The organism is Streptomyces griseus, from assembly GCF_900460065.1.
Taxonomy (GTDB): domain Bacteria; phylum Actinomycetota; class Actinomycetes; order Streptomycetales; family Streptomycetaceae; genus Streptomyces; species Streptomyces griseus.
This window is the reverse complement of the sequence record NZ_UAVD01000057.1, coordinates 114207-162716: the sequence shown is the minus strand read 5'-3', so window position 1 is coordinate 162716 and position 48510 is coordinate 114207. Positions and strand designations below refer to the sequence as shown.

At 69.0% G+C, this 48510-nt stretch carries 46 protein-coding genes and 5 pseudogenes (1 of these 51 cut by a window edge); 32 read left to right on the top strand and 19 right to left on the bottom strand.

Annotated elements, in window-relative coordinates; all coding sequences use genetic code 11:
* Positions 1-496: 496 nt before the first annotated feature.
* Positions 497-673 carry a hypothetical protein gene (locus tag DTB53_RS37095; protein WP_159402340.1) on the bottom strand — a complete coding sequence of 59 codons (177 nt, stop codon included), beginning with the start codon at positions 671-673 and terminating at the stop codon, positions 497-499.
* Between the two features lie 137 nt (positions 674-810).
* On the opposite strand from DTB53_RS37095, the pseudogene DTB53_RS36065 reads away from it, so the two are divergent.
* The 3 genes and pseudogenes from DTB53_RS36065 to DTB53_RS37835 all read left to right on the top strand — a co-directional run.
* Positions 811-1334 (top strand): annotated as a pseudogene (locus DTB53_RS36065) (transposase); the annotation flags it as partial.
* A 496-nt stretch (positions 1335-1830) separates the two neighbouring features.
* A pseudogene (locus DTB53_RS36055) lies at positions 1831-2563 on the top strand (IS5 family transposase); the annotation flags it as partial.
* Between the two features lie 97 nt (positions 2564-2660).
* Entirely contained in the window at positions 2661-2786 is a 126-nt protein-coding gene (locus DTB53_RS37835; RefSeq protein ID WP_256090892.1) for a hypothetical protein, read from the top strand.
* Between the two features lie 244 nt (positions 2787-3030).
* On the opposite strand, the gene DTB53_RS36050 is transcribed toward DTB53_RS37835, so the two are convergent.
* Together DTB53_RS36050 and DTB53_RS36045 are read right to left on the bottom strand one after the other, a co-directional pair.
* Positions 3031-4011, bottom strand: coding sequence for a DMT family transporter (locus tag DTB53_RS36050; RefSeq protein ID WP_236586299.1), 981 nt, complete (start codon positions 4009-4011; stop codon positions 3031-3033).
* Positions 4012-4548: 537 nt separating this feature from the next.
* Entirely contained in the window at positions 4549-8619 is a 4071-nt protein-coding gene (locus tag DTB53_RS36045) for an nSTAND1 domain-containing NTPase (RefSeq protein ID WP_370454258.1), read from the bottom strand.
* Here DTB53_RS36045 and DTB53_RS38090 point away from each other — a divergent pair.
* Positions 8566-8721 (top strand): hypothetical protein, encoded by a 156-nt coding sequence (locus DTB53_RS38090; protein WP_370454260.1) that lies wholly within the window; start codon positions 8566-8568, stop codon positions 8719-8721. The two genes, DTB53_RS36045 and DTB53_RS38090, sit on opposite strands and share 54 nt — an antisense overlap.
* Positions 8722-8817: 96 nt before the next feature.
* Here the strand turns inward: DTB53_RS38090 and DTB53_RS37090 are convergent, their stop codons facing one another.
* The 6 genes from DTB53_RS37090 to DTB53_RS36015 form a co-directional block, all read right to left on the bottom strand.
* Positions 8818-9162, bottom strand: a complete 345-nt coding sequence (locus DTB53_RS37090) for a CU044_2847 family protein (RefSeq protein ID WP_159402339.1) — start codon at positions 9160-9162, stop codon at positions 8818-8820.
* Between the two features lie 271 nt (positions 9163-9433).
* Positions 9434-10150 carry a hypothetical protein gene (locus DTB53_RS36035; protein WP_069455792.1) on the bottom strand — a complete coding sequence of 239 codons (717 nt, stop codon included), beginning with the start codon at positions 10148-10150 and terminating at the stop codon, positions 9434-9436.
* 338 nt (positions 10151-10488) lie between these two features.
* Positions 10489-11160, bottom strand: a complete 672-nt coding sequence (locus tag DTB53_RS36030) for a hypothetical protein (protein WP_069455784.1) — start codon at positions 11158-11160, stop codon at positions 10489-10491.
* A gap of 66 nt (positions 11161-11226) precedes the next feature.
* Positions 11227-11871, bottom strand: a complete 645-nt coding sequence (locus DTB53_RS36025; protein WP_069455785.1) for a TetR family transcriptional regulator — start codon at positions 11869-11871, stop codon at positions 11227-11229.
* A 277-nt stretch (positions 11872-12148) separates the two neighbouring features.
* On the bottom strand, positions 12149-12331 hold the full coding sequence (locus DTB53_RS36020; RefSeq protein ID WP_141727092.1) for a hypothetical protein: 183 nt from the start codon (positions 12329-12331) through the stop codon (positions 12149-12151).
* A gap of 315 nt (positions 12332-12646) precedes the next feature.
* Complete coding sequence (locus tag DTB53_RS36015; RefSeq protein ID WP_069455793.1) at positions 12647-13174, bottom strand: CPCC family cysteine-rich protein; 528 nt, start codon at positions 13172-13174, stop codon at positions 12647-12649.
* Between the two features lie 370 nt (positions 13175-13544).
* Between DTB53_RS36015 and DTB53_RS36010 the strand changes: the two are divergent.
* From DTB53_RS36010 to DTB53_RS35995, 4 genes and pseudogenes are all read left to right on the top strand, one after another.
* Positions 13545-13887, top strand: a pseudogene (locus DTB53_RS36010) (PHP domain-containing protein); the annotation flags it as partial.
* Positions 13888-14305: 418 nt separating this feature from the next.
* On the top strand, positions 14306-14449 hold the full coding sequence (locus DTB53_RS37085) for a hypothetical protein (RefSeq protein WP_164361722.1): 144 nt from the start codon (positions 14306-14308) through the stop codon (positions 14447-14449).
* A gap of 42 nt (positions 14450-14491) precedes the next feature.
* Positions 14492-14686 (top strand): annotated as a pseudogene (locus DTB53_RS36000) (MmyB family transcriptional regulator); the annotation flags it as partial.
* Between the two features lie 83 nt (positions 14687-14769).
* Entirely contained in the window at positions 14770-15435 is a 666-nt protein-coding gene (locus tag DTB53_RS35995) for a class I SAM-dependent DNA methyltransferase (protein WP_069455789.1), read from the top strand.
* 444 nt (positions 15436-15879) lie between these two features.
* Here DTB53_RS35995 and DTB53_RS36730 read toward each other — a convergent pair whose 3' ends face one another.
* The 3 genes from DTB53_RS36730 to DTB53_RS35975 form a co-directional block, all read right to left on the bottom strand.
* Positions 15880-17214: a hypothetical protein gene (locus DTB53_RS36730; protein ID WP_141727093.1), complete on the bottom strand. Its 1335-nt coding sequence runs from the start codon at positions 17212-17214 to the stop codon at positions 15880-15882.
* Positions 17215-17611: 397 nt separating this feature from the next.
* The gene (locus DTB53_RS35980) at positions 17612-19468 is read right to left on the bottom strand and encodes an ATP-binding protein (protein WP_069631259.1); all 1857 of its coding nucleotides are present in this window, start codon (positions 19466-19468) and stop codon (positions 17612-17614) included.
* The gene (locus DTB53_RS35975; protein ID WP_307886417.1) at positions 19461-19955 is read right to left on the bottom strand and encodes an ABC-three component system middle component 2; all 495 of its coding nucleotides are present in this window, start codon (positions 19953-19955) and stop codon (positions 19461-19463) included. Before DTB53_RS35975 ends, DTB53_RS35980 begins: the two co-directional genes overlap by 8 nt.
* A 38-nt stretch (positions 19956-19993) precedes the next feature.
* On the opposite strand from DTB53_RS35975, the gene DTB53_RS37825 reads away from it, so the two are divergent.
* Positions 19994-20410 carry a hypothetical protein gene (locus DTB53_RS37825; protein WP_069456273.1) on the top strand — a complete coding sequence of 139 codons (417 nt, stop codon included), beginning with the start codon at positions 19994-19996 and terminating at the stop codon, positions 20408-20410.
* Complete coding sequence (locus DTB53_RS35970; protein WP_075025178.1) at positions 20407-21522, top strand: GntR family transcriptional regulator; 1116 nt, start codon at positions 20407-20409, stop codon at positions 21520-21522. The genes DTB53_RS37825 and DTB53_RS35970 overlap by 4 nt, the downstream gene beginning before the upstream one ends.
* A gap of 116 nt (positions 21523-21638) precedes the next feature.
* On the opposite strand, the gene DTB53_RS35965 is transcribed toward DTB53_RS35970, so the two are convergent.
* On the bottom strand, positions 21639-23108 hold the full coding sequence (locus DTB53_RS35965; RefSeq protein ID WP_069456271.1) for a peptide deformylase: 1470 nt from the start codon (positions 23106-23108) through the stop codon (positions 21639-21641).
* A gap of 215 nt (positions 23109-23323) precedes the next feature.
* Here DTB53_RS35965 and queC point away from each other — a divergent pair, with 215 nt between their 5' ends.
* From queC to DTB53_RS37820, 17 genes are all read left to right on the top strand, one after another.
* Positions 23324-24034, top strand: coding sequence for a 7-cyano-7-deazaguanine synthase QueC (queC, locus tag DTB53_RS35960; protein ID WP_069631262.1), 711 nt, complete (start codon positions 23324-23326; stop codon positions 24032-24034).
* The gene (locus tag DTB53_RS35955) at positions 24031-24732 is read left to right on the top strand and encodes a 6-carboxytetrahydropterin synthase (protein ID WP_069455673.1); all 702 of its coding nucleotides are present in this window, start codon (positions 24031-24033) and stop codon (positions 24730-24732) included. The genes queC and DTB53_RS35955 overlap by 4 nt, the downstream gene beginning before the upstream one ends.
* Positions 24729-25445 carry a 7-carboxy-7-deazaguanine synthase QueE gene (locus DTB53_RS35950; RefSeq protein ID WP_069455674.1) on the top strand — a complete coding sequence of 239 codons (717 nt, stop codon included), beginning with the start codon at positions 24729-24731 and terminating at the stop codon, positions 25443-25445. The genes DTB53_RS35955 and DTB53_RS35950 overlap by 4 nt, the downstream gene beginning before the upstream one ends.
* A complete protein-coding gene (locus DTB53_RS35945; protein WP_069455675.1) occupies positions 25435-25884 on the top strand; it encodes a DUF6884 domain-containing protein in 450 nt (149 codons plus the stop codon). Before DTB53_RS35950 ends, DTB53_RS35945 begins: the two co-directional genes overlap by 11 nt.
* On the top strand, positions 25881-26450 hold the full coding sequence (locus tag DTB53_RS35940; RefSeq protein WP_069455676.1) for a phosphoribosyltransferase: 570 nt from the start codon (positions 25881-25883) through the stop codon (positions 26448-26450). Before DTB53_RS35945 ends, DTB53_RS35940 begins: the two co-directional genes overlap by 4 nt.
* Positions 26451-26502: 52 nt before the next feature.
* Entirely contained in the window at positions 26503-27201 is a 699-nt protein-coding gene (locus DTB53_RS35935) for a PIG-L deacetylase family protein (RefSeq protein WP_069455677.1), read from the top strand.
* Complete coding sequence (locus tag DTB53_RS35930) at positions 27201-27908, top strand: WbqC family protein (RefSeq protein WP_069455678.1); 708 nt, start codon at positions 27201-27203, stop codon at positions 27906-27908. Before DTB53_RS35935 ends, DTB53_RS35930 begins: the two co-directional genes overlap by 1 nt.
* Positions 27908-28507 (top strand): GTP cyclohydrolase I, encoded by a 600-nt coding sequence (folE, locus tag DTB53_RS35925; RefSeq protein ID WP_069455679.1) that lies wholly within the window; start codon positions 27908-27910, stop codon positions 28505-28507. Before DTB53_RS35930 ends, folE begins: the two co-directional genes overlap by 1 nt.
* Before the next feature lie 125 nt (positions 28508-28632).
* Positions 28633-29193, top strand: coding sequence for a formylglycine-generating enzyme family protein (locus DTB53_RS35920; protein WP_236586267.1), 561 nt, complete (start codon positions 28633-28635; stop codon positions 29191-29193).
* Positions 29190-30293, top strand: a complete 1104-nt coding sequence (locus DTB53_RS35915; RefSeq protein ID WP_069455680.1) for a glycosyltransferase family 4 protein — start codon at positions 29190-29192, stop codon at positions 30291-30293. Before DTB53_RS35920 ends, DTB53_RS35915 begins: the two co-directional genes overlap by 4 nt.
* On the top strand, positions 30290-31093 hold the full coding sequence (locus tag DTB53_RS35910) for a reverse transcriptase domain-containing protein (protein WP_079147542.1): 804 nt from the start codon (positions 30290-30292) through the stop codon (positions 31091-31093). Before DTB53_RS35915 ends, DTB53_RS35910 begins: the two co-directional genes overlap by 4 nt.
* 19 nt (positions 31094-31112) lie before the next feature.
* Positions 31113-32492 carry a glycosyltransferase family 4 protein gene (locus DTB53_RS35905; RefSeq protein ID WP_075025179.1) on the top strand — a complete coding sequence of 460 codons (1380 nt, stop codon included), beginning with the start codon at positions 31113-31115 and terminating at the stop codon, positions 32490-32492.
* Positions 32489-33316 (top strand): 5'-3' exonuclease, encoded by an 828-nt coding sequence (locus DTB53_RS35900; protein ID WP_079139702.1) that lies wholly within the window; start codon positions 32489-32491, stop codon positions 33314-33316. Before DTB53_RS35905 ends, DTB53_RS35900 begins: the two co-directional genes overlap by 4 nt.
* A complete protein-coding gene (locus DTB53_RS35895; RefSeq protein ID WP_159402317.1) occupies positions 33313-34083 on the top strand; it encodes an HAD family hydrolase in 771 nt (256 codons plus the stop codon). The genes DTB53_RS35900 and DTB53_RS35895 overlap by 4 nt, the downstream gene beginning before the upstream one ends.
* A 64-nt stretch (positions 34084-34147) precedes the next feature.
* Complete coding sequence (locus tag DTB53_RS35890) at positions 34148-35470, top strand: aminotransferase class I/II-fold pyridoxal phosphate-dependent enzyme (protein WP_069455682.1); 1323 nt, start codon at positions 34148-34150, stop codon at positions 35468-35470.
* Positions 35471-35714: 244 nt separating this feature from the next.
* On the top strand, positions 35715-36749 hold the full coding sequence (locus tag DTB53_RS38150; protein WP_372455146.1) for a mycothiol-dependent nitroreductase Rv2466c family protein: 1035 nt from the start codon (positions 35715-35717) through the stop codon (positions 36747-36749).
* Positions 36665-37069 (top strand): hypothetical protein, encoded by a 405-nt coding sequence (locus tag DTB53_RS37820; RefSeq protein ID WP_236586268.1) that lies wholly within the window; start codon positions 36665-36667, stop codon positions 37067-37069. Before DTB53_RS38150 ends, DTB53_RS37820 begins: the two co-directional genes overlap by 85 nt.
* 89 nt (positions 37070-37158) lie before the next feature.
* Here the strand turns inward: DTB53_RS37820 and DTB53_RS35875 are convergent, their stop codons facing one another.
* The gene (locus tag DTB53_RS35875; RefSeq protein WP_236586272.1) at positions 37159-37626 is read right to left on the bottom strand and encodes an NUDIX hydrolase; all 468 of its coding nucleotides are present in this window, start codon (positions 37624-37626) and stop codon (positions 37159-37161) included.
* Positions 37627-38562: 936 nt separating this feature from the next.
* Here DTB53_RS35875 and DTB53_RS35870 point away from each other — a divergent pair.
* A complete protein-coding gene (locus DTB53_RS35870; protein ID WP_075025243.1) occupies positions 38563-39837 on the top strand; it encodes an MFS transporter in 1275 nt (424 codons plus the stop codon).
* 11 nt (positions 39838-39848) lie between these two features.
* Complete coding sequence (locus DTB53_RS37815; RefSeq protein WP_075025180.1) at positions 39849-40763, top strand: NUDIX hydrolase; 915 nt, start codon at positions 39849-39851, stop codon at positions 40761-40763.
* On the opposite strand, the gene DTB53_RS35860 is transcribed toward DTB53_RS37815, so the two are convergent.
* Complete coding sequence (locus DTB53_RS35860) at positions 40700-41527, bottom strand: phosphatidylserine/phosphatidylglycerophosphate/cardiolipin synthase family protein (protein WP_069455935.1); 828 nt, start codon at positions 41525-41527, stop codon at positions 40700-40702. The genes DTB53_RS37815 and DTB53_RS35860 overlap by 64 nt on opposite strands.
* A gap of 308 nt (positions 41528-41835) precedes the next feature.
* On the opposite strand from DTB53_RS35860, the gene DTB53_RS35855 reads away from it, so the two are divergent.
* From DTB53_RS35855 to DTB53_RS35845, 3 genes are all read left to right on the top strand, one after another.
* Positions 41836-42570, top strand: a complete 735-nt coding sequence (locus DTB53_RS35855; RefSeq protein WP_107405961.1) for a hypothetical protein — start codon at positions 41836-41838, stop codon at positions 42568-42570.
* A 53-nt stretch (positions 42571-42623) separates the two neighbouring features.
* Complete coding sequence (locus DTB53_RS35850) at positions 42624-43787, top strand: XRE family transcriptional regulator (protein ID WP_236586270.1); 1164 nt, start codon at positions 42624-42626, stop codon at positions 43785-43787.
* 98 nt (positions 43788-43885) lie between these two features.
* A complete protein-coding gene (locus tag DTB53_RS35845) occupies positions 43886-44383 on the top strand; it encodes an NUDIX hydrolase (protein ID WP_174924801.1) in 498 nt (165 codons plus the stop codon).
* Positions 44384-44543: 160 nt separating this feature from the next.
* Here the strand turns inward: DTB53_RS35845 and DTB53_RS35840 are convergent, their stop codons facing one another.
* From DTB53_RS35840 to DTB53_RS35825, 4 genes and pseudogenes are all read right to left on the bottom strand, one after another.
* Entirely contained in the window at positions 44544-45827 is a 1284-nt protein-coding gene (locus DTB53_RS35840) for an MFS transporter (RefSeq protein ID WP_069455845.1), read from the bottom strand.
* On the bottom strand, positions 45824-46246 hold the full coding sequence (locus DTB53_RS35835) for a MarR family winged helix-turn-helix transcriptional regulator (protein WP_236586271.1): 423 nt from the start codon (positions 46244-46246) through the stop codon (positions 45824-45826). Before DTB53_RS35835 ends, DTB53_RS35840 begins: the two co-directional genes overlap by 4 nt.
* 767 nt (positions 46247-47013) lie before the next feature.
* Positions 47014-47519: pseudogene (locus DTB53_RS35830) on the bottom strand (glyceraldehyde 3-phosphate dehydrogenase NAD-binding domain-containing protein); the annotation flags it as partial.
* A 105-nt stretch (positions 47520-47624) separates the two neighbouring features.
* Positions 47625-48510, bottom strand: the 3' portion of a protein-coding gene (locus DTB53_RS35825) for a GlxA family transcriptional regulator (RefSeq protein WP_030704884.1). 71 nt of this gene lie beyond the right edge of the window; 886 of the gene's 957 nt are visible here — the last part of the coding sequence; its start codon lies off the right edge, out of view; it ends in the stop codon at positions 47625-47627.

The window sequence follows — 48510 nt, the reverse complement described above, 5'->3', positions numbered from 1 at the left end:
TGCGCCGTGCGGTGGGGGTGGGCGGGGGCCGGCCCCCCCGGGGGCCGGCCCCCGGGGGGGCGGGTGGCCGGACCGCCCCGGGGGGTGGGGGCGGTCCGGCGGCCGGGGGCTCGACCACACCCGGGTGAGGGGATGGGTGCGGGAGCGCCTTCCGGCATTGCGATACTCCCCCGGCTGGGGGCAACCCCCGCAAGACCCGGCGTGCGGCCGGAAGGGGCGGGGCAGGGGGGCGGGCCGGTGGCTGGTGTGGAGCAGCGTGCGGGATGGGCAGGAAAGCCTGGCAACAGCCGGACGGCCGGACCTGGGCTTTCGGGGTACGGGCAGGTCGGGCTCCTGGCCGGGCGGCGGGCGGGCAGTAGCGGGACGGTAGCGGTGGCGGACGCGCGAGCAGACGAACGGGCAGGCGCGGCGGGCAGCAGGCGGCGTTAGCGGTAGCGGGCGAACGCGACAGGCCCACCCTCAGATGGGGTGGGCCAGGCAGCGTTTGGGGTGCGGATCAGGGTTGGCAGGCGGGGCAGTGCTCATGGCTGTCGTGGTCGTGCTCACCCTGATCGTGGTCGTCGGCGAGGTCCGCGCAGGCGAGGCAGTAGGTGTCAGGGGTGTTGTCGGGGCGTGGAACGAGCCGGTCACCGCAGTGCCGGTTGCGGCATTGGGGGGCGAGGGGAAGAGGCATGGTGTTGCTCCGTTCGGTCGTAGCCGGGCCGGTGGCCCGGTGGGAGGACCGTGCGGAGTGGGGCAGTTAGCTCTGCCACCTCGGGTGATCACCTCACGTGTCGTACGTGGTGAGGGGCGAGAAGCCGACGCGACATGTATGGCGGGCTCGGACCGCCGACCCTGCCCCGCTACCGCACCCCGCCCCGCCCCGAGCCATCTGCGTGCTGGCGGCACAAACCGCTCCGGAACACTTCTCCGAGGTCACCTGGAGACAGGGCAGCAAAGGCCCGATGACCTCGCGGTTCACCGTCCTGACCATCCGGCCTGCGGGCAAACAGTCCCTGGCCGCGGCCCAGACCGCGGGCGGCGGCCGCAACCGGTGGGACGGTGTCCTGCCCGCCCGGACCCTGCTGGTCGAGTGGCCGCACGTCCAGGACACCCCGACGGGCTACTGGATCTCGAACCTGCCCGCCACCACCCCGGTCGCCGACCTGGTCCGCTGGGCGAAGATGCGCTGGCGCATCGAACACGACTACCGCGAGCTCAAGCACGGCCTGGGACTGGACCACTTCGAAGGCCGCACCTGGCGCGGCTGGCACCACCACGTCACCCTCGTCACCGCCGCCCAGGCCTTCCTCACCCTGCGGCGGCTCGACCCAAAAGCCCACACGCCGGCCTGACCCTCTACCAGGTCCTCGACACCCTTCAGGACCTGCTGCAGTGCTGGACCGGCACCTGCACCACCTGCGGCCGATCCCTACCCCGCAACAGAACCAGACGAAGAACCTAACGAAGCACTACTAGGGGGTGTCTGACAAATGATCACCGAGCGTGTGTGTGCTCGGTCCAAATGCCTTGCCGTCCTGACGTCAGCCAGTGATTCTGGGCAGGTGCCAGGACAGGGGAAAAGAAGGCGGCGGCAAGAGGATGCGCGGCAGCGGCTTGCTGCTCGCACCGGGCAGGACGCGGGACAGTGGGAAGTGGTCGTTGAGACCCCGGACCAGGCGGAGATGCGTACGAGGTTGCGCCGTCTTCGGGAAGCTGGAGTCGACGCGTCGATGATCCGGATCGACACGCTGTGCGGACGCTTGGCGGTGCCGACCCCCTACCGGCTGAGCCGTTTCATGACAGACCCCGCCCGAGAGTCCAAGCACGAGCACTCTGATCATTGATCTTGTGGCAGGTCGAGGCGAGTTGACGGAAGCGGCGTGGGAGCGAATAGAGCCCTTGTTGCCGCGGGTGGACGGACGTGGTCGTCCGTGGCGTGATCACCGGCAGGTGGTCAACGGGGTGCTGTGGCGGCTGCGGACCGGGGCTCCGTGGCGTGATCTGCCCGAGCGGTATGGACCCTGGCAGACCGTCTACGAGCGGTTCGCCCGCTGGGAAGCGGATGGGACCTGGGCGAAGCTGCTGGAACATGTCCAGGTCCACGACGACGCGGTGGGCCGGGTGGAGTGGACCGTCGCCGTCGATTCCACGGTCAACCGTGCCCATCAGCACGCCGCCGGTGCCCGCAAAAAGGGGCCGCAGACGGGGACGAACTGGAAGATTCGGGCCGCTCGCAGACGCGCCAGGCCCTCGGCCGGTCCCGAGCCGGGCTGACCACCAAGGTCCACCTCGCCCTCGACGGCCGGAGGGCCTCTGCCCGTCGCGCTCACGCCCGGCAACGTCAACGACTTCGATGGCTTCGGCCAGGTCCACGAGGACCCGCGTACCGAGAGTCGGTGCCGGCCACCCACGCAGGACATCGACCTGAGTCCTGGGTGACAAGGCCACTTCAGCCCGGCGATTCGGCACTTGCTGCGTCGCTGCGGCATCGCCGTCACGGTCCCGGGGCGCGGCGACCAAGCGGCCAACCTCCGGCGCCAGGGGGTGTCTCGGCGGCCGCCCGCCGCGGCTTGGACAGGAAGATTCTGCGGGTTGGCGGATCGGCTTCCCGCACGACGACGGGATGACGGCATGTGAGACTGTGCCGAGCGCACCACCCGGAAGTGAGGACTGCGGCCATGAGCGGCATCTACGACGACGGAGCAACCTACGGGCCCAACCCAGACGCCCTGCCTCCGCAGGACACTCCAACCGACCCGATCTACGACGACGGAGAGCAGTACGGGCCAACCGCCGAGAAGTAGCCGGGCAGGTCCTCTCCTCCTGGTCATACCTCTCCGCTGAAATGGCTTCGGGTGCATGGTGGTTGTGGTGAGACCGCCCCTTCCCGGGTGAGGTTTCCCTTCTCAGGCCCTGCCCGCGTCCCCCGTCGCGGGCGGGGCCTGCCGCTCCTCCCGGCTCCCCACGGGAGGCTTCGCGGCTGCCCGGAAGCTGTGAACGCCTACCGGCACTACTCGTCGTCGGTGTCTTCACAGCACGGGGTGCCGTTCACGGGGCGGAACGTGTGGGCTCGGTCTGATCGGCTGGGTGCGCTGTGGCGGTCGTCCGGTGGGGCAGTGGTCCGACGTGTCGACGCGAGGGGACACGGCCTTGGCTGAGGGCGATGCCGGCGATGACGATCAGTGCGCCCACGGGCTGGTTCCAGGAGATGGCTTCGCCGAGTACCGCGATGCCCAGGGTCACGCCTACTGCCGGAGTGAGGTAGGTGACGGTCGAGGCGTTGGTAGCGCCCCATGCGGAGACGATGTTGGTGTTCCACAGGTACGCCAGACCTGTACTGGCCACGCCAAGAGCGGTGACGCTGAGGACGACGGGCAAGGAGAGATGGACGGGGGCGGTCGCGGTGAACGGGGCGAGCAGCAGCATGACCGCCGCGCCGAGACCGACCTGGACGGTCGCCACCGGGAGTGCGGGCAGTCCGCGCGGGGAGACGAAGCGCCGGATGTACACGAAGGCCAGCCCGTAGCAGAGGGTCGCCAGCAGGCAGGCGGCTTGTGCCGGGCCTTCACCGCCGGAGAATCCGCTCCAGGGGCCAAGGACCACCACGGCACCGGCAAATCCCATCACCATTCCGGCCAGCTTGCTCCGGTTCGGGCGCTCCTCGGGCAGGGCGACCGAGGCGACCAGCAAGGTCATCAACGGGGTCGTCGCGTTGTAGATGCTGGCGAGCCCGGAGGAAACATACAGTTCGGCCCAGGTGAACAGAGAGAACGGCACGACACACAGCAGCATCGACACCACGGCAAGGTGGCCCCACACCACCGGATCCCGCGGCAGCCCCTGCCGGGTCACCGCTGTCACGGCCAGCAGGGCGGCCGCTCCGGTCAGCATGCGCCCCAGCACCATCTGGCTCGGTGAGAGCCCTTCCAAGCCGATCTTGATGAACAGAAAACTCGATCCCCAGGCCAGTGCCAGCATGAGGAACTGGACGAGCACCGCAGGTGAGGCTTGCTGTCTGGGCTGAGCCACGGCGTTCTCCTGCTGTCTTTGCGGCCCGGTGGCCGGGAAATCACGGGATGGCGCTGCGGCCGGGGTCGGGAGGTCCCGTGGCTGCCGCTATGCCGCACGATCAAGGTTCCCTCGCTCGACCGCTGACGGCTGGCGGAATTCCGACGCCGCGCTCCACTGGAAGACTCGAACCCTGGCCGCAGGGGCGGGCGGGCGTCCGTTCGTCTGGGTCGACGACGAGATCACCGACGCCGATCGGGACTGGCTGTCCACCCACCGCCCCAGCCGACCTCGCCGACCAGACGGGGGAGAGAGCACCCACCGGGCCCCGGCAACCGACGGGATCTCGGCGAACGGGCAGGTGTCGATGGCAGCGGCGTGGAAGAAGGCCGGCGGTCCCGGCGAGCCGCCTTCGCGGGGGAGTGCACGACCTCACGACCTGGACGCTGATCTACTTGCCGGAACGGCGGTGTGCTGATTCTCGGCGGCCTGAACGGCCGTGACAACGAGCTGGTTGGTGCGGCGGACCAGGGCGGGCGGCTGACTCGCCGTTCGTTGTCATCGGGGGCAGACCGGGTCGGTTCGCGTTCCTCGAAGGTACTGGGAGCGTTCCTCCTGGGTGAAATCTCGGTGCAGGGCACGGCAGATCTGTTCGATCGCTGCTGTCGTGCCGGGGAGTTCCATGTCCCACAGCCGTACCATGCCGTCGTCACCGCCGGAGGCTACCGTCCGGCCATCTGGGCTGAACGCCAACGACACCACCTTGCTCGTTTGGGTAGTCAGTGGCACCCGCCGCCGCTGTCCCGATGCCAGATCCCACAGCGTGGCCGCACGATTGTCGCCGGTCGCGGCCAAAGACCGGCCGTCCGGACTAAACGCCAACGAACCCACCAGTTTGTCCGTGCCCGTGGGGAGTTCGTTCTGCTGGTCTCCCGAAGCCGTCTCCCACAGTCGCACTGTGCCGTCCTCGCTGCCCGCAGCCAGTGTCCGGCCGTCCGGGCTGAACGCCAGCGATCCCACCAGGTCGTCGTCACCCATCAGCAGTTCCTCAAGTTGCTGACCCGATGCCACATCCCACAGCCGGACCACGCCGTATCCGCTGCGCGCGGCCGACGACCGAAAGTCCGTGCGCTCGCCTCTGCCTGCGGCCAGTGTCCGGCTGTCCGGACTGAACGCCAGCGACAGCACCAAGTCGTCCCTGCCCATATGGAACTTCGCCCGCGGTTCACCCGAAGTCACGTCCCACAGGCGTACTGTGCCGTCGCTGCCGCCCAAGGCCACCGTCTGGCCATCCGGGCTGAAGGCCAACGACACCACCTCGCCGGCTTGGCCGGTGAGTGGCACCCTTCGCGCCTGCCCTGTGGCCTTGTCCAGCAGCCGCACCGGGCCGCCCCTCCAGGCCACGGCCAACGACCGGCCATCCGGGCTGAACGCCATCGCGTCAACCGGGACGCCTTCACCGGTCAGCAGCTCCGCAGGCCCTGTGCCCGAAGTCAGGTTCCACAGTCGTACTGTGCCGTCCTCGCTGCCTGCGGCTAACGACCCGCGATCCGGGCTGAGAGCCATCGACACAACTTGGCCGTCTTCGCCGGTCAGCAGCTCCTCCTGCTGTTCCCCCGTAACCAGGTTCCACAGTCGTACTGTGCCGTCCTCGCTGCCTGCGGCCAACGACCCGCCATCCGGGCTGAACATCATCGACATCACCTCGCCCGCCTGGCCGGTCAGCAGCTCCCGCCGCTGGGAAGCCGAAGCGACATCCCACAACCGAACCACGCCGTCGCTGTTGCCTGCGGCCAAGGTCTGCCCATCCGGGCTGAATGCCACCGACATCAGCAAGTCGTCCTTACCGGTGAGTAGTTCCTCCTGCTGTTCTCCCGAAGCCCAGTTCCACAGCCGCACCTTTCCACCGATACTGCCCCCGGCCAGCGTCTGGCCATCCGGGCTGAACGCCAACGACAGCGAGCCCACCCGTCCGGCCGGCAGTTCACCCCGCTGCTCTCCCGAAGCGACATCCCACAGCCGCACCGTAAAGTCACTGCCGTACGAGGCGAGCGTCCTGCCGTCCGGGCTGAACGTCAGCGACGTCACCCAACCGCTGTGGCCTCCCAGCGGTGCCCGGAGAGGTTTGCCCGAAGCGACGTCCCACAACCGGACGGTGTCGTTGAAATCACCCGTGGCCAGTGTCTTGCCGTCCGAGCTGAAGGCCATCGACATCACCGAACCGTCTTCACCTGTCAGCAGTTCCCCGCGCTGCTCTCCCGACGCCATGTCTTTCAACCGCACCACGAACTCGTCGCTGCCCGATCCCGAGGCGTCGAAGGCCAGCGTCCGGCCATCCGGACTCAAGGCCACGGTCGCACCGCCAACTGCCCTGCCAGTGCGACCGGTCATCGGCTTTCCCCGCTGCTCACCCGACTCGACGTCCCAGGTCAGAGCCGCACTGTCGCCACTTGCCGAGATCAGCGTCCGGCCGTCCGGACCGAACGCGAGCGCGTCTACTTGGTCCAAGTGGCCGGTCAGGAGGGAGGTGAGCCCCAGGTCTGCCGCTTGGAGGAGGCTCGCGTGGGCCTCGTCGGTGGGTGAGGTGCGGTAGGCGTGCACGGCCAAGAGCGACGCCAGTTCGGGCTCGATGTCGATCAGTGCCTCGGACTGGGCGGCAAGCTGCCGGGACTGGGCCTCATGCTCTGCCGCGACAGCTTCCTGGCGTTGCCACACCGCCAGGCCGGCGGCGATCAGGGCGAGGGCGAGCAGACCAACGAGGATGCTGTTGAGGCGGCGGGTGCGGCGGACAGCGGCCTGCTGGTGGCGCTCGCTGGCAGTCAGGTAGTCGGTGATCTCCGTGGGCAGCGACCGCTGCCCGGACCAGTCCATGCCCTCGGCGAGGTCCGTGCCGCGGAGCAGGTCTGCGGAGAGGCCCGTCCAGGTGTGGCGGTCGCGCTGCTCGGTGACGCGGTGCAACCACCCTTGAAACCGGCGGTCACGAGTGACCCATTCGCGCAGGTCGCCCCAGTCCCGGATCAACGCGTCATGAATGAGTTCCGCGATCGGTGCACCAGGCTCACCATCAGGACGCGGAACCGTGCCGGTGATGATGATCCGATCCCGGCTCAACGCGGCCACGACCTCGTCGAAGATCTCGCCAGGGACAGGGCCGGCGCTCGTCACGTCGGTAGCCAGGGCCCGAAGCCGTGCGAGCGGAACCTGCTGACGGGCGGCCGGGATACCCCGGACGTCGTCGGCGGGGCGGACCAACGCAGTCAGGATCCGGCGCGCGGCGGGCCGGTGCCCGGCAGGCAGCCGGCCGACCGCGTTGTTGCACCAATCGGTCAGGCTCCCGGAAACCTTGCCGATGCGCTGGTACGCCCGATGTGTCAAGCGCCCGTCGGTGCGGCGTTCCCACAGCTGGGCCAGTGCCAACTGGAGAGGCGGCAGCAGGGTGGCCGGAGTTCCCCCGTCCGGGTCGGCCGCGCGGAGATCGTCGACGATGCCCTCCGCCAGCCCGTCCTCGAAACGGGCACCGGCGTCCACCGCGGGGCGGGTAATGATGGCGTGCAACTCGGATGCCGTGAGCTGGGCGGGGACATTCACCGATCCGGGCGTCGCCGCCGCCAGCAACAGGGGGCACACCTCGGCCAAGCGGGGAAAGAAGTCGTTGCGCATGACCAGGACCACGCTGGAGGTGGGGCACTCGTCCACCACGGCGAGCAGGTCGTCGGCGGCCCGGCGGACGTCGGCGCTTGGCCTCGCGAGGAGTTCCTCAAACTGGTCGATGACCAGCAGCAAGCGCTCCCCGTCCGGTCCCGCCGCGAGTCGGCCCTCGATCGTGCTCCTGATCCCTGCGGCCCCGGCTCCGGGCAGGCCTGCCCGCTCCAGCTCCGCCGCCAGGTTCTGGCCCGGCCGGGCCACCACACGATCCCACCGGTCGCTCCCAGGCAGCCGCCCCTCGGACAACGCGTGCAGAACGCCCGCTTGGACCAGGGACGACTTGCCCGCGCCGGACGGGCCCAGGAGCAGTACCAAGCGGTGCCGACGCAGCGCCTCCAGGACACTGTCCACCGCCGCGTCCCTGCCGTGGAACCACCCAGCGTCCTGTGCGGTGAACGGCTCCAGCCCCGGGTAGGGACAGACCCGCTGTTCCGCCAGCCCGGGCACCGCCTCTCGCAGCACCTCCGCGGGAGTAGCGTAGGCGATGCCCTGCCCCCTGTTGTACGGATCCGGAGCGGTGATCGCCGTCACCATCCCGATCACAAGGCCGGTCATGTCATCGATCACCGGGCCGCCGCTGAAACCGGTCGTCAGATCATTGGCACGGGTCAACTGCAGCTGAGTGCCCATGCGTGCGGTGGGCAGCGTGTCACCGGCAGTTCCGTGCCCGAAGTGCCCGAACTCAGGTGCCTGGGTGGGAAATCCGAACGAGCTGACCGGGTGTCCCCTGCTTCCCGTTGCCGACCCCAGCGCCAGAGGGCGGGCCGACACCGGCACGTTCGCCATCCGGACAGCCGCGACGTCCTCCGCCTCCGGTGCCCGCCACGCCTCCGCGAGGACCACGCCCGACACCACAGGGGCTGAGGGCAGATGCGGGAAACGCACTCCCACCTCGTCGCCCGGGCCGCACCCGGCGGCCCGCACCACGTGCGCACAAGTGACGACGACCCCCTCATCTGCCAGGAATCCCGCCCCGGCCACGTCGCCGGTACCGGCAAGGACCTGGACGACCGCGGAAGCCCATGAGTGCTGCCTGTCACCGAAGCCCCGAACGCCACCCCCGCCGGAACTCACCTCACCGGCGGCCGAACCAAGTTCATCCCCCATCGCCAAGCCCCCCAGTCACGACGTGTCGCCCGCGCCCGCCCCGTCCCGCCACAGCACCCGTACCTTCAGATGCGCCACCGCCTCGCCCTTGCTGATAACCGCACCCGCCTGCGCCGACAGGGTCACCCCGAACTCCACCTCGACCTCCGCCGGACCGGCCTCCCGCAATTGGGCAACTGCCGCCTGAGCCATCTCCCGAACCGGCACCAGCGCATCCTGTACCGTCCGCGGGAGGTCCCTCACCGCGTCCGCAACCCGACCGGCCTTCACCGGTCCCTCGCCCGCCGGAGACCGCAATTCCGGCGCAGCCTCGAACAGGATCTCCCCGCCACCCGCCAGTGGCATACGCTCCACGCCCACCCTCGGCTCCCTCCCCCACACGTCGGCAACGGTGCGAACGGCTGCCCTCATTCAGCCCAGTACACACCCAACATCGCTTGCACACCGCCCGTTTCAGATATTCCGGTGCGCCTCGCCCCATCCCCGGGATGGCTGACCTGCAGCGGTCAGCGCGGGAGCGGTCCTCCCGTCGTGACCGGCCCGCGGCACCGACCTTCGCGTCGCCACAGCCTGACCTGCTGCAAGAAACTCGCCAAACTCCCCTTGTAAGAACTATTCTCAGGACTGGTCTTCAGTGTCCTTCGAGCTCAGCAGTCTTCCGCGGGTCGTCTGCCATAATGCGGGCCGCGAGCTGCCGTGCTTGCTCCTCCACTGATTGCTCGTGGGTGGTGAGCAACTCGTACCAGTAAGAACGTGCACGCGCCCCCGATGCCTGAACCTCATCAAAGCTGACATCGACCCCCTCGGGGCTGGTGAGCTCCTTGGGCATGTCGGGCTCCTCGCGTCGTGGCGAGACATTCGTGAGGACGCAGCCCCACCGCTCGAACCAGCCGCTGTCCGCAAGGGTCTGATGAAGCAGCCGGGCGATGGTGTCCACCGGCTCTTCCCAGCTGCGGTCGGCTGCGGCCCGCACGAGCTCGGCTTCGTACTGGGCGGCGTCGAACCAGAAGTCCGAAGGCAGGGCGAAGACGTTGCTGGTGTTTTCCCAGGCGTCCCAGATCACCCGGTCTCCCTCGCGGCGCATGGTGACGTACAGAGCGCCGCAGCAGCCGGCTGTGCAGGGCGGCTCGGCGATCTTGACCCTGCGCGGCTCCTTCGTGACCGCCAGTGGCCAACTCTCGGCAGGACCTGTCCAGTGCCGGCGGCTGAGTGCCATCCCTTCCGGGTGGACTGCCTTCAGAACGTCGACGCCATCGATCAGGGGGCGCACCTCGGCCCATGGGTCCGCCGCCCAGTCGTCCGGGATCCTGTGCTGCAAGGTCAAGGTACTGATCGCCAGCTCGGTCATACTCACATGATCGACTAACGCCATGCAGCGGCATAATCATTTCTTCGGCGTGATCGGCCTCGGATAGTCGCGCCAGGACGCCCCGATTATCGTCCAATAAACCGTGTTCACGACCTGACGATCGTCTAAGACCGTGTCTCACGTGGCGGGTTCGACGAACTTCTCCCCTCAGCGGTCCCGGCCGGAAACGGAGGCTCCACTGGCGGGGGGGGAGCAGGTCGCCGACACGGTCCGCGTGGTGGTGGCGGCCACACCCACCCAGCCCCACGCGGCGTCGGCCGGGTGGCCAAGCCGCGCTGCGCGACCATCCGGAAGAAGGGTCGGCTAAGGGGAACAGGTCAAGGCCGCAACTGCTCGGGGCGCCGTCGTTGCCCCTCAGGGGTGAAGGTGAAGGCTTCGCTAAAGGGCGCGTCTGAGAAGCGGACCGCAAGCAGAACCGGTTCGGCGAGCTCGTGCCACGTGGACTCGGCTGCCGTGGTGCTGCCATTCCAGAGATGGAAGAAGACCATGGGCTCCTCGAGGTCGTCTCCCAGGTAGCCCAGCGTCTTGCTGTACAGGGGGCTGGTACCTCCGCACAGGATGGACGGGGTGCCGAACTCGGAGAGGACGCCTGCCCACGAGCGGTCCGTCTGCGCCCACGAGCGCACCCTCGCCCGCAGAACGCGATGCTCGGCAGCCGGCAGAGCCCGATCGGGCCGGAGCCAGCCGCGGCGGTGAGCGAACTCGGCGTAGACCGAGGCGACGCAGTTCTGGTCGTAGCCTCCCGGCATCAACTCCTCGAACATGCCGACCAGACCGGCGCTGCTCCCGGCCCCTCGGCTTGCCCAGGAACGCTGCTGTTCAGCCCAGACCTCGGGCTTGCGTTCCAGGAACAGCAGGTGATCCACCAGCATCCGCAGCGCAGCGTCACGCTGCGAGAACATGCCGGGACGCCGGAGGGCAGAGTTCAACTGCTCAACGAGATAGGCGTGTATCTCGTCGGCAGCCGCAAGTGACTTGGTGGAGGACACCTACAGAGTGTGCCCCACACCTTCCCGCCCGGCACCATCGGAACAGACAGAGGTTGAAACTCAAGCTTAGGGCCGTGCGCCAGGGAGCGATGGCCGCCCGGAACCCGGTGGACCCAGGCGAAGGCGAGTGAGGATGTTCTTGCGGGCGATTCCTGGCATGCACATTCGCCACATGGCGGTCACCTGCGCGTGCAACCCATCCCCTTCCGCGAGTGCCAGAGCGAGTAGTTGGATGCCGCTGTAGCAACCCACCAGCGTCCTGGCAGCCTCTGCTGGCTGGACGTAGTCCTGCAGTTCGTCAGCGACGCGGGCAGATTCGGGGACCGCGGAGCTTTCAGCGCTCTGGTACGGACCCGGCTCGATGCTGAGGCGCACGGCAGCTCGCAGAACGGGGTCATCCAGGATGCCGACGGTGTAGTGATGGCTGATGTCGATCAGTGTCTGGAGCCAGACCTGCGGGGCCGGGCCGGCCCATGCCTGCTCCGAGACTTGTTCGAAGAACCGTCGCTGACAGTACAGGACGGCGTCCCCGAGCTGCCGCTTGCTCTGGAAGTGGTGGTAGAGCGCTCCACGACTGGCTCCGGCCTGGCGCACGATCTCGAGGGTCGACGCGGCAGCGCACCCGTTGCGGTCGATCACTATCCCGGCAGCCTCGACAAGCCGCCGAACCATCTCCTCACGGCGGTCCCCGGCTTCTCCGCGCTCCTTCATCGCCGCGCCTTCCTCGGTCGCATTCGACGCTGCTCGTGGGCCAGCAGCTCGCTCCCGCTGAGCAGCAGGGTGTCAAGGAGCGGCGTCACCCGCTGCTTCGTGGAGCGCCATCCAGTGCTGTTTCGAGGCAGGGCAGCGGAACTCGCCCCCACACGGATTCACCCCCGCGTTTCCGCGGGGCCCTTTCATGAATCTCACGAACCCGTACACGCTCAGCCATGAGGCTCAGAGTCACGCCCACCCGCGCTGTCTTGCCGCCCCCGCGCGATGTGTCGTGTCAACGGCCGGGCTGCGGTTCCGGGTCCAGGCCATGACTCAGAATGTTGATCAGGCGCCCATCGCTGAGGCGGACGTCGACACCGTCGCCCAGGTCGTCGTGAACGGTCACGACCTCCCCGACACTGCCCTCCGGCAGCTCCGGGTCGTCGAAGTTCGTCCTGACCCACGCCCCGACAGTCATCTCCGATGTCCTCATGTCACAGATCCTCCCAGTTACACGACCTACCAGCGAACGTTGCTTGATACGGCACTACGTACCCGTCGGACTAGCGGAGGCGGTCCGCTCGGCGGGGTCCTCGTGAGCGTCCGGATTTCTTGCCGGCTCCGTAGGGTGCGTGCGCGGCTGGCTGCCGGTCGGGCTCAGACCCCGGGACCACGGTCTCTGTCCGACAGGTGATCAACCTACTTTTGCCAGTTCAGCCAGCTGATGCAGTGCCCGATCAGCTGTGGTTGGCCGCTGAGCTTCCTGACGGGCCAGAGCAACCCACCCACCCCGTCAGGCACGTGCAGCTCGGCCCTCAGGCGGAGAAGAGGGTGACACCGGGTGCTTGTCACGCCGCCAGAAGGTGGGGCGCCACCAGTACAGGACACTCGGGTCCTCCGGCGCCTCACCGCTGCTGCCCGGATCCTCGAAGGAATCGCGCGACGGGTCGATCGGACGCCACCCGGGGTCCAAGGGTTCGTCCCGGGCAGGGGGCCGCACACGCTTGAGGAAGCGTTCCTCCATGGCCCCGAAGCGCTGATAGTTGCGCTGAGCCTCCACCAGGCACACGGCGTTGGCCCCAAAGCTCCATGGCCAGCGCATCTGGGCCAGATCGTCTTCCCAGAAGCAGACGACACAGATCTCGTATCCCCCGTGCTCGCCGAGCGTCCGGTGGCCGCAGCAGGGGCACGGAAGCCAATCTTCACCCGGGGGCGCTACGCCATCCTCCGGCATCACCAGGGGCTCCACTCGCACCTCCGCCGCGTCGAAGGCTTCGCCTCCAGTCGGCTCAGCGCCCATCCGCAGATCTACGTCGTTCATGAACACGACCATACGACGCAGCCCAGCCCAGCACATCGGCGGCCGAGCGCACAGCTGGCCAGGTGAAACGCTTAGGGGCCAACCGCACTCAACACCCTGGTCAGGGCGATGCTGGCGCCGGACGCGTTGAGATTGCTGACATCGACGTGAAGATCACGCTCCGTTTCCGAGCACACCGTCGCGCGGGAGTGGTCCTCAGCATGGGATGGGCCCGTTACTGGGGGCGGAGTTCATCGCCTGCATCGGCGGTGACATGGACAACTTCGGCACCCGGGGCAGCTTGCCGGGGTCGCCGACCTCGCTCCGGCCCCACGGGATTCAGGTCGCATCAGCGGCAACATGCGCCGACCACACCGCTACCACCGCCCGAATCGCAATCGAATTCACGTTCGAACATTCCGGCGCATCCCTGCCCGCGGATCTCGTACGCAGGGCGGCGGAGCGGGGCGTCGGCACTCTCGCGCTGGCCGACCGGGACACCGTCGCCGGGACGGTGCGGTTCGCGCACGCCGCTGTGCGCACCGGTATCCGGCCGGTCTTCGGCGTCGAGGTCGCCGTCGCCCCGTACACGCTCTCCGGCCCCACACCCCGCCGCCGTACCCCTGTGTTGGGGCGGGGCCCACGTGGTGGAGGCGCGGTACCGGGTCACTCTGCTCGCGAGGAACCGAGCCGGCTGGGCGCGGTTGTGCCGGATCGTGTCGGCCGCCCACGCCGCACGCGGCTTCCCCAGCAGCGAGGCCACAGTCCGCCTCTACGTGTCCTCTCAGCGCGAAGCCCTGGATACGGGTCTTCCCCAGCCCGCACCGGCCCGGAGCGTGTTCGAGGTCTCCCGGCTACTGATGACCCGGCCGGAGCGTCCGGACGAGGGCCGGCTCGCTATCCTGAAGCAACTCTTGGACCGCTGCCCGGAACTGGACACCCTCTACGACCGCGTCCATTCTTTCGCGGCTGTCTTCGCCAAGAGGCGCACCGACCTGCTCGACCGCTGGACCACGCGAGTGAAGGCGGTCGGGATCGCCCAACTGATCAGCTACGCCAACGGACTCCTCGACGACTTCGACGCGGTGCGCGCCGGCGTGGCCCTGCCGCACAGTTCCGGAGTGGCGGAGGGCAGGGGTCACGGGCCTGAAAGTGATCAAACGCCAGATGGCGGGCAGGGCCGGCATCCAGTTGCTACGCAAGCGCGTCATCCTCGTCGCAAACTCCCGCCGCACCCCGCAGCATCGTGCCGACGACGACCTCTGGTCGATCACCGGCTACGAAAATCTTGTATGAGCCCAGAGCCGCACCCATCCGTGAAGCACAAAAACCACCGGTGTCAGCCTGCTGCAACACCCCCAGGTCGGCCCCTTGGAACTGCACTACCAGAAACTGCTGATCCCCGGCGCCCAAGGACAGACCCTCGTCACCAACCACGCTCACCCCGGCAGCGACTCCGAAGACCGCCTGCGCCCGCACGCCCGCTCAGGTCGTCTCGCGCATCGCCACAGACAGATGATCCGTGCCGATTAGTCTCTTAACGAGCCACCGTCGCAAAAGGCACGACCCACGAGGTCGTTGCATGTGGGCTGTTGGGGAGCCAGTAGCCTGCGGGCATGGGGATCGGACCACACACTGACAGCTGGCTGGAAAACACACGGTTGTCCTACGACACCGTGGCCGCGAGTTACGCGGACCGCGTGCGCAACCTCCTGGACGAGACGCCCGAGGAGCGCACCTTTCTAGCGCTGTTCGCGGACCTGGTGCACGCCAACGGCGGGGGCCCGGTGGCAGATATCGGATGCGGCTCAGGGCGGATCACGGCCTATCTGAGGCGCCTGGGCGCGGACGCGTTCGGGATTGACCTGTCGCCGCGGATGGTCGAGGTGGCCCGTCGTGACCACTCCGGTGTCAGGTTCGAAATCGGTTCCATGACGGAACTCGCCCTCGACGATGGTTCGATGGCCGGCCTGGTCGCCTGGTACTCACTGATCCACGTCCCCGACAACGAGATCAGCTCGGTCTTCAGGCACTTCCACCGAGTGCTGCGGCCAGGAGGGCCGCTGCTCCTCAGCTTTCATGTCGGGGATGAGTCGAAACTGCATACGCAGGGATATGGCGGCCACCCGATGAGGCTCTATGTCCATCGTCGTCAGCATGACCGGATGGCCGCTTGGCTCAGCGATGCGGGCTTCGCCGTCGAGGCACACCAGACTCTCACCTCGGCCGAGAGCACACTGGGAGGTATCATCGTCGCACGCCGTCGGTCTGATACTGAGTAGAGGTGCCACACCGAGCAGGCCAGGGGGTCTGGTGACGTCCGGCCAACGCCACGGCAGCCTCTGTGCGTGTTCCGATCGTGGACAAGTTTTACAGCGTCAAGGTGCCCGACCAGCAGCGACACCGGCTGGGGCGCTGCGGCACGCGGCCGGGGCGTCCGGGCTGCGGGAGATGACCGCCCGCGACCGGCTCGACGCCGAGCTCGGCGTCCTCAAGATCGACGTGAGCCGGGAAGTGTTCTTCGCGCTCAGCGTGTCTCATGAGACATCGGACTGATCCCGCCTCGGCGGCCCAAATTTGGGAACCAAAGGGGCTGAAGGGGCTGACTTTCAGGCATAGCTAGACGGCACGTCAAAGTGCTTGAAGTGCCGCATCAGGCAATATTCACCTTGCCTACGACAGTTCGATGGAACTGGTTGCCGGCATGACGGCGGCGCGATAAAGCGCTAGGTGCGACTTTGGCCTCTCATCACATCGACTAGGCCGGCGCCCACCATCCGCCCCCCGTACAGCACACTCCAGGTGATCAAAGAGACAATCCCGATCAGCGGCGTCGCCGCCTGCTCCGTCATCCCCGGCACCGCCATGGCCGCAGCTACAGTTCCCGTTACGATCAATCCGAAGGCGACCAGCCGCACGCGCTCCCTATTCACTGCTGGAGTCACGTGCTTGAGGTCTGCGGGGTCCAGCAGGGCCAAGGTGCGCCCCTCGGTGTACCGCTGAGCGATCTTTAGCAGCATGGCCGCCGTGTCTTCGAATACCTTTCCCGTATCGGCTCCGCTATCTTGTCTGGACTCTATTGCGCGAATGGCTCCAACCACCTGCGCCGCGTGCTCTTTCAACTGATTTCGACGCTCCGGCCGTACGTATCCTTGCCGGACCCGCCAAGCGTTCCACACCACTCTCTCGGCTGCCTTCAGGCTGACCCGTGGCGCATTAAGCACATCACGGGACTCCAGCTGCTTGTGGGCCAGTCCAACGCTTCCGCAGACAGCCAGAAGCACCACCACCGGCTGCCACCTGGTCACATCAATTGCCTGCACAGGATGGGGAGCGGTCTCGTGGCGTTGCCACGGTCGGCGACCGTTCTCGTCTGCATCAAGGATGCGGTGCGCGACCGGCACGATGGCCCGCACGAACGGGACAGCCATTACTAACAATACAAGCGCAGTCAGGACCTTGGCCGTGCCGATGATGTCAGCCTGAGGCTCGGCCACTGCCGGGCCCACTCTCGCCCCCACCCAGTGGACTGCTTCTCGGCCCACGCCCCATAGCGAGCCGAGCGGGTCTAAGCTCGGCTCACACTGAGAGAGAGGAGGAGCGGAAGATTCATCTGGCTGGACATTGGCCTGATCCGCTGTCCGGCAGTGCGGCTGTGGTGCGGGCTTGCTGCCTGGCGGGTTCTCCACGACGAATTTTGCGGCAGCAACAATCGAGCCGACGTTGAGCAACGCGATCATGAGAACGAATAATCGGATCACGTGCAAAACGAGCGCCGCCGGCATTAGCACGTACCAGGCCTTGACGGCTTCAACCACGCTAAACCATTGGCGCGTTAGCACCCACGGAACCCCGGTTGCTGTTGGTACTCCAGGTATCGCTAAGTGCACGACGGCGTTCCGCACCCGCCGCATCGCGCGGGCTGAAACCCACGCTTGCCAACGCTGTCCCACCCGAATCCGACGACGCAGCGGTGCGGATGCATCCCAGATGGCCCATGCCGCGAACAGGGCGATCAGGAGGGCGGCGAGCCATGCCAACTGAATGAGCAGATTGATCACCTAAGCAGTGTGGTCCAACCTGTTCTTAAGCGCAGCCAAACTGGTTAACTTCGGCCACGGTCGTCGAGTCTCACATGCGGCTGCGGACAACGTCGGCCTGACGTGTACGCCGCCCCGGCTCGATACCGCCACTGAGGGCCTGTGCTTACGCGCCATCGCTGGCAGAGTCAACGTTGTCTGATGCGGATAGTCCCCCCTTAGTCGCCCCCCTGGGTGACGCGTCCGGCCGCAAGGCATCCCATCAAGATTCACGGGCAAGTTCGGCGTATCTGTTCGCGCTTCGGCCAGCCGCTACCGTTTGAGCTACCCCTGAGAGCACTGCAAGGCCCTCACGGCAACCGTCGTATGCCCGAACAGATCCCCTTGACATAGAAGGCGTACCGGGCCCCTCGGCGCTTCACCCCCTGCGGGTACGGGGCTGCTCAGGTCCGGTTGTGGTGCTGGGACGCGCGGGGAAAAAGCCAGGGCGGGCCCCGCTGCCGCTGAAGTTGACGATCCGTGCGTGCTCAAGGACGTCTGGGGGTGGCGTCGCGTTCTCGACGACGATGGCCTGGCCAGGGAAGGCCAGGAACGAGCGGTAGAAGTGGTCGATCACGTTCGGGGGGATGCGGTCAGCGTCATAGTCCGGCTCCTTGTACGTAACCAGGGGGGAGTCCAGGACGAGGAACCCGAGATGCGGGAGTCTGCGGTCCAGGCAGTAGCGGGCCAGGGCAATGGAAAACGCGGCATGCAGTAATGCGCGCATGCCCCGGCCATGGCCGGCGCGCGCCGTTCCGCCAGCACTGACGTCCCCGCTGTAGGGGTCGTAGCCGGCGCCTTCAACATCGGGGATCCGCCAGAAATCCAGGGTGCGTTGGAAGATCTCGTCGAACGACGACAGGATCCTGCCCGCGATCAGGGATTCCCGCCGCTTGGACGGCAGGGCACCTTGGGCCACCAGCTGGGAGCGGTGCTCTTCCAGTTCATCGAGCCTGGCTCGAAGTTCCAGGTCGCGTTCGACGCGCAGTCGCTCGTCGACAGTTTCCTGCAGTTCATCGCGGAGAGGGGCCAGTCGCGCTTCTATCTGCACCAGGGCCCGGTCGGCCTCGGCCGCCTGCGTGCTTAGGGCAGTGCGGCGTTCGGCCAGATCGACGCGTTGGCTCTCCAACCCCTCAATGGTCAGCCGGAGGTCGGCGAGCAGGGAGTGCGTCTTGGTCGACTCGACAAGCACGGCCTCGTGCAGCTGGGTGGTCTCCTGGTGGCCGTGCTGGGCCTGCTGGTGTTCGGGGTCCGCCCCGCAGAATACGCAGCGGCCGACCTTGAAGTAGCCCAGCAGGTTGCCCGCCTCGCTGACCATCTCCAGGCGAGCGAGGTCTGTCTCGTACTGCTGACGCAGGGTGTCGAATCGCCCCAGCAGGTCGAGCACCTCACTCAGGCGTGCCTCCAGCTCGGCATCCATCTCGGCAAGGTGTGCACGGGCGGCGACGGCGCGGGCCTGCTGCTCGGACTCGCCGGCCAGCGAGCGGGCCATGTCGTTGAGACTGTCCTCTAACCGGGCCAGCTGATCTCGCAGCTCGTCGGGGGTCTGGTCACGGGAGAATTTGGCGTGCAGGTCCAGTGCCAGCGAATCAATCAGGTTGATCTTGCCGCGCTGGACGCGCCGTTGAGCAGCATTGGGAAGTTTGGTCGCCGGGGGCTCGTCCTCACCGGTCAGCATCAGCTTCATGACCGAGCGCGCAGTCGTCCTGGCCGCGGTGCCGCGGGTGCGCTGCGAGGGCGGATTCGGATCGATCATGCGGGTGTCGGTGACCACGCTGAGGTGGGTCAGGTCGGCCAGTTTGAGCAGTTCGGTGTTGCCGCCCTCGTTGGTGCGCACATAGGTGTCGTCCAGCCCCAGTTTACTGAGCAGGTAGTGCGAGATGTCACGGCGGCTGCGGATCCTGCGGGCCGAGACGATCACGTTGGGGGTGGCGTGGGAGAGCTCCCTCAGGTCGTCCTGGTGTACGTGAATGCTCTTACCGCCGGGCTTCCGGACCAGTGTGAGAGGGCTGCCGTCGGGGAGCAGCAGTCCGAGCAGGATCTGTCCGTATCCTTCGGCGCGCGGGATAGAGGGACGGACATGACCGCCGAGCATGTAGTCGATGGAGTCGACCAGGAAGGTCTTGCCCGTGTTGGAGGAGCCGTAGATCACCGTGAACTTGGGGTCGAACTCCACACGGGCCGTCGGCAGGCCCGCACCGGCGTACGTTAGATGGGTCAGGGTGAAGTTAGCCACGACCGACCCCCAAGTGCCGCATTTGGGTGATGAATTCGTTGTGCCAGCGGGTCGTGATGTCACGTGTGGCCGTCACCGCGTCCATGGTCGAGGCGAACTGCTCCACGGCCCACTGCGCGCGTTGACGCAGTTCGCCGACGTACGGGGCCTCCAGGATGCCGGCGAACCCCGAGCCGCGCGGGGTCACCTGGTAGACAATCCCGCCCTCGGTCGCCTCGACCGTAGCCAGACGGGCGCGCAACAGCACCTCCAGCCCTTCCTGCATCGTCTGCCGCTTCATACCGAGCTCGCCCGGCTGGGCGGGCAGGCGCGGATGGAGACTGGGCGGACCGTCGAACTGGCTGCTGTGCAGCATGGCGTGGTCCAGGACCACCAGCCAGGAAAGGTCCAGTGGATGAGGATGGCTGCGGGCCAGCAGGATCAACGTACGCATCCCCACTTCGACCGGACTGTTGAGCGGACACTGCCGGACGGGGCGGCGCTGCAGCTGTGGACGTGAGCCGGATAATCACCCATCCCGGGTCCGTGTACGGTCCCGTGGCCTGGATCCTCACCACGTGGCTCGCGGACCGCGCCGCTCGCGCCGGACATACCCACCTGCGCATCGCGGTCGCTCCGGAGAGGCTCGCCGAGCACCTGCGCACCACCCTGGGATGGAGCCCGGACCGAACCTCCGTCACCGGCTCCGGCTCCGGCACCGTCGTCCGTCACCTTCGGCGCGACGCACGGGAGACCCCCGCCATACACGCCGCCGTCACCGACCAGGTCACACCAGCACCGACCCTGTCTCTGGAGTGCCGTGCAGGAGAGGTCTCCCAGCTACTCCCGCACCGCGAGGTCGGCACCTTGGACGAGGGGGGCCGCTCATTCGCCGCGTTCCTGGGCACGAGGATCCGTCCCGCCGACGCGGCACGGCAGAGGACCTGGGCGGAAAGCCAGTGAGCCGGCCCGCACCCATCCCCTCCTTGGCCGTTCCCGAGTCAGGCACCCTCAGGCGCCGGGTCTACGACGGGCTGGAAAGCCTCCTCGCGGACACCGATACCTACCCGCCGGGCACCAAACTGCCGACGTACAGGGCACTGTGCCGGCAGTACGGCGTTGCTCAGGCGGTTGTGGGTGCCGCCATGGAGGCCCTCGCGTCCCAGGGGCGTGTGTGGATCCGCCCCCCACTGGGCGTCTTCGTGCTCGGCGAGGGCTACGAGCCGGCCCCGAACAAGTTCGTGCTCATCGCCACCACGGTGCGGGAGCGTATCGCTGACGGCACTTTCAAGCCCGGAACACCTCTGGTACCCCTGCTGGTAAAGGAGTTCGAGGTCCATCGGTGTACCGTGACCACCGCTCTCCGGCCGCTCGCCGACGAAGGACTCCTGGTCAAGACCGGCTCCGGCACGTACGTATCGCCTCGCCTCGCCCGCGAACCCGACCATCACCGTGGGCATCCGCCGGACCCCGGCCCCGCGCAGGCAAGCCCGACCTCGTCGGACGCCACGCCCGTCGTCAGTGCGTACCTGATCGGTACCTCGTCGAAGCTGCACGCCGCCCGCGCGGCCTACCGAGGGGTTGTCGACATGCTCGCGGACACAACCACCTACCCGCCAGGCAGCAGGCTCCCGGCCCACAGCGTCCTGACGGTCCGGTTCGGCGTCACCTCTTCCGCGCTGAGGACCGCCATGCACGCACTGGAGGCGGACGGACGTGTGTGCCGCCGCCACTCCGTGGTCATCGTGCTGGGCAAAAACAGTGCCCCAGCCCCGGCTCCCACGCCGGCGCAGCTCACCGAGATCGTGCGGGAACGTGTCCGGGACGGCACGATCAAGCCCGGCGAGCCCATCACCGTCCGACTGCTGGAGGAGTTCGGCGTCGGCAAGACGCAGTTACGCAGAGCGCTCGCCCCGCTGATCGCTGAAGAACTCCTGGTCACCAGGAACGGAATCGGCTCCTACGTACCGCACCCACCTACCAGCGACACCGCCCCCACCCACCAGGACAAGGCCGGCACACCGCGCCGCACCACGGATAGGGCACGGCCGCAGCCCCGGGGGGCCAACCAGTGAACCAGGGGGCCGGGCACAGCGGGCAGTTCGCCGGGCATTTCCACGCCGGCCTCCAGGGCGGCTGCGTCCAGCCGCTCGCCGTGCACCCTCGGCAATGCCGCCCTGCCGGGCTCAGGTCAGCGGTAGTTCCACGGCCGGCCGGTGCCTCGATACTCCTCGACGGGGATCGGTTCCGTGCCCGGCTCCATTCGGGTGCGGTAGAGGCGGCCGTCGAGGTGGTCGACTTCGTGCAGGACCAGGCGGGCCAGACCGTGCTCGAATCGGGTGAGGTGGGGTGTTCCTTCGATGTCCGTGTGGTTGATGACGATATGCAGGGGCCTGGGGACGAGTCCTCGTACGTCGAAGAAGCTGAGGCATCCCTCATACTGACGGTCGGTTTCAGCCGAGGACTCCACGGCGGTGGGGTTGAGCAGGACGATCGGGGAGGCTCCGTCGCCCGGCGGGACGACGATTGCAGCCGCGCGGCTGATGCCGATCTGCGGGGCGGCGATGCCCATCCCCTTGCCGAAGTCGTGGAGGGTTCTGACGCGCGTGATCGCGTCGCTGAGTTCGCTCACTACGCGGCGGGCGTCGTCGGCCTCAGATGGCAGGTCGAAAGGCTGGGCGACGGACTGCAGGATGATGTCGCCTTCCTGGATGATGCCTGCGGTGGCCATGAGGGCACTGGGGGCGGGGGTATTCACGGGCTCGCTCTCTGCAGGGTCTTCGGTCTTCAGCCGCCACTCCATCCGGTACCGGGCGTGGAGCGGCGGGTCCAGGGTCGTCCATGTGTAGACCGTGTGGTCTGCGTCGACGGCGTGGGCGGGGGGCGTCCGCAAGGGTGCGGCGTTGGCGCTGAGGGAGGTTTCGGTGCCCCAGACCGTGGGCTGGAGATCGGTGGGGAAGGACAGGCTGACAGTGAGTTCGCGGGTCGGGAGGCGGACGGCTCGCTGGAACCAGGGGCCCCATTTGTCGGCTGTGACGGAGTAGCTGTAGGTGATGCCGGCTTCTTGTCCTGGGTAGAGGGGGAAGCGGGTGCGAGAGTTCGCGAACTCGAGCCATATCTCCTTGAACGCATCACGGTCGTGCTTGATGACGCGCCCCATCTGTTCGTCGCCGCAGTGCGCTTCGACCTGAAGTTCTTCCCAGGTCAGGGGATGCGCCCGATAGAGGGCGTTGGAGCGTTCGGGTTCGCCCGGGTAGCGGTCGACGGCGATGCGGACGAGATAGCGGGTGATCGGCTCGGTGCCGGTGTTCCGGAGTCGTCGGTGCATGGTCAGGTGGTAGTGGGTGCCGTCGTAGCGCAGGGCGGCGGAGTCTTCGAGCACGAGGATGCCCGCGGACGGCGGGACGTCGGCGGACTCCGGGACGAGCTGCGGGCCGCTGTCGTCGTCTTTCCACGCCTTCCAGAGCTTTCCTCCCGCATCGAGCTCGGTTTCGAGGCGGCGGGCGAGATCCGAGGAGCCGCGTTCCCGTCCGGATTCGAGGTGGCTCACGTACGAAGGGGAGATCTTCAGCCGGCGGGCCAGCTCCGCCTTGGCCAGGCCTCTCACTTCGCGGAAGTGCTTCAGCTCCGCTGCGAACGACGGTTCCCCCTGGCCTGTCATGTGGCGCTCCTTGTACGTGAGTTCGCGGAGTGTATGAGTGAGCGCGGCTCACCGGTGCCTCATCCTGCCCGCTTCGGGCTCACTGTTACCAGGCGGTGGCGGAAGTAGTCCGACCCCGCTCGCACGGCTGGCGGATTCCTCCCCGCCCGCAGACCCCAGGTCCACACAATCCACTGCCCCGGACACGGTCCGGGGGACCTTGGAAGGGCACACCCATGCCTCGAACCGCCGTACCCCGGCACGCGGTACTCATCTTCTCCGGCGGCCTGGACAGCGCCGTCACGGCCTACAAGCTCCGCGACGAGGGCGTCACCGTCAGCCTTCTCTCGTTCAACTACGGACAGCGCCACGTCAAGGAACTGGCCCACGCCGCGGACCTGGCCGATCAGCTCGGCGCTTCCCACGACATCGTCGACCTGACGTCCCTGGGCCGGATCCTGGGCGGCTCCGCCCTGACCGACCCGGCCATCACGGTGCCGCACGGCCACTACCGCGCCGAGACCATGCGCAGCACGGTCGTCCCGAACCGGAACGCGATCATGCTGGAGATCGCGGCCGGCGCCGCGGTGGCGGCGGGGGCGGACGCCGTCGCGTTCGGCGCGCACTCCGGGGATCACGCGATCTACCCCGACTGCCGTCCGGAGTTCTTCACCCTCATCGAGGCGTCCATGAAGGCGGCGAACGAGGGGCACATAGCCAACGATTTCCGGCTCGTCGCCCCGTTCCTGAACCTGACCAAGGCCGACATCGTGCGTGAGGGCGTCCGGCTGGGCGTGCCGTTCGCGCTGACGTGGTCGTGCTACGAGGGCGGCGCTGCGCACTGCGGAGCCTGCGGGACCTGTGTGGAGCGCCAGGAGGCGTTCGCCGAGGCCGGAGTGGGGGACCCGACCATCTACGTGCCAGCACAGGAAGGTGCCGTCCGATGAGCAGCACGCAGTGCCTCTTCCGGATCGGGAAGGGCTTCCGCTTCGAGGCGACGCGGCGGCTCGACGACGGACGGTACGACGGTCACTCGTTCACCGCTGAGGCCGTGCTGTCCTCCGCGGTGCTCAGCCCGGAGGGCTTTGTCGCCGACTTCGGTGACCTGGCTCCCCTCAAGCGGTACATCGACGGGGCTCTGGACCACCAGATCCTCAACGACTGCGTCAAGGACGTCTCCAACGAGGGAATCGCCCAGCACCTCCTGGGATGGGCACGCGGCCATCTGGCGTCCGACGTCGTGTCCGTGCTGGAGGGGGTCCAGGTCCGAACCGGGCGGACGCAGCCCCTGCCGTCGGCCGCGTTCGCCCCATTCGAGGCTTCGCACCAGCTTCGCGGGCTGCCCGAGGGCCATCTGTGCGGACGTCTGCACGGCCACTCCTACGTCCTAAGCGTGCCCGTTTCCGCCGTCCCCCGGGTCGGGGACATTCCCGTGCTGCTGCGCGAGCACCTGCGCAGCGCCGTGCACGGCCGAGTCCTGAACGAGGTGATCCCCGGTCTGAACCCCACGTCGGAGAACCTCGCCCGGCACTTCTCCCAGTGGCTGGCGGACCGGGCCATGGCAGGGGCGGGCTGGAACGCGGCGTGCTTGCGGGTCTCGGAGACGGAGACCAGCTGGGCCGAGTACACGGGAGGCACGGCGTGAGCGCGCTGCAGGACGCCGGGTTACGGATCCGGGTCTCGGAGAAGTTCGGGAGCACGGTCCAGGGCGAGGGCCCCAGCACCGGGGTGCCCGCGTGCTTCATCCGTCTCGCCCTGTGCAACCTCATCTGCTCGCCGTGCGACACCCCCTACAGCTGGGACCACAAGCGGTTCGACCTGCGCAAGGAGGCCCACTACGAGAGCGTCGAGGGGCTGCTGGCGTGGGCGGTGGACCAGCCCGAGGACCTCGTGGTCATCACCGGCGGCGAGCCGCTGATCCAGATGGCCGGAGTGACCGAGTTGGTCAAGGGGCTGCGGGCGGCCGGCCGGGAGGTGGAGATCGAGACCAACGGCACCATCGCCCCGGCCGAGGCTTTGGTTGCGGCCGGGGTGTACTTCAACGTCTCCCCGAAGCTGTCCAGGTTCGGAGCCGCCATGCCGGAGACACGGCGTCTGGTCCCCGATGTTCTGCGGGCCTTCGTCGCCACCGGGCGGGCCCGCTTCAAGTTCGTCGTCTCCGAGCCCTCGGAGGTGGCCGAGATCGCCGCGCTGGAGGAGGCCTACGCCCTGACCTGCATCTCGGTGATGCCGGAGGGCACCGACCCTGAGGTGATCCTCCAGGGGATGCGCACCCTGGAAGGCCCGGTACGCGAGCGGGGCTACCGGCTCAGCACGCGCCTGCACGTGCTGCTGTGGGGTGACGAACGTGGCCGCTGAGCTCGCCGTCACCGACGGGCTGGTGGTCGTGGCGTGCTGCAAGGAGAAGCGGGTGACCACCGCCCCCCTGCCCGCGCTCGACCTGTACGAGGGGTGGGTCGTCCCGCTGATCCGCGACAGGGTCAACGCGCACGGCGTGTTGCGCAGCCGCGTCCTGGTGCTGTCGGCCCTGTACGGGCTGGTGACCGCCGACGCGCCCGTCACCACGTATGAGCAGCCCATGACCGAGCAGCGGGCGAGCGTCCTTGCCGGGTCGGCGCAGTCGGTCCTGCGCCGGCATCTGGCGCGGTTCCCCTCCTCGGAGGCCCTGCTGCTCATGGAGGCCCCGTACGCCGGGGTCCTGGGCACGGTCCCGGTGACCAGGACACACCTGATCACCGACGCGATGGACCGCCACGCCGATATCCACGCCGTCCTCGACTCCTGGAGCTGGCCGTGAACACCCGCATCTTCGAGAACCGCCGAGTCTGGCAGCTCGCCCAGGCCGAGTTCCTCACCGCGGCCTGCCTGATCGCCGCCCAGGAAGCCGAATTCGGACCGGCGGCCGTCCTCGGGATCGCCCGCGGCGGTGTCCCCCTCGTCGAGGTCGTCGCCGAGCAGCTCGGCGTCCCGGCCGTCGTCGTCCGGGCCCGCCACAACGCGCCGGTGGGTATCCAGCAGGCCGCCACCGGCCGGGTCCTCCTCGACCGACGGCACAACAAGGGCGCGCTCACCGCGCTGCCCGCCGCCGCTTCGCTGCTGGTCGTCGACGACATCTGCGGCTCGGGGGCCACCCTGCACGCGATCGCGGAAATGCTCACCGCCACGGTGGGCCCGTCCGGTGTCCGTACGGCCGTGCTCTGCCGCAACGAGGGCTCCGACTACCCGCTCGACAGCTGGGGCTGGGACGTCGCCGACTGGGTCCACTTCCCCTGGGAGCCCGCCCCGGAATCCGGCCGACTGGAAGCCCTTCCCCCGGTGACCCGTCTGCGCAGCCAGCCCCGGGCACCCCGAACGCGCGGCTGACCGGTGCCCCCTAAGCCCGTTCCCCTTCCACGGATCAAGAGGAGGTAGGCCCATGTTCGGCCTGAGCCCCGGCGACCACGTTCTCGCGGTCGCCCCGCACCCCGACGACGAGACCCTCGGCGCCGGGGGCACCATCGCCCGCCTGGCCGCCGTCGGAATTCAGGTGCACGTCCTGGCGGTGGCGTGCCTGACCCAGCCCCGGTGGGGAACACCCACCGACAGCCGGCTGCGGCACCAGGAGTTCAACGCGGCCTGTGACGTCCTGGGCGTCAGCGGCCGCCACATCGCCTGGAGCGACGACCGCCGGGCCGGCGACCTCGCCGGTCACGTCGCGGAACTGGTCCGCCTCATCGAGGCCGGCCCGGACCTGTCGCTGGCCGCGCAGGAACCGGACGCGCTCCTCATCCCGGCGGCGGGCGCCGTCCACCAGGACCACCAAGTCGTCCACCAGGCCGCCTACGCGGCGGCGCGGCCCAGCGGGGCGTTACGCCACTGGCCCCGAATGGTCCTCGGGTTCCACGGGCCCGAGGACCACGCCTGGAGCCCGCAGTTCCCGCGACCCAGCGTGTGGGTCGACGTCACCGGCACCGCCGCGGTGAAGGACAAGGCGCTGGAGTGCTACGCCCGCGAGCTGCGCGACGGCGACCACCCGCGGTCCCTGGATCGTATCCGGGCGCTCGACGCCGCGGCCGGGGCGTCGTGCGGTGCCGAGCGGGCGGAGGCCTTCGTGGCCTACCGGATGGCCTGCTGATGGGCGGGAATGTGCTGGTCGCCCACCAGCCGGCCTATCTACCCTGGCCTGGCTACTTCTCACGGCTGGCCGACGCGGACGAACTGGTCCTGCTGGACCACGTGCAGTTCACCGAACGGGGGTGGCAGAACCGCAACTACATCCGCGGCACCGCCGGACCGGTCAGGCTCACCGTGCCGGTGCGGCGCCACTTCGGCCAGAGCATCACCGACACCCGGATCGCGGACGACGCCTGGGCCGGTCGGCACTGGCGCAGCCTCGCCCAGACGTACGGGCACGCCCCGTACTGGCCCGCGCACCGGGAGGCCCTCGAAGCGCTCTACCTCGCGCCCTGGACTCACCTCGCGGACGTGAACGAGGCGCTGCTGCGGCTGCTGCTCGACGCTTTCGGTCTGCCTGTGACGATGGTCCGCACCAGCGAACGGCCTCCGGCCGGACGGCAGACCGGGATGCTCATCGACCTCTGCCGGCAGCGGGGCGCGACGCGACTGCGGGTGGGGACCGGTGCGCTGGCCTACCTCGACCACGGCCTGCTGACCGAGCATGCGATCACGGTCGAGGTCGCCACGTACTCGCATCCGCGCTACGGCCGGGCGCCGGGCTGGAGTCCGGGCCTGAGCGCGCTGGACCTGCTGCTGCACGAGGGCCCGAACGCCCTTTCCGTTCTCCGTGCCGGTGCACGGACCGCGACAAAGGCCTTTGCCTGATGACGAAACTGGACAACCTCGTGGCGCGCCCGCGCGTGGATGTCGCGCGGGTCGCCGACCTGTACCGGCAGCTGCTGGAGGCGGTGGGTGAGGACCCCGAGCGTGAGGGGCTGCGCGGCACCCCGGAGCGGGCCGCCCGCTGGTGGACGGAATTCCTCGACCACGACGCGGGCCGTACGGACACCGTCTTCGAGGAGGACCTGCCCGCCGGTACGGACCGGTTGGTCATCGTGCGGGGCGTCGTGGCCTGGAGCTTGTGTGAGCATCATCTGCTGCCCATGAGGCTGGAGTTGACGATCGGTTACCGGCCGTGCGGGAGCGTGCTGGGTCTGTCGAAGTTCGCGCGGATCGTCTCCGTTCACGCGCATCGTCTCCAGCTCCAGGAGCGGATCGTCGACGGCGTCGCTGCGGATGTGGCCAAGGCGACCGGTTCATCGGACGTCGGGGTGGTCGCCGACGGCGCCCACATGTGCATGAGCATGCGGGGTGTCCGCCAGGATCAGGCCCGCACCCTGAACCACAGCCTCAGCGGCGCGTTCGCCGACAGAGGTACCCTCGGCGGCCAGCTCCTCGCGGCTGCCGGGGCCGTGGTCCGGTGAGCGGGCGAGCGCCCGGACAGGGCCGTCTTTCGCCGGAGGCAAGCCCGCGTGTGCTGGTGAGCGGACCGGTTCTTCCTCCGGGGAGCGTGCCTGCTGCCCGGGACCCTTCCACGGTAGCGGCAGACGTGGATCCGGTGGGGTGGATCCGTATACCCGGCGGCCCCGTTGCGGCCGGGGAGTGGCACCCCGCCCAAGAGGTGGCCACGCTGTGGTGGGCGTCGACGCCGCTGGCCGTCGCCGGGATGCCGGTCACCGGCCTGACGCTGCCCCAGGCCGCCCAGCTCGCGCACCGGCTCGGGGCTCGGATCCCGACGTCCGCCGAATGGGAGTGGATGGCCGCGGGCGCAGTTCGCCGCTTCCCCTGGGGTGACCAGATGCCCGGGCCCGGGCATGCCAACCTGCGCGGCCTTGGCCCCGGCCGCCCCACGCCGGTTCGGTCCCACGCGGCCGGCCGCACCCCGGACGGTGTCTGGGACGTGGGCGGCAACGTGTGGGAGTGGACGACGGCGCCGTGGCGCCGCGACCGGATCGCCCTGCTGCGGGGCGGTTCCTACAACTCCCTTTCCCAATACGCCGAGTGCGCTCACGCCAACGACGTCCCGCCCAGCATCGTCTCGCCGGGCATCGGGCTGCGGCCCGTCCGTGACACCGCCCCCAGCCCTGCGACCACTGGAGCCACCAAGTGAACATCGCCTTCGTCCTGCTCACCCACAACCCCGACGAGCCCGCCGGGATCGAGCGCAGCATCGCCTCCCTCGCCACCGGCCTGCGGGAACTCGGCCACCGCGCCCTGATCATCGCCGCCGGCCCCGCCACCCCCGACGACGGCGAGGACCTTCTCCGCCTGGACAGCCTGACCCTGCCGCGCCCCGCGCTGGAGGAGAACCTCACCGCCCTCCTCGCCGATCCCGCAGCTGTGGAGCAGGAGGTCCGCCGCCTCCTGGCCGGGAGCACGGTGGATCTCGTGTGCTGGGTGGACGCCGTGTGGGGGCTGGGCTACCTCAGCCCGGCCCCGGCGCACATGGCCACCGCGCTGATGGTGCACGTCCCGCGCACCGACGCCCCCCTGTACCAGAGTCTGGGCCACCGCCCGGGCCGCGTCCTGACGGTCAGCGACTTCATGATCGAGGAACTGGCCCGCGAAGGCGTGGACACGGGCGAATGGGCCGTGGTCCCCAACGCCCTCATGCACATCATCAAGCCGCCGGCGCCGGACGAGCGGGACGTGCTGCGTGAGCGCGGGCCGGTGCGAATCGTGGCCCGGGCCGAGCCGCACAAGGGCATCGCCGAAATGCTGAAGGCCTACCCGGCCGGGCTGGGGAGGCCGCTGCAGATCGTGCTGGCCGAGGCCGGATTCGAGTACTGGCAGGGCATGCAGAACGAGGTGGTCACCGAGTGCCGGGCCCTGGCCGCCGCCCTGCCTGACGTCGAGATCCTCCCGGCCCTGCCCTGGCAGCAGGTGCCCGGCTTCCTCGCGGGAGCCGCCGCCACGGTCATCTCCTCCACCAGCCCGGAGACGTTCGGGAACGTCGCCGCGGAAGCCCTGTCCGTGGGCACGCCGGTGGTCGGCTACGGGCTCGGGCACCTGCCCGCCCTCACCGGACCGGCCGGAAGGCTGACCGCCCTGGAGAACGGGCCCGAAGCCCTGTGGAAGGCGCTCGCAGCCCTGCTCGGCGACCCGGCCGCCTACCACGCGGCCTCCCAGCACGGGCCGCGTCAGGTCGCCGCCCACACGCCGACCGCAGTCGCCCAGGCGTTCCTGGCCTCGACCGGGATGATCAGGTGACCAGCTGTACGGCAGCGCACTCGCTGATGCGCCAAGCCGTCAGCGAGCGGGCCCTGAAGCGGGCCGCCCGCCAGTGCATGGGCCGCACCGGCTCCCCCGGCGCGGACGGCATGACCTGGAGATCCTTCCGCCAGGACATGCCCGCCCGCATCACGGCCCTGTCCGTGGCGCTGTCGGCCGGAACGTGGCGGCCCGGCCCGTTGCGCACCGAGGAGTTCGATGCCTGGGGCAAACGGCACACCGTCACCATCCCCACAGTCACCGACCGGATCGTCCACCGGGCGCTGCGCAACGCCGTCGAGCCCGTCCTGGAGCGGGACGCCTACCCGCCCTGGATGTTCGGCTGGCACCGGCGGGCCGGACGGCCCCTCGCGGTCGCGGCCGCCGCCCGGCACCTGAACGCGGGTCTGACCTGGGTGGCCGACATCGACGTCGCCGCCGCCAGCCACGGCGTCGCGTTGGAGGACGCGATCAGCTCCGTCGCCCGCTTCGTCCACGACGGGAGCGTGCTCACCCTGCTGCGCCGCATCCTGAGCGACCTGCCCGACCCGCTCGCGCCGGGCAGCGGCCTGAGCCCGATGCTCACGAACCTGAGAATGACCCCCGTCGACCAGCAGCTGACCTCATGGACGGCCGTGCGGATGACGGACAACTACACCCTGTTCGCCGCCACCGAGCCCGAGACGGAAGCCGCCTACCGGCACCTGACCGGCCTGCTCGCCGCGCACGGGATGAAGCCGGCCGCGGCGAAGTCGAAGATCTGGCGCCCGAACCCGGAAGACCTCTACGCCGCCGGCTGACCGGGAAGGAGACGCCCCCTTGTCCACGTCCACGACCAAGGCGCTGCTGTACTGCGCCGTGAACGGCATCGCGAACAACACCAACGGCATCGGCCGCCAGACCAAGACGTTCCTGGCCACCCTCGCCCGCCACCACCACCGCCTCAGTGCGCACGCGGGCGCCTTCACCCCGTATCTCGCCGTCCCCGAGCCCGGCCCGGCCACCTGGGGCTACAACGAGGACGACCTCCGCTACGCCCACCGGATCGTCGAGGACCTCGGCGGCGAGGTGATCACCCTGCCCTACGACACCCACCGCCCCTTCTGGCACCCGGACACCTGGCGGCACCTGTCCGCCGAAGCCGCCCACGCCGCCGGACACCTGGCCGACCGGCACAAAAAGGTGCTGGCCATCGGCGTCGACACCCCCTTCGCCGGTCTCGCCCACCACACCCACCCGGGGGTGGAGGTGCTGCTGGCCCTGTTCTCCACCGCCCGCATCACCGAACGCCCCCACCCCGACCCCGGCCGCATCGCCTGGGAAGAAGAGGCCATTGCTGCTGCTGGCCTCCACCCCCGCGCATGGGTCGCGGACATCGGCGACTTCCTCACCCGCCACCTCCAGGACCAGTACCGGCTCGATCCGGGCACGCTCCGGGCCTGGCCCTCCGGGCTCGACCTCACCGCCGCCGACCTCGCCCCCCCGACCCGAACCGAAGCCGAACGCATCGTGCGCGCCATCGGCATCCCCGCAGGCCGCCCGGTCGTCGCCGCGATCGGCCGCACCGACCACACCAAGGGCCTCGACCTCCTCGTCGAGGAACTCGCCCCTCTGCGCGAGAACGTCCACCTGGCGATGGTCGCCGTCCCCACCGATGACGACCGCGCCAACCTGCTCGACTCCTACCGGCAGCGCAGCGCCGAGCTCGGGCTCAGCGCCACCATCATCGGCCGCTACGACCGGACAATCCCCCGCGCGCTGGCCGCCTGGCCCGACACCTTCGCCATGGCCGTCCCCAGCCGCGGCGAGACCCTGGCCAACATCGTCTTCGAAACCGCCCTGTGGGCCCAACAAGGCGGCGCCGTCGTCCTGGCCCCGAACATCGACGGCTTCCCCGAACAGATCACCGACGGCCACAACGGCCTGCTCTACGACCCCGCTCCCGGAACCCTGATCCAAGGGCTTCGCCGCGCACTCGCCCTGACCTGCAGCGAACGCGCCCGGCTACGGGCAGCCGCCCACCGCACGGTTCTCAAGCAGCGCAACGCCGCCGAGCACCTCGCGACGCTGCTGGCCACGTTCTGGCTGCCCCGCGCCACCCCCGTGACTACACTCCATGGTCATCCGGCAACGGATGCCCGTACGCCACGGTCACAGGCACCCGCCAGCACGCACCATCCCCTGGAGGCCACGCCATGACCGCTCCCCTGCTGCTCATCGACGGCCACTACCTCCTGCACCGCGCCTGGTTCGGCTTCGCCGCCCGCATCACCAGCCGTGACAAGACCATCGACCGCACCGGCGTCTTTGGCTTCGCCGCACTCCTGCGCAAAGCCCAGATCCAGCACGCCGACGGCTTCGAGATCTTCGTGGTCTTCGACTCAGAGAACGGCTCACAAGCCCGTGTCGGACGGGACAGCGACTACAAGGCCCAGCGCCCCGCCCCGGATCCCGGCCTGATCGAGTCCCTCATCCTGGTCAAGAACGCCCTCGACCACAGCGGCGTCCGGTGGATCGAACAGGACGGCTGCGAAGCGGACGACGTCATCGCCACCCTGGCCACTCACGCCCGCACCGACGGCCGCGCGGTCGACATCATGACCACCGACAAGGACTACATCCAGCTCCTGGCCGACCCCAGCGTGCGCCTGCTGAACACGGGTTTCGCCATGGAGCGCCGCTACACCGCCGGCGAGCACATCCTGCCCCGCTACGGCGTCCTCGCCGAGCAGTGGCCGGACTTCCGCGCCCTGATGGGCGACCCGGCCGACAACATCCCCGGCATCCGCGGCATCGGCGCCAAGACCGCCGCCCGACTCCTGGCCGGCGAACGCCACCTCGAGAACATTCCCGCCGACGAACTGCGTCCCGCCTGGACGCAACAGTGGCCACAGGCCCAGTGCTGGCGCGAAATGATCAAACTCGACAGGAAGACGGACCTCCCCGAGAACCTCCTCACCGCCGAGCCCTCCGTGCCGCAGCCCAAGGCACCGCACGTCCTGGAAGCGCTCGGCCTGTGGTGACGGCACCCAAGACCGCGATATGGGACTTCGACGGAACGCTCGGCCACCGCCGGCACGGAACGTGGGCCGAATGCCTCCTGGAAGTCCTGGACGTCCAAGAGCCCGGCCACCGCTGGGCCTTCCCCGAGATGTTCACTGCTCTCGCCACCGGCTTCCCCTGGAATGCTCATCAGGAGCCTCACCCGCAGCTGAGCGACCCCGACGTCTGGTGGGATCACATCACCCGCGTCGTCTCCAAGGCACTCACCCGCCTCGGGATCTCTCATCCCGCGGCAGTGGCTGCCGCAACCCGCGACGCCTACACCGACCCCGCCGCGTGGAGCCTCTACCCGCAGACGCTGCGCGTCCTGGACCGGCTCACCGCACACGGCTGGACGCACGTCCTCCTGTCCAACCACGTCCCCGAACTCCCCGAGCTCCTGTCCGCCCTCGGTATCGACACCCGGTTCCAGGCGGTGATCAACTCCGCCGCCAGCGGCTACGAGAAACCCCACCCCCAGGCGTTCCAGCTCGCGCGGGCGGCCGCGGGACCCGCACACCGGCTCGTCATGATCGGCGACAACCCCCAGGCCGACGCCGCCGGGGCCCGACGCGCAGACATCGACGCCATCTGGGTGCGGCGTGATCAGCACACCGACACACCCGACCTCGATGCGGCCGCCCGCATCCTCCTGACCCCCGGGCCCGGGACGAACGGGCAGCGTCCTGGTCTGCACGAGGTCCCCCCGTTGCAGCCAACCGCCCCCGAGGCCCTCCCCATCCGGTAATCTCGCCGACGTCCGCACCGCGGAAGCCCGGCAGCGCCCCGGCCCATGGCGCACCGGAGCCACCGTGCACGACACCATCCCGGCCCCCGCGCAGGCCGACTGCCTCACCGCCTTCGGAGCCCTTCGCGACGGTGCCGCCCCGGACACCGAGACGGCCATCGAGCTCGGGGAGGGCTGCAACCGCTTCCCGCCCTCCCCGGACCTCGCCCGCTACCTCTCCGCCCTGCTCGACCGCTTCATCCGCGACGGAACCCTCTCCGCGTACGCCAGCCGCAGCCGGGCGGGCGCGCGGGCGGCGATGGCCGAACTCCTCGGCAACCACCTGAACATGAGGCTAGACCCGTCCGACATCTTCTTCACCCGCGGCGGCACCGAGGCCATCAGCCTGACCATCGCGCATCTCTCCGAGACCGGCCACGCTCTGATCCTGCCGCTGCCGAACTACTACGCCTTCGACCAGTGCGCTGTCCGCTGGGGAGCCCCGGTGACCGGCTACTACCGGCACGACGGCACCCTCCATCCCACCAGCACGTCCCCGCTCGCACGCACCTGCCTCGTCGAAGTCCTCCCCAACGGAGTCACTGGCGCCCGCCACACCCCGCCCGCCCGGGCCGAACCGGACTTCACGCTTCTCGACGTCCCCTTCCAGATCGGAGCCGAAGGCCCGCAACCCGCGGCGATACTCCGCGACCGCGTCCACGGCATCGACCTGGGCAAGGCCGCCCTGATCCTCACCGCCTCCAAGGACCTCTCCCTGCCCGGGCTGCGCGCAGCCGTCGTCATCACCCGGAACGAGGCGCTGCTGCAGCACCTGGCCCGCGACCGTTTCGAGCGGATGGCCATGAGCGGCGACCCCGTCGGCGAAGTCGTCATGATCTTCTACGCCTGCCTCCTCACCGTGGTGGAGGCCCCCCACGAGCAGACGGCCAAGCTCGTCCGGATCGCCCAGGACAGCGTCAGCCGAGCAGGTCTTGCGGCACTGCCCAAGGAGGAGACCTATCGCCGCATCCGCGATCACCTGACCGTCATGGCCGAACGCTTCCGCCAGAATGCTCACGCACTCGACGGCCCCGGATCTCCCGTGCGGCGCATCCCGGGCATGGAGCCGGTCGGGGGCTACTCCGCGTTCGCCGAACTCCGCATTCCGCAGGAGCGCTTCCTGCCCTGGGTGACGCTGTGCGGGCGAGCAGGGTTGCGGCTCAACCCGACCGTCGTCCACGGCGGGACCTCCGCCGCCTGGGACGCGCTGTATCCCGGCGGCCAGCTCCTGCGGCTCAACCTCTCGGAAACCCCGGGCACCTTCCAGCGGGGCCTGGACATGATCCGTCTCCACGCACGCCGTCCCGCTCCTGCCCAGGGCCTGCGGAAGGAGCGCTCAAGCCCCTGATCGAGTGCCGCACGACTCCAACCACTCGAAACGTGTGGATTGAAGAGTGGCCAAGCAGGTGGCCCATGCCCGAGACGCCAGAACGAGCGGCACGGGGACGTGCCGGAACTCGCCGCCGTCCTCACGATGCTCGCCGGCCTCCCAAGCCGGTGACGCCATCGGACACCGACGCCTGCCGCACGCCCCGACGGGGCGTGCGGCAAGGGCGGAAAATCTCAGCGAAGCGAAGGGGAAGCCCAAGCTGATGGAGTCCGCCCGGGGCTCGGTGCGGGTCTGTGCGGCCGCCGTAGAGCACGCCGGCCGCCTCGTGCTGGGCCCGCTGTACACGGCGATCGGCACGCGGCTGCACAACCAGCGGCGCCGGGAGGACCCGGCCGTCATCACCGAAGCCCTCACCGAGTGCGCCCTGCCCGCTTCGCTGGCCTCGGCCGCCACCAGTACTCAGTTCGACCAGATCATCAAGGACTCGCACCACGAGGCGTCCGACGACGTCGGCCTTGACGTCGGGACGCCCGTCCTGCGGATCGCGGGAACCGCGCTGTTCGGGCCCGTCGTCACCCCCGCCCCCCCCCGGCGGGGGCGCCGCCGGGCAGCTCTGGGACGGGCTCCTCGCCGTCGCCGCTGCGGACGGCTTCTTCGAACTGAAGCGGACCCGCACCCGCAAGACGTCCTTCGACTGAGCCCCCGCGGCGATCACACGCCCTGGAGCCACCTGTGGACGGCACCCGGGGCAGGCGCCCGACCCACGACGATACGAGGAGGACACCTTGACGCAGGACGCGTTGACCGGGTGGGACGACGAGGCCACCGCCGAGGCCTACGCCGCCTTCACCCGCAGCTTCCCGACGTACACGGGCACCAGTCGCGACCTGGCCTCTCGCGCCCGCCTCATCACCAGCCGCACGATCGTCGACCTGTGCGGCGGGACCGGCGCGACCGCCCAGGCCACCCTCGCCCTGGCACCGCGAGACGCACAGGTCATCACCCTCGACAACGCTTGGGCCATGCAGCGCATCGGCCGGCGCACCGTCCACGATCCGCGCCTGACCTGGATCACGGCCCGTGCGGAGGATCTCACCGAGCACACCCCGGCCGGAGGCGTCGACGCCGCGTGTGCAACTCAGCGATCTGGAAGACAGACGTGCCCGCCGTGTTCGCCGCAGTGCACCGCGCTCTGCGGCCCGGCGGCGGTTCGTGTTCAACGTCGGCGGCGGCTTCGCCGGAGTGGAACACCCCGACGCACAGAACCTGCCCGCCCGTCCCTCGCTGGGCTCCCTGATCGAGCAGATCGCCACCCGCGACAACCGCCTGCCGCGCCCTGCCGCCGATACAGCCCCGCGGCTCCCGCTCCCCGCGATCACCCAGCACCTGGCCGGCGCCGGCCTGACCCTGGTGGAAGCGGAGGTGACCGCCCAGCACACCACGATGGCCGAACGCAGAGCTTGGCTGTCCATCCCGGTCTTCGCCCGGCCCAGCGGGCTCCCCTACCACCAGCAGATGGAACTGCTGGAGAAGGCGTACGCCCTGACCCGGCCCGACGACGTGACGGTCACCAGTTGGCTCGTCGTCATCGCCCGGTGCGACGGGGCCCCGGCGTGAACAGCGGCCCACGACGCGGACCCACCGCACATCGGCCGGAACACAGCCGCATCCGTCCCACGGCCGGGCCCGAGATCTCCGGGCCTGCATCAGCCGACGCGGGCGGTCCGGCTCACCGCACGGGCGATGCGCGGGCCGACCAGCCGTTCGGCATCTGCGAGCGGAACCCAGGCAGCACCGGTCACCTCCGCTTCCTGGATCTGCCCCACGTCCGCGCGATCCGTCGTGAACGCGTACCCCAGGTCGAGGTGGAAATGATCCGGCTCGCCCTTCTCGGGGCGCGCCGGGAGACGCCCGTACTCGACGTACGCGGGCACCGGATCCGCCAGGGTCACTCCCGCCGGGTCGAGTCCGGTTTCCTCGGCGAGCTCGCGCACGGCCGCGTCGACCAGCGTGGCGTCGGTCGGCTCGAGATGCCCGCCCGGCTGCAACGTGATCCCGTACGCCCGATGCTCGATCAGCAGGATCTCCCGGCCGCCACGGACCAGGAGCGCGCCCATCGTCACATGCATCGGGAAGCTGCGCCGCGAAGCGAAGCCACTGCCGCCCGCGAGCATCCGCAACGGCGCAGCCAGTGCCTCGGCCTCGTCCGGGTATCGCTCCAGGTACGTGGCCAGGGTCTGCGAGATGACAGCGTCAGTGATCGCCCCGGGCCACCTCCCATACGGCCGCGCGGGTACAGGCAGCGAGCAGGTGCACAGTGAGCTCCAGCAGGTGGTCCTGGCGTACAGAGAAGGTCGCACTCTACAAGCCGGGCGGGGCGGCGCGTCCGTGCTTTCCCGCGAACCCGGAGCATCGGCTCTCACTGCAAGTCCCCATCCCACGGGCCGCGTTGCCTTCCGGGAGCCGCAACTTCCGGGTGCCGCGCATGACCACGCCAAGCGGATGCCGGATCCGTCCGGACAGATGTGCCAGCCCGCCGCCGCCTTCTTCCGGCGGACACCACCGGGCTCTGCCGGCAGAGCCTTCCGCCACCGCCTCCTCTGTCGAATTGTCCCGCGCCGCCCGCAGGGAACGACCAGGCCGCTCTTTCCGGCCAAGATCGCGGCCGGTCCTTCCGGGCGGTGGGCGGGGCCGTGGATCACACACCGCCCGCCGACCCCGGAGAACAGGGGTTCGAGGTTCGGCTGAAAGGCGTGTGCTCGAACGCTGTCCGCTCTCGTTGAACCGGGCAATCCCCAACACCTCCCGAAAGAGACGACGTTGACGCCTACCGGCTCACGCTGCAGGACCATCCCGCGCGGGCAGAAAGCTCGCGATCGCGACGCGATCATCGCCTGCGTGCCCTCGTTCCGGCAGCTCGGCCCGCAGGCCACCCAGTTCCGTGCCCCGTCGCCTTCGGTCCCGGACCGACCGGGCCCGGGCACCGGCGTCACCGGCACGAAGGCGACGGCAGAAGGAACGGTCTCCTCGTGAGCAGAAGGGACAGCACCCGCCCGCGGGCGGAAAGAGCTGAAGGACGGCCCGCGGCGGAAGCCGCTCCGGAGCCAAGTCTGTGGCGGCATGGGGACTTCCGGCGGTACTGGGGCGGTCAGACCGTGACCGTGGCCGGTTTCGGGATCACCACGATCGGTATCTCGGTGATCGCTGTTGTGGACCTCCACGCCTCGACCATGCACGTGGCGCTGATCGCCGTCGCGGGCAAACTGCCCGCGCTGCTGCTGTCCCTCCACGCCGGCGTCATCGCCGACCGCTACCGCAAGCGGCCCATCATCATCACGTGCGATGTCCTGTGCGCGCTCACCTTGAGCAGCATCCCTCTGGCCCAGTCCGTCGGACAGGTCACCCTGGGCCAGCTGTACGCGGTCGCCTTCCTCGTCTCCGCGTTTCAGGTAGTCGGGAGCAACGCCTCGATCAGCTACCTCCCGACGCTGCTGCGCGGGGAGCAGCTCAAGGAGGGCAACGCCAAACTCGGTGCGACGAACTCGCTGGCCGACCTCACCGGGAACAACCTCGGCGGGCTGCTGGTCACCGTGCTGGGCGCCGCCCGGGCAATCGCACTGGACGCTTTCTCCTATCTGGTCTGCGCCGTCTGCCTGCTGACCATCCGCCACCGCGAACCGGAGCCGGCACCCCGCCCCGCGGGCAGCAGTCAGTGGACGGAGATCCGCGAAGGCCTCGACTACACCCTCCAAACGCCCGTGGTCCGGTCCATCGTCCTGTCCAACGCCACCACGTCGTTCGCCCTGGCTGCCAGCTCAGCGCTCTGGTCCCTCTACCTTCTGCGTGAACTGTCCTGGAGCCCCACGGCACTGGGCATCGTCATGGGGACCGGCGGGGTCGGCGGCCTCCTCGGCGCACTGCTGTGGCGAAGATGGGAGCGGCGCTGGGGAGCCGGACCCGTCATGATCACCGCTCTGGCCATCAACCCTCTGGCACAGATCCCGCTGGTCCTCGTTGACCCCGGGACCGCCGGTCAAGCCGTCATCGGTGTCTGTCTACTGATCCAGACCGGGGCGGCCGTAGCCCACGGCGGACTGCAGCGCAGCGTCCGACAAGAGCTGTGCCCCGCCCATCTGCAGGGCCGCGCCCAGGCCACCGGTGCGTGGCTCGCCTTCAGCCTGCGGCCGGTCGCCGCATTCCTCGCTGGGGTGCTCGGCACCCTCGTCGGACTACGGCCCGCTCTCGGCGTGATCACTCTCCTGCTCTGCGCACCGTTCGTAGTCCTGTGGCGCTCCCCCGTGCGTGGCATGCGCCCCTCCACCGTGCCCGCCTTCGGCACAGAGCCAGCGCCCGCCGGAGCCGGATCTTCCTCCTCCACCCCCTAAAAGGTGCCTCCATGCCCCCAGCGCGATCGCACATCCGTGAACTCGTCACCGCCTACCTCGACCGTCACCCCGGTGAGCGCCCCGCCCTGGGACCGTTACTGGAGGCACTCGATGTTCCCTCCGAGATCACGTCCCGGGCGACACTCCCCGGGCACATCACGTGCAGCGCCGTCGTGATCGATCACGCCGGACGGGTCCTGCACGTGCGGCACAACGCCTCCGGAGGGCTGCTGCTCGCTCCGGGCGGCCATGGTGAGCCTGACGACGCGACGCTCATGGCCACCGCCGTGCGTGAGGTTCACGAGGAGACGGGCATCCCCCCGGGGCTGCTCCGCCAGAGTGCCGCGTTCTGCCACGAGCCCGCCGACATCGACATCCACGCCATCGACGCCAACCCCGCCAAGGGCGAACCGGCCCACCTTCACTACGACTTCCGGTTCGTCTTCCGCCTCGTTCCCCCCCGCCGTCGAAACGGCCCTGCAGGACGAGGAGGTCTCCGCGGCCGTCTGGCTGCCGCTCGACCAGGTCACCTCCCCCACGCTGCGGGAGAGGCTCCTCGGCGCGGACCTGAGCGCCGCCCCGGAGCCGGTCAACGCCTCCGTGATCATCCACGACGGGGCTGGCTTGTGCACGCTCGGTCAATGACCAGCCGAGCACGTGCCCGTCATCCGGATGATGGCCGGAGCGGTGCGCCACTACTGGTTGAACGCGCCGGGCAGCTGCGGACAAGGCCCAGACTCTGTGGTTCACCGGCGGCGGGGCCAACGACCACGCCTTGGGCCCCGACTAGCGCGACTAATGGACGGCGCACGGCCTCAGGCGGTCAATCGCCTGGCGTCGCGCTGCGGGTTGAGGTCACCGTTCAGGCGTCGGGGTCGCCAAACCCATATTCCGCGGCATACTCGGCGAAGGCCTGGTCGTCGTAGTCCACAGGCAGCAGCTCGGGCCGGAACAGGTCACTGTCCGGGTCGAGCGCTTCGGAGTGCGCCATCAGCTGGACCACGAACGTCTGGGCGGCTTTCAGGGCCTGCGGGTCGTCGAGCCACATACCGAATTCCAGGCTGCTCCTGGAGCGGTGGGTGGCATTCGCGCTGCCCACCCACAGCCGCTCCGGGCGGAAGCCGATCACATCAGCGACGCCGCCTAGGGCGTCCTCGTCGTGCCACCACATCTCGCCGAGCAACATGATCTTTGTGTGGAGGAAGGGCACCATGTCGCCCTTTGGCTGACGGCGGAACCCGATGGTCCGCAGCGGTGGGATCACCAGGTCAGGCATCGACGAGCCTGGTCCCACCACCCTGGCGCGGTCGTTCTCCAGCCAGTCCAGGCCGGTCAACTCGGCGAAGGCACTGGCCAACATTCCATTGTCGCCGTCGGCAAGCGCCTTGATCTTGCCCAGCTTCTCCAGGTCGCGCTTGCTGCGCCCCTGCTTGGAGACGACCACACAGGTGTGGGAGAACCGCGCGAGGCAGGCAGCCAGCTCCGGGTCGTCGAGCCAAAGGAACGCGCCCAGCGCCACTGGTCCCATGCTCCGGAACCCTGGCGTGCGTCGCTTCTCCTCCAGGAAGCCCTCTATCCCGTCCACCAGCCCCTTCAGCACGTTCCTGCCGAAGTAGCCGTGGTGTCCATCCTGCAGGACGAACTCCTGGTCGAACGCTGCGGGAAACTCCGGCCCGGCTTCCTTCATCATTTTCCCCTCCCTAAGTGGTCCGGGTACTCAACCACGGGGCATGGCCGGCAGGTCGGACCACCCGCCCCGCAGGGCCTTGGCCAGGACCTCCTCCCAGTCGCCCCTGCTCTTGGGGCAGCCCCCCCGACACTCACGTGCGCGACCGCCCCGCCTGCGTCGATGCAGCGGATCAGATCTGCCCGATGACCGGGCCGACACACTTCAAGATTCTTTACGCAAGCGCATGCGCAAGCTGGACGAGATCAACTAAAGTGCCTACAACGCGAATCCGCTTCGCTGTGAAGCGCCGAACCAGAAGGGTCAGCTACATGGATGTGCCCGTTTCCGGCTGGGCAAGCACGCTGTTCAACGGTGAAGAGGAGTCTCTCCAAGGGCGAGCTCTCCAGGTGCGAAATGGACTCGGGCAGGCGCTCGTCGACATGCAGGAGAACGCGCGCTCCTCGCAGGAGGATGCCGAGGTGTCGTCCACCCAGGTCCACGGCGTCGCGCGGTACCGCGGGGCGTTCGAGCGGGTCAGCTCGGAACTGAAGACCATCGAGGGGGCCGAACTGGTGAAGCCGAACGGCTTCCAGTTCGACCTGGTGCGCATCGGCAACGGGCTGATCTACCCCTTCTGCTTTTCTAAGCAGAACAGCAACGTCAAAAACGCCAAGATTCAGAATGTTTGGTCCGTAATCCGGGAGTTGTTCGCCTTCGCCCCGCCTTCGGAGCAGGCAGATCTTTTCGGGAACTACGCGTTCGATCCGAGCGCAGTCGAACTGAGGCCGAGGCTGGCCGCTCTTCCTGACGACACCCGGCTGGTTCTGGTTCCATTCGCTTGTAACGCCGCCGGGCTCCTCAAGCCCTACTGGGGTGTTGCGGCGCTCGCGGACGAGAGCGGCACGCTCGAATGGACCGTTGATCCGGAGCCGCTGCCACTGGCTGACAGCCCGACGCCTAAGCTCACCATCCCGAAGCAGGTCGCGAGCCACCCCGGCTTCGACCAGGGCGAAGAGCCCATCGTCCCGCTGGCGCCCCGTGAGGAGCCGAAGATCGGAAGCTAGACGATGCTTCGGTCAGCGCGGTCGTCCCTCTCTACCCAGGGCAAGCGAGAACCATGAAAACTGATCATCCAGTTCTTCCCGGACTGGAGCGCGGTGGAGTCCCTCCTCGGGCAGTGGCTTCAGCGTTCGATCCCATCCGGCTTACTCAAGCCAGGCGCCTAGCCGGGCTGACAAAGAAGGACATCGCTGAAGAGCTAGGTGTGAGTCCTGCGGCGGTAGGCCAATACGAGACGGGCGTGTCCCGTCCGAGGCCGGACTTGATGCCGCAACTGGCGAAGGTGCTCGACGTTCCTGTGGAGTTCTTCCTTGCCGGTCGCCCTGGTCAGCAGATCGATGCATCGATGGCCCATTTCCGGAGTCTGCGAAGCACCCCTAAAGCCCAGCGGGAGCGGGCTCTGGCTTTCACCGAGCAGGTGTGGGAGCTGACTCATGCCTTGGAGCGCAGAGTGCAGCTGCCGCGCGTGAGCCTGCCAGGGTTCTTCGGCGGTGAAGTACATCCCGGTGAGGCACTCCCAGCGGAGCCGAAAGCTGCCGCTCAGGAGCTGCGGCGTCAGTGGGGCCTTGGTGACGGCCCCGTGGCTCATCTGGTCCGACGCATGGAAGCGCACGGCATTGTCGTGGTCCTGCCTGCGGGAGCTAATGCAGCCGCCACCACCGTTGATGCGTTTTCCTCGCGCTCCGCACGGCCTCTGGTCGTGCTCACGCGCAACCGTGCCAACGATGTTTACCGGCACCGGTTCACCGCTGCGCACGAGCTGGGGCACTTGGTCCTGCACAGTGACTCCACTGGTGACAGTCGGCAGGAGCGTGAGGCTGATGCCTTCGCCGCGGAGTTCCTCACCCCTCAGGCGAGCATCGCGCCGTTGCTTCCACGGCGAATGGACCTCGGGCATCTCGCCAGTCTGCGGCGGACGTGGGGCGTTTCCGTGCAGTCGCTGGTCTACCGGTGCCGGGAGCTGGGCCTGATCTCTGATGCCACGGCGAGCAGGACCTATCAGAAGCTCCGGACCCTGGATGGCCAGCCGGGATTCTCTGCGGAACCTGTGTCCGGCTTCCCAGGCGAACAACCAATTTTGCTCTCCCAAGCGTTCGAGCTCGCGGAACGGGAAACGGGTCTGGTGGTTCGGGAGCTGGCACAGGAGCTGGCGTGGACGCCAGCGCATGTGAGGGAGCTGCTGGGCATGCCGGACAGCCGACCGGTGCTGAGGCTGGTCTAAGACCTTGTGGACCCCTTCCTTCCCTGCTGCAAGGGGTCCACAAGGGCCGCTATCTGCTGCATCTGCGCGACCAGCGGGAGGGGATCTGGGAGCCCGGCGTGTTCGCTCTCCTCGGCGGCGGCCGGGTCCCCGGCGACGCCTCCCTGGAGGCGTCCCTGCTGCGAGAGCTCGGCGAGGAAGTACCAGGGGTGGAGCTCACCGGTCTGGAGCCGTACGCCGTGGAGGAGTCCACGAGCGTCGACGGGCTGCGCGTTCCCGTCCAGATGTTCACCGCCGTGTGGGAGGGCCACCCGGACACCGCGGGGCTGCGAGAAGGCGTCCTGCTGCACTGGTGCACCCTGGAGATGCTCGACCGGCTGCCCCAGTCCCCCGGCCTCGGAGACCTGGTCCGCCGGCATGTCGCCCAGCACTCCCCGGCCTTCACCCCGCCCAAGGTGTCCGGTCCGATGGCCGACCGGTCCCCGGCAGGGACCGAGCTCCACGTCGTAGGGGTCCACCTCTACCTCCAGGACGCCGACGGCCGGGTCCTTCTCGGTCTGCGTCACCCCGACTCCGCATACGCCGGGAACATCTGGCACGCCCTGGCCGTTCATTAGGCAAGTCGCCTGTCGGAATTGAGTCTGTCGGGAGGCGATGACGGCCAAGGGCCACTAGCTAGATCCGGGTCCCGCTGTCGAGGAAAAACGTCAGCAAGGGGTCGTCAGAGCCTGCGCTGCTGGCGCCCCCCCCCCCCTTGCCATGCGCGACATCAGCCTTCTATCCAGCTGCTGCTTTGGCGGCCTCAGGGGCAGTCGGCTTCTCGGTAGGAGCCGGTGTGCGGTAGGCGCGCAGGGGGCCGTTGGTCGCGGCCACGGCGGCGATTGCCAGGATGGCAGACAGTCCGCCGAAGACGAGCGAGAAGGATGCTGAGGTCGCCGAGGCCAATAGGCCGCCGCGAAAGTTGCCGAGTTCGGGGCCCGCGACACCGATGACGTGTTCTACCGAAGAGACCCGCCCCCGGTACGCGTCTGGGGTCTCCAACTGGACCAGGGCACCTCGGGTAATGACGGACACGGTGTCGGCAGCGCCCGCAACGGCCAGGCACGCGAGCGCCAGCCACAACGGCCCCGCCAGACCGAAAAAGGCCAGCGCCAAGCCCCAGACAGCGGCTGCGGACAGCTGGACTAGGCCGCCACAGCTCCAACGCGTGACCGTGCCGGAGAGTAGTCCGGCCGTGATTCCCCCGACCGCGACGGCCGAGAGGAACAGGCCGAGGGTCTGCGGGTTTCCGCCGAAGCGGATCTCGTTGACCAGCGGGAAGATCGCGATCGGCATGGCGAGCAGCGTTGCGGACAGGTCGGTGGCCATCGAGCCCCACAACGTCGGGCGGCGCAGGATCCGCCAACCGCCCCGCTCCGGACGGCGCTTGCCACCGGCCGCTGCGGCGCCATCGGGCGGCATGGCGGGCAGGCGGATCAGCGAAAGTGCCGCGATGGTCATGGTCACGGCCTGGGCAGCATATGCGACAGGAAAATCCCAGCGGGCGATGATCAGCCCGGCCAGCGCGGGTCCGGCCAGCATCGCCGCCTGGAAAGACACGTTCATCAGCGCAAGGCCAGCCGCGACCTGGTCGCTCGGCAACAGCCGGACGGGGAAGGTGCGCCGCGCGGGAGCGCCGAGAGCGCTGCAGCTCGTCCCCACGGCGACCAGGGCGAGCAGCAGGATCACGCTGCGGTTACCCGCCACGGCTTGGGCACACAGCCCTGCGGCAGCCAGCAGACTGCCCACAGTGGTAACCCGCACCACCGTGCGACGGTCGAAGGTGTCGGCCAATGTGCCGCCGAGCAGCCCGAACAGCACCATCGGCAACCCGGTGGCGAGCCCGATGGCACCGGTGCCCACCGGGCTGCCGGTCAGATTCCAGACCTGGGCCAGCACCGCCACGGTGGCTATCTGGCCGCCGAGTTGAGAGGCGGAGGTACCGATCCACAGGGCACGAAACGGCCGACTGCCGCGCAGTGGACGGGTGTCGAGGAAGCGGATGCCGCCACGCCCGCTCATCGCGGCGGCTCGACAAGGTGATCAAGGATCCGCTGGCGCATCGACCGGTGGCCCAGCGCCCGCCGCACTTCCTCGACGACGGTGGTCATCGCGTACGGGATCACGCTATCCAGCTCGGCGACCGTGTCGTGGGTAGCGCGCCACTCCGCCTCGAGGAACGGCACCAGTGACCGTCCGCGCTCGGTCAGGTCGATCCGCCGGGTGCGAGCGTCAGGCCCCGGCTCGGAGGTGACCAGACCCTCCTTACGCATGGCGGCGACGGTCTGGCTGATCGCGGAGTGCGAGCGGCACAGGGACTTTGCCAGCTCGCGAATGGTCAGCGGTCCGGTGTGGGCGAGTCGGATCAGCGGATAGGCGAACCGAGGCCGCACCCCCTCGATTCCGCGCTCGACGTAGACCCGCTCGATCTCGGCGTCCATGGCTGCCAGCAGCTCGTGCAGGGAATGCCAGGGGTCGGGTACCGCTGTGGGATCTGAAGATGTCACAGCGCTAATATAACAGCGCTCCAATAAATGACTAACTGATCGTTTCAGAATGCCGTCCTGCGGAGACGCTGGCGGCCCATGGAACAATCCCTTCAGTCACGGGCTCAGGGGGATGACGCCGTATGGAACGGGTTGGGGCTGCGCGGGACCTCGTACCGGGCTCCAGCACCGGCTCCGCGCCCTGGACGTGGGGAGCGCCTGGAGATCCCAGGAGCTGGGCGTCGAAGAGCATCAGGATGTCGTGGTCCTCGAAGAGGTCGGCTTTCTGAGGAACTTCTGACGCATGACGGGCTCTTCCCGGTCAGAGGACGCGGGCGGGGTTCCGTCCGCAGGGCTCATGGTGGGCATCCGGTCTTCTGGACGGCAGGAGCCGTTCCGGACGATTACTTGGTTGGCGCAGCACCTACGCCCGCGCGGTCCCGCTTCGGCACCGGTAGGGCCGCTTCAGCATGCGAGCTGCCGAACCGGGTTCGGGCAGCGGATAGTCAGCCAGCCCGCCATCGACTGGCCGGCGGTCCGTGCGACTCCGAAGGGCTGCCACTCCGCCCTCGCCCGCCTGACCGCTGTTCAGCAGCACTCCCCGGAGGCCGAGAAGGGAGTCCAGGGGAAGCAGTCGGCACGCTCGGCCCCCTTGGCCACCCGCCTCGACCTGCGCGGCCGCTTCTCCGTCGCCTGGTCCGGCGACGCCCGCGCGTACGAGGGCCGGGGCAACCGTCTAGGGCCGCGGCCAGCGGCGCGCGCGCGTTGGTCGTGCACGAGGCGTTCGAGACGATCGTGTGCGCGGCCGGGTCGTACGCGGCGGTGTTGACCCCGAACGCGAGTGTGACATCGGCGCCGTCCGCCGGCGCGCTGATGAGCACCCTCCTCGCGCCCGCGTCGAGGTGGGCGCGGGCGGCCGTGGCCGAGGTGAAGCGGCCGGTCGCCCCAGCACGATATCGACGCCGAGGTCGGCCCACGGCAGCCGCGCCGGTTCGCGCTCGGCGAGCACGGTGATGCGACGGCCGTCGACGACGAGGGCGTCCCCGTCGACGGTCACCGGACGGCCGAGCCGGCCCGCCGTCGTGTAGTAGGCGAGCAGCCGCGCGAGGGTGGCGGACTCCGTGAGGTCGTTGACGGCGACGACCGCGAGGTCGCTGCCGCGTTCGAGCAGCGCGCGCAGCACGTTGCGGCCGATGCGGCCGAATCCGTTGATGGCGATACGAGTCATGAGTGGTGTCCCTTCGGGTTCCCCCCTCAGGTTCGCGCGCGGCGTCCGCCGGTGACAGCGGCGTGATCGCCACGGTCCGAAAGGGTCGCACCACCTGGTGGCGGGCTACTGCCCCTGAGTGAAGGTGCGCCGGTACTCGCTCGACGTGGTGCCGAGGATGCGCTGGAAGTGCAGCCGCAGATTCGCACCGGTGCCCAGGCCGACATCGGCGGCGATCTGCTCGACGCCCCGCTGTGAACGTTCGAGGTGTTCGCGGGCCAGGTCGATGCGGGCGCGCATGACCCACTGCATCGGCGTGTACCCCGTGTCCTCGGCGAAGCGCCGTGAGAACGTACGCGGCGAGACCGCCGCATGCCGGGCGAGCGCTTCAAGGGTGAGGGGCTCGCCGAGCCGGTGCAGCGCCCACTCGCGGGTGGCGGCGAACCGCTCCCCCAGTGGCTCGGGCACACCGCGCGGCACGTACTGTGCCTGGCCGCCACTGCGGTAGGGGGCCGCGACCAGGCGCCGGGCCGCGTGGTGGGACGCGGCCACCCCGAGGTCACCGCGGAGAATGTGCAGGCACAGGTCGATGCCCGAGGCGGCGCCGGCCGACGTCAGCACACCGCCCTCGTCGACGAACAGAACGTTCTCGTCGACCTGGACCAGCGGATGCTTCGCCGCGAGTGCCCGCGTGTAGTGCCAGTGCGTCGTGGCACGTTTGCCGTCGAGCAGGCCCGTGGTGGCGAGCGCGAAGGCACCCGTCGAGATCGCGGCGAGCTGCGCGCCCCGATCGTGGGCGGCGATCAGCGCGTCGACGACGGCGTGCGGCGGGTCGTCACGGTCCGGAGACCGGTAGCCCGGGATGAAGACGATGTCGGCCCACGCGAGCACGTCGAGGCCGTGGGCGACGTGGTAGGACAGGCCGTCGCCGCCGGCCACCAGACCGGGCGCCGCGCCGCACACCCGTACTTCGTACGGCATGCTCGTGCGGGTCGTGAACACCTGCGCAGGA

Excerpts from the sequence above, each read along its gene's own strand:
- DTB53_RS36035 (WP_069455792.1), bottom strand. The coding sequence starts at position 10,150 with ATGACCGAGCTGGCGATCAGTACCTTGACCTTGCAGCACAGGATCCCG.
- DTB53_RS35930 (WP_069455678.1), top strand. The coding sequence starts at position 27,201 with ATGGGCGGGAATGTGCTGGTCGCCCACCAGCCGGCCTATCTACCCTGG.
- DTB53_RS35840 (WP_069455845.1), bottom strand. The coding sequence starts at position 45,827 with ATGAGCGGGCGTGGCGGCATCCGCTTCCTCGACACCCGTCCACTGCGC.
- DTB53_RS35860 (WP_069455935.1), bottom strand. The coding sequence starts at position 41,527 with ATGATGAAGGAAGCCGGGCCGGAGTTTCCCGCAGCGTTCGACCAGGAG.
- DTB53_RS35855 (WP_107405961.1), top strand. The coding sequence starts at position 41,836 with ATGGATGTGCCCGTTTCCGGCTGGGCAAGCACGCTGTTCAACGGTGAA.
- DTB53_RS35900 (WP_079139702.1), top strand. The coding sequence starts at position 32,489 with ATGACCGCTCCCCTGCTGCTCATCGACGGCCACTACCTCCTGCACCGC.
- DTB53_RS35955 (WP_069455673.1), top strand. The coding sequence starts at position 24,031 with ATGAGCAGCACGCAGTGCCTCTTCCGGATCGGGAAGGGCTTCCGCTTC.
- DTB53_RS35965 (WP_069456271.1), bottom strand. The coding sequence starts at position 23,108 with ATGACAGGCCAGGGGGAACCGTCGTTCGCAGCGGAGCTGAAGCACTTC.
- DTB53_RS38090 (WP_370454260.1), top strand. The coding sequence starts at position 8,566 with ATGCGGGAAACGCACTCCCACCTCGTCGCCCGGGCCGCACCCGGCGGC.
- DTB53_RS36020 (WP_141727092.1), bottom strand. The coding sequence starts at position 12,331 with ATGACTGTCGGGGCGTGGGTCAGGACGAACTTCGACGACCCGGAGCTG.
- DTB53_RS35875 (WP_236586272.1), bottom strand. The coding sequence starts at position 37,626 with ATGCTCGCGGGCGGCAGTGGCTTCGCTTCGCGGCGCAGCTTCCCGATG.
- folE (WP_069455679.1), top strand. The coding sequence starts at position 27,908 with ATGACGAAACTGGACAACCTCGTGGCGCGCCCGCGCGTGGATGTCGCG.
- DTB53_RS36025 (WP_069455785.1), bottom strand. The coding sequence starts at position 11,871 with ATGAAGGAGCGCGGAGAAGCCGGGGACCGCCGTGAGGAGATGGTTCGG.
- queC (WP_069631262.1), top strand. The coding sequence starts at position 23,324 with ATGCCTCGAACCGCCGTACCCCGGCACGCGGTACTCATCTTCTCCGGC.
- DTB53_RS35995 (WP_069455789.1), top strand. The coding sequence starts at position 14,770 with ATGGGGATCGGACCACACACTGACAGCTGGCTGGAAAACACACGGTTG.
- DTB53_RS37835 (WP_256090892.1), top strand. The coding sequence starts at position 2,661 with ATGAGCGGCATCTACGACGACGGAGCAACCTACGGGCCCAACCCAGAC.
- DTB53_RS36015 (WP_069455793.1), bottom strand. The coding sequence starts at position 13,174 with ATGAACGACGTAGATCTGCGGATGGGCGCTGAGCCGACTGGAGGCGAA.
- DTB53_RS37095 (WP_159402340.1), bottom strand. The coding sequence starts at position 673 with ATGCCTCTTCCCCTCGCCCCCCAATGCCGCAACCGGCACTGCGGTGAC.
- DTB53_RS35935 (WP_069455677.1), top strand. The coding sequence starts at position 26,503 with ATGTTCGGCCTGAGCCCCGGCGACCACGTTCTCGCGGTCGCCCCGCAC.
- DTB53_RS35835 (WP_236586271.1), bottom strand. The coding sequence starts at position 46,246 with ATGGACGCCGAGATCGAGCGGGTCTACGTCGAGCGCGGAATCGAGGGG.
- DTB53_RS37815 (WP_075025180.1), top strand. The coding sequence starts at position 39,849 with ATGCCCCCAGCGCGATCGCACATCCGTGAACTCGTCACCGCCTACCTC.
- DTB53_RS38150 (WP_372455146.1), top strand. The coding sequence starts at position 35,715 with ATGGAGTCCGCCCGGGGCTCGGTGCGGGTCTGTGCGGCCGCCGTAGAG.
- DTB53_RS35850 (WP_236586270.1), top strand. The coding sequence starts at position 42,624 with ATGAAAACTGATCATCCAGTTCTTCCCGGACTGGAGCGCGGTGGAGTC.